The following is a 56,115-nucleotide window of genomic DNA, read 5'->3' on the forward strand; positions in this document are numbered from 1 at the left end:
TTCTTATTTTTACCCTCACCATAACCCTCTCCCTGAAAGGGAGAGGGAATAAACAATGTTCCACGTTGGCTGTTTTCCCCCTCTCCCTCTGGGAGAGGGGCGGGGTGAGGGGAAAATCTAGCGCAGCCGCTCCGGGTGCGTATAAACCGTGGCACGGCCTGGCCGGTTAAAGCCCACCAGCGTCAGATTCGTACGCTGTGCAACTTCCACTGCCAACGAAGTTGCAGCAGATACCGCAAACAGGATTTCAATGCCGCACATCGCGGCCTTCTGCACCATCTCATAGCTCGCACGGCTCGACACCAGCGCGGCGCCGTTATGCCACGGGTTACGGCTGCGAACGCCGAGCATTTTATCCAGCGCCACATGGCGGCCAATATCTTCGCGCCCATCCAGAATCTGGCCATTAACATCAAGCCATAACGCCGCATGAGTGCAGCCCGTTAGCTCGCCGACGGGCTGGTAGTCACGCATTTTTTTCAGCGGCTCGTCCAGGTTTTCCAGGGCAAACGTCTGGGTAAACGGCAGCGGCGGCACGGGGCGGCCAATGTCATTCAACTGCTCAACGCCGCAGACGCCGCAGCCGGTTCGTCCGGCCAGCGCCCGGCGACGCTCTTTCAGGCCCGCAAAGCGGCGGCTGGACAGCTCGACCTGCACTTCAATGCCGTTACAAGTTGGCAACACATCCATCCCGTAAATATCCGCCGGACTTTCAATAATGCCTTCGGACAGGGAAAACCCGAGCGCAAACGCTTCAAGGTCTTTGGGCGAAGCCATCATCACGACGTGGGAAATGCCGTTGTAGACCAGCGCGACGGGCACTTCCTCCGCCAGCCAGTCGGTTTCGGCTACGGTGAGATTGCCCCGGTGCCAGAGCTCGATCGTGCGCGCGCCGGTAACCTGTTCCATCATATTTTTTTCAGAGTGGTGAAATTTGTTCACTTTGTTTTAACCAATCGAGAACACCCTCAGTACCATTGTGGTATTCTAGAAATACCCCTTCCGGATGAAGGGAAGTAAGCCATCAAAATCTATAGTGGTTCTAATTGTGAACCTTTGCGGGTCACCCCGCAAAATAAATCCTAAGCAATGTGAAATGTCGAAATGTAAGGAGCGATCCATGCAGGTCAGCAGAAGGCAGTTCTTTAAGATCTGTGCTGGCGGTATGGCAGGCACCACGGCAGCGGCACTGGGTTTTGCCCCCGGCGCTGCGCTCGCGGAAACCCGGCAGTACAAGCTGCTACGCACCCGTGAAACCCGTAACACCTGCACATACTGCTCCGTCGGCTGTGGGCTATTGATGTATAGCCTCGGCGATGGCGCAAAAAACGCAAAAGCCTCAATTTTCCATATCGAAGGTGACCCGGACCACCCGGTAAACCGCGGCGCGCTCTGCCCGAAAGGGGCCGGTCTGGTGGACTTTATCCATTCCGAAAGCCGCCTGAAAACGCCTTCTTATCGCGCACCAGGCTCCGATAAATGGCAGCAAATCAGTTGGGACGATGCCTTTGATCGCATCGCGAAGCTGATGAAAGAAGACCGCGACGCCAACTTCATCGAAAAGAACGAACAGGGCACCACGGTCAACCGCTGGCTCTCCACGGGGATGCTGTGCGCCTCCGCGTCGAGCAACGAAACCGGTTATTTAACCCAGAAATTTACCCGCGCCCTCGGCATGCTTGCCGTGGATAACCAGGCGCGTGTCTGACACGGACCAACGGTAGCAAGTCTTGCTCCAACATTTGGTCGCGGTGCGATGACCAACCACTGGGTTGATATCAAAAACGCCAACCTCATCGTGGTGATGGGTGGGAACGCGGCAGAAGCGCATCCGGTGGGATTCCGCTGGGCGATGGAAGCCAAAATTCACAACGGCGCGAAGCTGATTGTGATCGATCCTCGCTTTACTCGAACCGCTTCGGTGGCGGATTTCTACACGCCTATCCGTTCCGGGACCGACATTGCTTTCCTGTCGGGCGTTCTGCTGTACCTGATAAACAACAACAAATTCAACCGCGAGTACGTCGAGTCTTACACCAACGCCAACCTGATTGTGCGTGAGGACTTCGGCTTCGACGACGGCCTGTTCACCGGCTACGACGCGGCGAACCGCAAGTACGACAAAACCACCTGGAACTATGAGCTGGATGAAGAAGGCTTCGCCAAACGCGACCTGACGCTTCAGCACCCGCGCTGCGTGTGGAACCTGCTGAAAGAGCACATTTCCCGCTACACGCCGGACGTGGTGACCAGCATCTGCGGCACACCGAAAGAAGATTTCCTGAAGGTCTGCGAATACATCGCCGAAACCAGCGTGGCGGACAAAACCGCCTCGTTCCTGTACGCCCTGGGCTGGACACAGCACTCCGTCGGCGCGCAGAACATTCGCACCATGGCGATGATCCAGCTGCTGCTCGGCAACATGGGGATGGCAGGCGGCGGCGTCAACGCCCTGCGCGGCCACTCCAACATTCAGGGTCTGACCGACCTTGGCCTGCTTTCCACCAGCCTGCCAGGTTACATGAACCTGCCAAGCGAAAAACAGGTGGATATCGACAGTTATCTGGCGGCCAACACGCCTAAACCGCTGCTGAAAGGCCAGGTGAACTACTGGGGCAACTACCCGAAATTCTTCGTCTCGATGATGAAAGCCTTCTTTGGCGACAAAGCGACGAAGGAAAACGGCTGGGGCTACGACTGGCTGCCGAAGTGGGACAAAGGCTACGACGTGCTGCAGTACTTCGAGATGATGAGCCAGGGCAAGGTCAACGGCTATCTGTGCCAGGGCTTTAACCCGGTGGCCTCGTTCCCTAACAAGAACAAGGTCGTGGCCTCGCTCTCGAAGCTGAAGTTCCTGGTCACTATCGACCCGCTGAACACCGAAACGTCCAACTTCTGGCAGAACCACGGCGAGATGAACGACGTTGATCCGTCGAAAATCCAGACCGAGGTGTTCCGCCTGCCGTCCACCTGCTTCGCGGAAGAGAATGGCTCCATCGTGAACTCCGGACGCTGGCTGCAGTGGCACTGGAAAGGGGCGGATGCGCCAGGGGAAGCGCTGAACGACGGCGAAATCCTCTCCGGCATCTTCACCCGCCTGCGCCACATGTACGAGCGCGACGGCGGTAAGGTGCCTGAGCAGGTGCTGAACATGACCTGGAAGTACCTGACGCCGGACAACCCGGCGCCGGAAGAAGTGGCCATGGAAAGCAACGGCAAGGCGCTCGAAGACCTGATCGACCCGGCCACCGGCGCGGTGCTGGTGAAAAAAGGGCAGCAGCTTAGCTCCTTTGCTCAGCTGCGCGACGACGGTACAACGTCCAGCGGCTGCTGGATATTCGCCGGGAGCTGGACGCCGGACGGCAACCAGATGGCTCGCCGCGACAACGCCGACCCGTCCGGCCTGGGCAACACGCTCGGCTGGGCATGGGCGTGGCCGCTTAACCGCCGCATTCTGTATAACCGTGCCTCCGCCGATCCATCGGGTAAACCGTGGGATGAAAAACGCCGCCTGATCTCCTGGGATGGTGCGAAATGGGGCGGCATCGACGTGCCGGACTACAGCACCGCCGCGCCGGACAGCGGGGTCGGGCCGTTTATCATGCAGCCGGAAGGCCTGGGTCGCCTGTTTGCCCTCGACAAGATGGCAGAGGGGCCGTTCCCGGAACACTACGAGCCGTTTGAAACGCCGCTGGGCACCAACCCGCTGCACCCGAACGTGGTCTCCAACCCGGCAGCACGCGTGTTTAAAGACGACCTGGAAGCGATGGGCAAGCATGACAAGTTCCCATATGTCGGCACCACCTATCGTCTGACGGAGCATTTCCACTACTGGACCAAGCACGCGCTGCTGAACGCCATCGCGCAGCCGGAGCAGTTTGTCGAGATTGGCGAGAAGCTGGCCAACAAACTCGGCATCGCCCACGGCGACACGGTGAAGGTCTCCTCCAACCGCGGCTACATCAAGGCCAAAGCGGTGGTGACCAAGCGTATCCGCACGCTGGACGTTCACGGTCAGAAGGTGGACACCATCGGGATCCCGATTCACTGGGGTTACGAAGGCGTGGCGAAAAAAGGCTTTATTGCCAACACCCTGACGCCGTTTGTCGGGGATGCCAACACGCAAACGCCGGAGTTCAAGGCGTTCCTGGTCAACGTGGAAAAGGTGTAACGGAGACGAATTATGGCTTATCAATCTCAGGACATTATCCGTCGTTCCGCTACTAACGGCTTCACGCCCGCGCCTCAGGCGCGGGATCACCAGCAAGAGGTCGCCAAGCTTATCGACGTCACCACCTGCATCGGCTGTAAGGCCTGCCAGGTGGCGTGCTCAGAGTGGAACGACATCCGCGATGAAGTGGGGCACAACGTCGGGGTGTACGACAACCCGGCGGACCTGACCGCCAAATCATGGACGGTGATGCGCTTCTCGGAAGTGGAGCAGAACGACAAACTGGAATGGCTGATCCGCAAAGATGGCTGTATGCACTGTGCGGACCCGGGCTGCCTGAAGGCGTGCCCGTCGGAAGGGGCTATTATTCAGTATGCCAACGGCATCGTCGACTTCCAGTCTGAGCAGTGCATCGGCTGCGGCTACTGCATCGCCGGCTGCCCGTTCGACGTGCCGCGCCTGAACCCGGAAGACAACCGCGTCTACAAATGCACCCTGTGCGTAGACCGCGTCACCGTGGGCCAGGAGCCGGCATGCGTGAAGACCTGCCCGACCGGGGCGATTCATTTCGGCTCGAAAGAGGACATGAAAACCCTCGCCGGTGAGCGCGTGACGGAGCTGAAAACCCGTGGTTACGACAACGCAGGTTTGTACGATCCGGCCGGCGTTGGCGGGACGCACGTCATGTACGTGCTGCATCATGCGGACAAGCCGACGCTGTATCACGGCCTGCCGGAGAACCCGTCCATCAGCCCAACCGTGAAGTTCTGGAAAGGCGTCTGGAAACCGCTGGCCGCGATCGGCTTTGCGGCCACCTTCGCCGCCAGCGTCTTCCACTACGTTGGGGTCGGCCCGAACCGTGCCGATGAAGAGGACGATAATCTGCACCATGACGACGACGAGGTGCGTAAATGAAAAAGCAACCGACCATTCAGCGCTACAGCGCGCCTGAGCGCATCAACCACTGGATCACCGCCTTCTGCTTCGTGCTGGCGGCGGTGAGCGGACTGGGCTTTTTCTTCCCGTCCTTCAACTGGCTGATGGGCATTCTCGGCACGCCGCAGCTGGCGCGCATCCTCCACCCGTTCGTTGGGGTGGTGATGTTCGCCTCCTTCATAATCATGTTTTTCCGTTACTGGCACCACAACCTAATCAATCGGGATGATATCTTTTGGGCGAAGAATATTCGTAAGATCGTCGTCAACGAGGAAGTGGGAGACACCGGGCGCTATAACTTCGGCCAGAAATGCGTGTTCTGGGCGGCGATTATTTTCCTGGTGCTGTTGCTGGCGAGCGGCGTGATTATCTGGCGTCCTTACTTTGCGCCAGTCTTCCCTATTCCGGTTATTCGATTTGCGTTAATGCTGCATTCATTTGCCGCGGTAGCGTTAATTGTGGTTATTATGGTGCATATTTACGCCGCCCTTTGGGTAAAAGGCACCATCACCGCGATGGTGGAGGGCTGGGTTACCACGACGTGGGCGAAGAAACATCACCCGAAATGGTACCGCGAAGTCCGCCAGAAACAGGAAAAGTCATCTGAATGAGTATTCGCATAATCCCGCAAGATCAGCTGGAGAAGAGCGAGAAACGCACGGCGGAAGTGATTCCGCCGTTATTATTCCCCAGGCTCAAAAATCTCTACAACCGCCGCGCTGAACGCCTGCGCGAGCTGGCTGCCAGCAACCCGCTGGGCGACTATCTGCGCTTTGCCGCGCTGATCGCCCACGCCCAGGAAGTGGTGCTATACGACCACCCGCTGGAGATGGATTTAACCGCCCTGATTGCCGAAGCCGCCAAAACCGGCAAACCGCCGTTGGACATTCACGTCCTGCCACGCGACCCGCACTGGCAGCGCCTGCTGCAGTCGCTGATTGCCGAGCTGAAGCCAGAAATGGACGGCCCGGCGTTAGCGGTGATTGAAAATCTTGAAAAAGCTTCTTCACAGGAGCTGGAAGAGATGGCCACCGCGCTGTTCAACGCTGATTTTTCGCTCGTCAGCAGCGACAAAGCGCCGTTTATCTGGGCCGCGCTGTCGCTCTACTGGGCGCAAATGGCGACGCTTATCCCAGGCAAAGCCAAAGCAGAGTACGGCGAACAGCGCCAGTTCTGCCCGGTTTGCGGCTCGATCCCAGTCGCCAGCATGGTGCACATCGGCACCACCAACGGCCTGCGTTATCTGCACTGCAACCTGTGCGAAACCGAGTGGCATGTGGTGCGCGTGAAGTGCAGCAACTGCGAGCAGACCCGCGACTTAAACTACTGGTCGCTGGACAGCGAACAGGCGGCGATTAAAGCCGAAAGCTGCGGCGACTGCGGCACCTACCTGAAAATTCTCTATCAGGAAAAGGACCCGAAAGTGGAAGCCGTCGCCGACGACCTGGCCTCGCTGGTGCTTGACGCCCGTATGGAGCAGGAAGGCTTCGCCCGCAGCAGCATCAACCCGTTCTTATTCCCTGGCGAAGGGGAATAAAACGACCAACGGCATTCAAATTTGAATGCCGTTTTCTTTTAGTACCCCTTCGTATCAGGCAGCAGTCTGATCAAACTCCAGCCTTTCGCCATCTGGCCCGCGAATCAGTAAAAAACTCACCTTATTCATTGGCGACGATTCCGTTACCGGCCCTTCATCCAGCGTATAATCCAGCGTTTCCAGGCGTGCGGCCACGGCCTGAAGGTCACTCACCTCAAGCGCAATATGGTCAATACCGCAGCGTGGCACATCGAAGCCCTCGCTCTGTGGCAGCTGGTACAGCTCAAGTAACACGCCGCCAAGTTCAATAAAGGCCACTTCAATTTCGCCCATCGAGGCAGTTTTGCTGTAGCGACTTTTCACCTCAAAACCCAGCGGCAGATAGAAGGCCAACGAACGCTCAAGATTGCTTACCTGATAGCCGATATGGGCCAAATGTTTCACCAGTTCGCGCATGTTATACCCCCTTCCTTACGCACCAGAAGCCGTAGAAACCCACATACACAAAGCACAGCAGCGGCACCAGGAAGGCAATCTGCATGTTACCGTGGTTAATGTCCGAGATGACGCCCATCACCAGCGGGATCACCGCCCCACCGATAATCGACATCACCACAATTGAGCCCGCGGTCTGGGTGTCTTTCCCCATGCCTTTGATCACCAGGCCAAAGTTAGTTGGCCAGCACGGCGCCATGCAGAAGCTCACCAGAATCAGCGCATAAACGGCCAGCATGCTGTGGCTGGCCACGGCAATCAGCAGCAACAGCGTGGCGACAGAGGCAAACACGCCGAGCAGCAGCGCAGGGTTCAAACGGTTCATCAGCCAGGTCGCAACGCCTTTACCCACCGCGTAAATTACCAGCGAGGCCAGTAACCAGTAGGTTGCCGAGTGTTCGCTGGTGCCGTGCTGAACCAGCTGTACGAAACGAATGGTAAAGCTCCACACCCCAACCTGCGCCCCCACATAAAGGAACTGTGACAGCACGCCGAGGCGGAAACGAGGGATCGCGAATAAACGGCGCAGCGTGCTGCCCATCCCCTCGGAAGAAACCTGCTGCTTTGGCGCGTCACCTTTGCAGGAAGGGAACTTCACGAAGACAAAGATCAGCGCCAGCACCACCAGCACAGAACCGATAATCAGGTATGGCCCGACGACCTGACCCACCATCTGGTGACGTGCCGCATCTGCCGCAGCGGCAGGCATCTTCAGCAGTTCTTCATGGCTCGGATCATCTTTGCCAAACACCATGATCTGGCCGATTAACACCCCCGAAATGACCCCCAGCGAGTTAAAAATCTGCGAGAAGTTAATGCGCTGGGTGGACGTTTTAATCGGCCCCAGCAGGCTCGAGTAAGTGTTAGCCGACGTTTCCAGGAAAGAGAGGCCGCAGGCGATGACGCCCAGACAGGCAAGGAACGCGCCGTAGGTCATGACCTCTGCGGCAGGGATAAACAGGAAGCAGCCCAGCGCGTAAAGGCAAAGCCCGGTAATAATCGCGGCTTTGTAGGAGTAGCGTTTTATCAGCGCGGCGGCCGGGAGCGCCACGAAGAAATAGCCAAGGAAGAAGATAGATTGCACCAGCGCAGTTTGGGTATCCGACAGATCGAACCCCTTTTTAAACTGGGCAATCAGGATATCGTTCAGGTTTCCGGCCATCCCCCACAGCGCAAACAGGCAGCAAACCAGCAAAAACTGCAGCCAGGGCGTATGGGCGAGATAGGCGCTGGTGTCCAGCTTTTCAGTGTGAACGTTGTCGCTCACTTTATCGTTAATCAGAGTACTCATGTGAAGTCCCCGTAATCGGTTATTTTATCGGTAAGGTTTTTACGCTACCTCATGGTGCGGGGTAGCCAGGGCAAGACGTTCCAGCGCTTCCTGATACTCTGGTAAAGCAGAAGCGCCGTGTTTCTCAACGCTGACCGCGGCATAGGCAGCCGCGAATCTGGCGGCCTGAGGGAGAGACTCTCCGCAGGCCAGACGTGCGCAAAGCGCGCCGTTGAAGGCATCCCCGGCGCCGGTGGTATCGCGGGGGTGGGATGGGAAGCAAGGGATCACGTTTTGTTGTCCCCCCTCACTTAGCAGGGCACCGACGGCACCCAGAGTGATAATGACTCTTGCCACGCCTTTGGCATGGAGTGCATCGGCGGCAAGCTTCGCGCTGTCGGCATCGGTGACCCGGCAGCCCGTTAACAGCCAGGCTTCGGTGGCGTTTGGCGTGAGCAGATCCACACTCGCCAGCAGCGCATCGTCTACGGGCTGATAAGGCGCGGGGTTCAGCACCACAAATGCGCCATGCTCGCGGCCTGCGTTAATCACCTGCTGAATCGCTGAAAGGTTATTCTCCAGCTGCACCAGCACCACATCGGCGCAGCTAATCGCCGGAATACACTGGGCAATTTCTTCGTCGGTTACGGTCATATTCGCGCCGGGATCGACGGCAATCATGTTTTCCGCTTCGTTGCCGGCGACATAGATCAAGGCGTTGCCGGTGGGCACTTCATCGGTGGTCAGCAGCGTGATGGCGTTAAAGCCGACGGTTTTCAGGTGACGGCGGGCGAACTGGCCGAAAGTGTCCTCCCCAATTTTGCCGATGTAATGCACGTTAGCCCCCGCCTTCAGCGCCGCCGTGGCTTGGTTGGCTCCCTTCCCGCCGGCGCTGGTCATGCTGCCGGTAGCAACCAGCGATTCTCCAGGTACAGGAAAACGATCCACCCTGGCGACCATGTCGAAATTGAACGAGCCAAATACACAAACTTTTCCTGTCATGACGTTTCTCCTCAGGCGTGTGCCGGGCTGAGTGCAGCTTCAATATCGCGGGTCATGTTCTGCCAGGCCTGCTCCAGCGCCACATCCGGGCGGAACAGGCCGCTGCTGCCCAGGATCAGTACCTGAGCCCCGGCGGTCAGCAGTTGGCGGTAGGTATTGCGGTTGCAGGAGCCGTCCACCTCAATAAGAAAATCAAGCTGGCGCTGCTGTTTAAGGCGATGCAGCTGAGCAATTTTCTCCACCATCTCGGGGATAAACGGCTGCCCTGCGTAGCCAGGGTCGACGGTCATCACGGTGACTTTGTCGAGCAAGTGGAGGTAATGGTTTAGCGCCTCAACGGGCGTGGCCGGGTTGAGCACGACCCCCACCTTTTTTCCGGCATCGCGGAGGGTATGAATGATTCGAAACGCTTCACGGCTGATGACTTCGGCATGCACGGAGAACGAGTCCGCCCCGGCTGCGATCAGCGGCCCAATAAAATCGGCCGGGTTTTCTACCATCAAATGGACGTCGACAGGCAACGTCGTGTAGGGGCGAATTTGGGCGACGAAGGCGGCGGAAAGCGCCAGGTTTTTAACATAGTGCCCGTCCATCACGTCCACATGCAGCATGTCAGCCTTTTGGTTCAGAACCTGCAGCTGCTCGGCCGTTTTCATAATGTCCATGCACATCAGTGACGGGGAAATGTAATACTTCATAGCGCTTCTCCTGGAAAAGAGTCGGATTTCAGGCAAAGTCAGGCCCCACCGAACGGGCGGTGTGAATGACAGTGCGGTTTTTATCCGTCACGACATGACGGGCACTCAGGCGATCTGCACCCCGACGTTATGCCAGGTCATCTCCTTTTCGAGCAGCGGATCGTTAAAGGACTCGGTAATCAGCCAGTCCAGATCCCCCAGTCCTCCGACACGGGCCACGCCTAAACGTCCGAGCTTGCTGCCGTCCATCAGCGCGACCACCTTGCGAGCCTGAATAATCATCTGCTTGAGCAGCGCTGCGTGCGCCTCGCTGCCGGCATACAGACCGCTGTCTCGCTCCAGCCCCTGGCACGAGAAAAACAGCGTCTCGATCGGATGCTCGAGCAGCATTCTGGCAGTTGTTTCGCCGAAAAAAGCCTCTTCGCTCGCCGACAGGTCCCCGCCCAGCCCCACCACGCGCAGAGAGCGGCGGCTCATTAACGTCTGCACAATGCTCACTGACGGGGTAATGACGGTCAGCGCCATCTCCGGCAGCTGACGCGCAAGGAACCAACTGCTGCTGCTACCGTCGAGCAAAACGGTGTCTCCCGGCTGCAGCAGGCGCAGCGCCTTACGGGCAATGCGCATCTTGGCTTCGCTGTTCAGCAGCGTTCGCTGACGGAAGCTGCCCTGCGCATCCTGAACCGGCACGCCCTGCGGGGCCAGAATGCTTATCGGCAGAGCATTCTCGGCTACCAGCGCGCCGCCATGACTGCGGCTGAGCATCCCTCTGCGCTGCAGTTCGCTGAGGTCACGGCGCACCGTTTCACGGGAAACGCCGGATGCGGCAGCGATGTCATTTACCCGCATCACGCCTTGCTGCCCGAGCAGTTGCAGGATTAAACGGTGACGTTCCAGCGGTAACATAGGTGCCTCCTGAAGTGCAAAATCAGATTACTGGTTTCCGGCATCGCCGATTGCGAGCCAGGCTCTGTCGGCTAATAGCGGCGTATTGCCTCGATGAAAATGTGCTCTGGCTCGCATTATTAATGCCAGCCGACCCGGCTCTCCCTTCGCTCAATCACGCATTCGGTCAAAAACAAAAATAAACGGAAATGAATGCAACCAACCGTTTTTGCCCGTTTCTGACTGTTTACGCCCGACGCACTTTATTCCGCGCTAACTGCTCGCCAACAATTAAAAACAAATGAAAATAAAATAATGTTCAATTGATCACATTATTTTCACTTAATAGCCTTTTTAATCTATTGAGCGCAATAAATCGTGAAATGTGAAACCAATTGAAAGCAAAAACAGGATTAAGAGATGAATGAGACAACCCGCCGTTTTGCCCGCCTGATCGACCTGAGCGCCGTGCAGGCAACCAACATAGAAGCAGATGTTCGCGCCTGTGCGGAGCTGGCCAGCCGCTACAACATTATTTCGGTGCATGTTTTGCCATGCTGGACGCGTTTTCTTAGCACCCTGCTGCCAGAGCAAGGACGCGGCGAAGTGATGATTGGCGGCCCCGTTGGCTTCCCCGGTGGCGGCCACGCGACCGACGTCAAAGTGCAGGAAGTTCGCCAGCTAATTACCGACGGCGCGAGGGAAGTCGACATGGTGGTGAACATCGGCAAAGTGCTGTCCGGGGACTTCGATTATGTTCGCGAAGACCTGCGCCGCGTGGTGGAAGCCGCCGCCCCGATCCCGGCCAAAGTGATCCTTGAGACCCATTACCTGAACGAAGAGCAAATCCGCAAAGTGTGTGACATCGCGGTGGAAGTCGGCATGAAGTGGGTGAAAACCTCCACTGGCTGGGCCCCCACCGGCGCTACGCCTGAAAAAGTCAGCATCATTGCGGATCAGCTCAAAGGCCGAATTGAGATAAAAGGCGCGGGCGGCATACGCGACCTGGACACCGTCCGCACGCTTTACCGCCTGGGCGTTCGCCGCTTCGGCATGAGCCAGAGCGCGGTCAGTAAAGTCCTGGCCCAGCTTGAACAGGATCCAAGCCTGTTCCCGGAATTAAACGATAACTAAAAAATCGCGGGCGGGAAGCCCGCCTTCTCCCGTTCACGGAGCTCAACATGAAAGACAGAATACTGACGATTGACGTCGGCACAGGCAGCGCCAGGGCCGCCCTGCTGGCTCAGACCGGCGAGCTGATTGGCTTTGCTCAGCGTGAATATGACCAGACCACCCTGCAGGCTGGCTGGTCGGAACAGGCCCCGTCGCTGTGGTGGCGTTCAGTATGTGAATGCCTCCACGAAGTGTTGCATCGCTTCGCGGATCAGCGTTCACGCATCGCCGCTATCGGGGTCTGCGGCCAGATGCACGGCACGGTCTTACTGGATGCCGACGGCGAACTGGTCGCGGATAAAGCTCTGCTCTGGAACGACAAGCGCAGCCAGCCACAGGTGGACGCTTTTATCGCCCGTGACGGGGAAGAGAAATGGCTCACCCGGCTAAACAACCCGCCCACCGCGGCCTGGCCCGCTTTCAAACTGGCCTGGTGGCGGGAAAACTGCCCGGAAAGCTGGGCGCGGGTGGCCATGGTGCTGATGCCGAAAGATTACATAAACTTCATGCTAACCGGCGTTTATGCCACCGACTACAGCGAAGCCTCCTGTTATTACCTGATGGACAGCGCCACCCTCAGTTGGTCCTCGCAAGCGCTGGAACGCTTCGGGCTGAAGGCTGACCATTTTCCACCGCTTTACTTGTCCAGCGACGTGATTGGCGAGGTTAGCCCTCAGGCGGCGGCGCTTACCGGCTTACCTGTTGGCATACCTGTCGTTGCCGGTACCTCGGACATGGCCGCCACGCTGCTGGGCTCCGGCGTTTACCAGCCGGGAACTGCCTCGGATTCCACCGGCACCTCAACATTGTTAACGGTCGTTGCCAGACAGCCGCTGCTTCACACCCGCATCAATAATCTGCACCTGGCCAATCCGGCCTGGGGCGGTTTTACCATTCTGGATGCGGGCGGGGATGCCGTGCGGTGGGCCAGACAGGCGATCGCGCAGAACCAGCTTTCACACGCCGATCTGCTGGCCGAGGCGGCAACGGTCAAGCCCGGTGCCGAAGGCCTGCTGTTCCTGCCTTATCTGACGGGAGAACGCCTGGCCGACCACACCAACTCGCGGGCGCAGTTCTTTGGCCTGCAGCGCAAGCACCACCGGGGCCATCTCTTCCGTGCGGTGCTGGAAGGGGTCGCCTTTGCCTCTACGCGTAATCTCAACCAGTTGCGCCAGTGCGGCCAGCACCCGGAACGGATGATTGCCTCCGGCGGCGGCGCGCGCAGCGAACTGTGGCTAAAAATTAAAGCCTCGGCCTATAACCTGCCTATTTTAAGTACACGTAACCAGGAGAATGGCATAACAGGATGCGGTATTATCGCGGGCACCGGCGTGGGTCTGTATACCGATTTTTCCGCCGGCGTGCGTCAGGCCGTTCATTTTGAAAAGGAAATTCTCCCTGACTCACGGCTTCGGGACTACTATGCGGCGTGCTTTGAGGTGTTTGATACACTTTACCAACAGGCTGCGCCGCTGTATGACCAGCTGGATGGGCTCAGCGAAGGGCCAGCGACCGATAGCGGGTCGCCGCGGCTTTAGGCCAGGGGGAAATAAGGCGTGATGCTCCGCAGAGAGCGGAAACAAGAGAGGTCGAATGTTTGCAGAAGAGCGTCAGGAAAAATTACTGAGTATCCTCAGGGAAAAACGGAAAGTTGCGGTGTCCGAGATGTGCGAGGTTTTCAACGTCTCCGGGGCAACGATCAGGGCCGACCTCCGCCAGCTGGAAGAAACGGGCATGTTGACCCGCACCCACGGCGGCGCCATGTTGCGCACCCGCGCCAGCTTTGAGCAGGCATCGGACGACCGTGAAGTGGTGAACCTAAGCGCAAAAGAGCGCATCGGCCAGCGTGCGGCGCAGCTGGTAGAAGATGGCGACATCATCGTGCTGGATACCGGTACCACCACGCTGCACATCGCCCGCCACATCCGCGACCGCAAGAACGTGACCGTGGTGACCAACGACTACCAGATTGCCCGCGAACTCGAAGCCAGCCCTTCTATCCAGACCATCCTGCTGGGCGGTATCGTGAAGAAAGGCTATCACTGCGTGGTGGCGATTAACGGCCGTTCGCTGCTGGATACCCTGAACGTGGATAAAGCGTTTATGGGGGTGAATTCGCTGTCGCTAAAACAGGGTGCCTGCGTGGCCGACGTGATGCTGGCCGAGACAAAACGCGGCATGATAGAGCATGCCAGTCAGGTGATTGTCGTCTGCGACCACAGCAAGCTGGATAACACCTCGCTCGCGCAATTTACCCCTGCGGCACGCATTGATACGCTGGTGATTGACCGTCTGCCGGACAACGCCGAAGCCTGGCGTAACGCCGGGATCCACCTGATTGCGCTGGAAGAATAGCGACCTCAGCTAAAAGTTAAAGCGCCGGTCGATCGGCGCTTTTCTATCTCGATCACCCGCGCTTAATCATCTGCACCACCTGATCGTTTTGGATCTGATGCTCCACGCCCTGTGCGTCGTAATAACGCGTCAGCCCCGTCTGCTTATCGAGCTCCGGCTTGCCTTTGGTCACGATCATTTCGCCCGTCTTAGTCGACATCACGTAGCTGCTGGAGCAGGCCACCGCCGACAGAACAACCACACCCACCAACATCATCCCGAACAGTTTTTTCACTTTTGCCAACCCTTTATTGTTTTAGACGCCGGATTGTAGCTGGATGAAATGCAACCGGGTGTTAATGTGTATTGCGAAGGGAGACTGGGGGCTGGCAGAAGTACGCTATGAGAGTGAGTAAGGCACAATCACGCCTGGGATATCTTTAAAGTCCTTAGTATTACGAGTAAGCAGTGTTTTTTGAGCAACATGAGTAGAGGCCAGAATGATCGCGTCAGGAAGTTTCATCTTATATTGCCTTCTGAGTTCAACCGCTCTTTCCGAGACAGATTGAGTAACAGGCAATACATCAAAATGAGAGAGAAACTGTCGAGTCTGGGCTTCCTGCCGACTATCCCTCACTCCAACCATCACCTCCATCCACGTAACAACGCTTATTGAACGTCCGACGTTGTACTTCTCCATCATTTCTTGAGCCTCATGCCGGCCACTCAGGAAATCGATTAATACATTGGTATCAAAGACAGAAGATTGCTTTTCCATTACCACTCCTCACGCAGCTTTCTTTCATACTCCAGCCCATCGGGGATACTCTCTCCCCAAAGCCCAAATGCATCTTTGATATCGGACTGCTGCCGAGCCAGGTACTGATCAACGGCCTCTCTTAGAAGCTCGGCCCTGGGCAAATTACGCTTTTGCTTTAGGCCATCAAGCTGCCTGATCGCCTCATCCGATAGATCCAGAAGAATTCGCCCCATACCTTCTCCAAAAACGGTAGCCATATATCATCCCTGTATATCATGATTGAGCATAATAAGATCAATTAGTGCTCACAAAGAATACATCTTAATAATGAAAAATGAATTAATACATTGAATAAGAAGAGAAATTTACGAGATGCCGCGAAGCAACTTTGCAACAGCGAATGGTGTCTCAGCCACTGACCGAGCCACCGCACAATCTGCCCCATCCTTTCATTAGACATTTTCCATCCGGCAAGAGACTCTGTCCTCGCACACAACAACCACACTTTGGCAGCCCACCACTTTCTCTGATCAGGATATTCTTTATGTCAGTCACTGAACCCGTCATCCGCCAGTATGAGGCGTACAACGCCCACGATCTCGAGGCCTTTGCCGCCTGCTTTAGCGAAGACTTCATCGCTTACCGCCCGCCAGCCACTACGCCTTCTTTGGAAGGACGCGAAGCACTTTATGCCTTCTATAAAGAGCACCGCTTCAATAACCCAGCCTTGAGAGCAGAAATCATTTCCCGCACCGCGCTGGGCAACAAGGTGTTCGACCACGAGAAGATCCACGGCCTGAGCGATTAACCCATTGAAAGCATGGCGGTTTTCGAAGTAGAAAACGGGCTGATAAAAACGGCGTGGTTCTTTTTTGGCTGAATAGCCGTTGCCCGCGCCCATGTTTGCCAGGCGTATTTTTGACGCAGGTTGTGCAGAATGAAGCCCGGCAAACCCTGCCGGAACGAGCAGCTTATGGGCCGTTAGATTGATTTGGTGAATAATTTCACTTTAGGCGCAGGATATATTCTTACTGACCCATTGGGTAGCAGCAGGAAACCCGGTATACTGCGCCCCGCCTCCATGTAGCAATGAAGGCGCGGAAGGTCGTCGTCTCCGGTGAGGCGGCTGGACTTCAACTCCAGTTGGTGCCGCCAGCGGCGCCGGGCAGGTTCGACTCCTGTGACTTTCCGCCAAGTTTCTACTTCAATAATAATATATAGTTATATATCTGTTGTTGATTGGATTGCTTATCTCATGGAAAGTGTTGCGGCTCTAATCGTGAAGTATGACACTATAATTAATAGTGTATTCTGGTTATTAATATTGTTATTTATTTTTTCTTATATTAGCTTCCGTGCAGGCTCTGGATATAGCATTGTAAACAGATTTTGGCATTTCTTCCTTGGAACCTCTTCATTTACCGATAAAAAATTAAACTCTTTTTGGACTGACAGAAGTGATATTGAGCACTTTAACATGCTCTTCAATGTCAATGCTAAAAATAAAATAGAAATAAAAAGATTTATAACATGGGCAACTATTAATAAAATCGATATCACTAAAGTATCCAGAGCAAAAGGATGGTATAATATATCAACCTTAGAATTATTAACCCCCCGAAGAAAAACCACTTTTTTCATATTTATATGTTCATTTTTCTTTATATATCTATCATTGGCAGCACTCACTATTGCTATAAAACCAGCTGCACTAGTCAGAATAGATAATAATGAACCATGGATATGGGTAGGTAAAAATCAAACTACAAACTATTTCCCAAATATCAGCCTAAGGCAACTTCAGTGGGAAAACTGGTCACTATCAACAAAAGACTGTAATAATAAAAAATTTGATCGTAATAGTTTCTCGACTAAGAGCAGGTTAAAAATAGAAACTATTGATATGTTATGTAGTAGTTATTCTAGCATAGAGGATCAAAAAAATATATTAGCAGTAATTAAAAAGCAGAACGCGTTCTATTTTATATCAGTCATCCCTTTTATATATGGAATTTATTTCTTCATTTTATGCCTCAGAAGAGTACTGGCTATTGAGTTATCTTATGAGATTAAACGAAAAACCATTTCCGACAAAATAAATAAAAGATGATGAACATTAATAATTCATTTTTCTTTGATATTACCGGCCTGTTATTCGAGATGATTAATGCGCTAGTAGAGGATTTAAAAGCGCCCCGCTTTGTTCGAACAGATTCAGGTCTGGCAATGATCGATAGCCAGGCCGGAAATAATCTTCACCAGACCCTCACCCTGCCCTCTCCCTAAAAGGGAGAGGGGAAAATACGGTTCAGCGATTCAGCCTGTATAGCTGCAAACAAGCATCGCCGTTGTTCTGAGAATCGCCACAAATTACATCGGTGGCGTCAGCCCGTTAACCCCGGCGGAAATCCCGCGCGCGACGGCCTGGCCTTTATCGTCTTTGGTGGCGAACAGCACCACTTTCGCGCCCGGCTTCAGCACGGATTTGTCGGCAGGGCTGATCAGCACCACCGGCACGTCGTCCGGCACCTGTACGGTTTTCTGCTGGCCGTGGAATTTCACCGTCATGGTGCGCCCATGGCTGTTCACCAGGGTGCCGACGGTGCCGTTGGTCATGGTGTTAACCTGGCCGTTGGCGGACTCAAACGGATTAAACCCTTCCCCGGAGCCGCGCAGGCTCGGCGCAAAAACGTGCACCTCCAGCGCCTTCAGCGTGCCGTCCGCCTGCGGTACGGCGGCGGTGCCGATAAAGCTGTCGGGTTTGATGTCGCTCATCTTCGCTTCGCTCACGCCGTTGATTCGGGTTTTATCCGTCAGGCCAACGGAGAGCTTTTCGCCCTGCCGGGTGGTGATTTGCAGTGAGGAATCATTGACCGAGTCAATGGTGCCGCGCACCGGGGTAATAACATTGTCCGCCGCCACTGCGCCAACGCTCAGCAGCAGGAGGCTTAAGGCCGGGATAAACAAACGAGGCTTGATCATGCTTTCTCCAGAATCAGGTCAGGTTAAGAAATGCTCTGGATCAAGCGTAACCGCCAAATCAATCCCGGGGGTTAAAGAGTGTGTTCAAACGTTTCCTTACCTACCCGAAACGTGCTCTTTTGCGAAGCGGATAAGACGTTATCGGCATTCTGAGCGGCTCACTATTTCGTGATAAGCTGCGCAATATTGGCGACAGATAAAGCGCATCAATATGTTGATGCGCGATACTGCCTCACTTTTATTACTTGCCACTTCAGGAAGAAAAATGGCCTATAAATATGCGCTTGTACTGCTGGCTCCGCTGCTGCTTGCGGCCTGCTCATCATCGGACAATTCAAGGATGGATCGCCAGGACAGGCAGCGGCTGGACGACAGCTTTATGCGCTCGCCGTGGCCCGACCCTTACTACAACAGCCGCTACCTCACCCCGGAACAGCGCCAGGACATCCGAGACAGGATCCGCGCCGACCAGCTGGAAGCCAGAGGGCGCCGGGATAACAGCACCGACAGCGGCGACGGCTTTGGCCAGCCGGTACATTTCTAAACGGTTGGCACCGTCCCGCCGTCAATGATGTACTCCGTGCCGGTGATCGCGGCGGCACGGTCTGAGGCCAGGAAGGCGATCAGGTTCGCCACTTCTTCTGGTTTTGCCGGGCGGCCAAGCGGAATTCCACCCAGAGAATCCATAATGATCTGCTTGCCACCTTCATAATCCGTGCCCGCCTGCAGCGCCAGCCGCTCCGCCAGGCGAACAGAAGCCTCGGTTTCAATCCAGCCCGGCGCCACACGCAGCACCCGCACGCCCTGCGGGGACACTTCTTTCGACAGGCTTTTGCTGTAGGCGGAAAGCGCCGCTTTAGCCGCCGCATAGGCCGTGGTGGCCTCCGGCAGCGGTAAAATCCGCTGAATGGAAGAGACGTGGATAATCACGCCTGCCCCCTGCGCCGTCATGCCCGGTAGCAGCGCCCTGTCCAGCCGCACCGCCGGGAAAAGGTTAAGCGCCAGCTCGCGCTGCCACTGTTCTTCGTCCAGCGCCGCGTAACCTCCGGCCGGGGAGGATGAGCCGCCGAGCATATGCACGATGATATCCACGCCGCCGAGCCGTGCATGCACGGCTTTTACCAGCTGCTCACAGCCCTCACGCGTGGCGAGATCCGCCGCCACAAACTCTTCATCACCAACGTTTTCAGGCGCATGGCGGGCCACGGTCATCACCTGAGCGCCAAGCTCGCGGAACAGCGCTACGGTTGCCGCGCCAGCGCCCTTCGTGCCGGACGTCACCAGCGCTCTCTTGCCCTTCAGTGTCAAAAAGTCAGTCATTTTACGTTCTCCAGAAAGTCGATTTACCTGCCGTATCTCTACTCTAAGAACGCGGTATAATTTAAACAATTGGGACAAACCGGGATGAAATGATGAAGGAATCGGGACAATGTCGCGCATAGCCCTCGACGATATCGAAGCCGTGCAGGCGATCGCCCGCCGGGGATCTTTCCGTGCGGCAGCTATCGATCTGGGCGTTTCAACCACGGCGCTCAGCCATACGCTGGCAAAATTTGAGGCCGAGCTTGGCGTGCGCCTGTTCAACCGCACCACCCGCAGCGTGTCGCTGACGGAGGCCGGGAGGCTGTTTATCGAGAGAGTCAGCCCGTCCCTTCAGGGGCTGAACGACGCCCTGGAGAGCGTGCGGGCGCACCGCGATACGCCGTCCGGCGTGCTGCGCATCAACGCGCCGCCTTTTGCCGCTCGCCAGGTGCTTTCGTCGCTGGTTTTTGAATTTTTACGCCGCTATCCGGATATGCAGGTGGATATCGTCACCGAAGGAAAACTGGTTGATATCGTTGCGGAAGGTTTCGACCTTGGCGTGCGCGTGGCCGGGCTGGTGCCTGCCGATATGATTGCACTTTCGCTTGGGCAGCCGCAGCGCTTCGCCGTCGTTGCATCCCCGGCTTATCTGGCGGAGCACGGCACGCCGCTAACGCCGGGCGATCTGCTGGCTCACGCCTGTATTCGCGTCAGGCTGCCGGACGGTTCCCTCTACCGCTGGCATCTGGAAAAACAGGGCGAAGTCGCGGCAATTGATGTGCGCGGCCCGCTGACGCTGGACGAAGCCTCGCTGGCGCGGGAAGCGGTGCTGGAAGGAATGGGGATTGGCTTTTTCATGGAGCAAAACGTCGCCGACGAAATCCGCGCCGGCAAGCTGGTTCGCCTGCTGGAAGCGTGGACGCCGCCCTTTCCGGGGCTTTGCCTTTACTATTCCGGCAGGCGGCATCCTTCCGCCGGGCTTGCCGCCTTCCTGGCGCTGGCGCGGGAAATAAGTCAGGGAGGTCACTGACCTCCCTGTAACGCTTAGAAGCTGTAGCTTGCCGTCAGCGAGAAGCTGCGCGGCGCGCCGTAAACCACATAATCGGACAGCCAGGATTCATATTCTTTGTCGAACAGGTTGTTGATGTTGCCCTGTACGGCGAAGTTTTTCGTCACCTGGTAGCGGGTGAAGAGATCCACCAGCGCGTAGCTGCCCTGTTTAATACGCGTATTTCCGTTCGGGCCGTAGGCATCCTGCCAGGTTTTACCCTGCCAGTTCACGCCGCCGCCCACGGTCACTTCCGGCAGCATCGGCAACTGATAACGGGTAAACAGCTTCAAGGTGGTGCGCGGCTGGTCAGGGTTCACCGCCTCACCGTTACTGTCGTCCGCCACATAGCGGGAAGCGCCAAAGGTGAGCTGCCAGTTATCGGTCAGCGCGCCGTTCAGCTCGAACTCCACGCCACGGCTCACGGTGCCGTCCACGGATTTATACGCCGTTTCGCCAGGGTTGCCGTTAACCGGCGTGCCGAGCGACTGAGCAACTTTATCCTGCTCGATGCGGAACACCGCCAGCGAGGTGGTCAGGCGCGTGTTAAACCAGTCCGCCTTCACGCCCGCTTCGTAGCTCTTCCCGGTGGTAGGGTCGAGATAATCGCCGTTAACGTCGCGCTTGTCGGTTGGCTGGAAGATGGAGGTGTAGCTGGTGTAGGCCGACCAGGTGTCGTTGATGTCGTAAACCAGGCCCGCGTACGGCGTCACGTCATGTTTTTTGCTGCTCAGGCTGGTTTGCGGGGCGGTGGACGGATTGTAGTCCGCATCCCATTCGGTGTAGCGGGCGCCCACGATCAGGTGCAGCGGGTCGGCCAGCGAGAAACGCGCTGCGGTGTAGGCAGACTGCTGGCGCACCACGTCTTTGCTGTACAGCGAGAAGGCAGACCAGCTCGGGTCCGCGATGTTGCTGTAGAAGCTGTCCATCGCGATGCCGCCGTAATCCAGCCCGGTATTCGGCATGGCGTTATCATAGTGATTGCGCTGGCGGCTGTAGCTACCGCCGAACATCAGCTCATGCTGGCGGCCAAGCAGGTCGAAGCCCCCGCGCACAAACGCATCCACCGAATCCTGCTTACGCTCGCCCCGGTTCCAGCCGCCGTAAGCGCTCGTGCCAGCGCCGGTCACTTTATCCGGGAAGCCGGTCACGTACATAAGCTTAGAGTCGAAGTTGGTTTCGGCGTGCAGCGTGTTGATGCGCGCCTCCCAGCCGTTATCAAAGCGCTGGACCAGATTGGCGAACACTTTGGTGGCGTCTTTGTTGGAGTAAGCCCAGTCCGGCGCGGTGGTGGCGCTGCGGCTGAAGTGCGTGCGGCTGCCGTCGGCATACCAGGTTGGCAGGCCGCCCCAGGTCGGGCTGTCGTCGTTACTTTCCTGGTAGTCGTAGCCGACGGAAAGCGTGGTGGAGTCGGTCAAATCGGCATCCACTACGCCATAGATGAATTTCTTGCGGAAATGGCTTTTGTCCAGCCAGGTGTCATTGTCCTGGTAGCCGGTGACCACGCGGCCCCGCACGTTGCCGGACTCGCTCAGCGGCGCGGAGAGATCCGCCACATAGCGCTGCTTGCCCCAGCTCCCGTAGCTGGCGGAAACGTTGCCTTTAAACTCACGGCTGTCGGCGTGCTTGCGCACCATATTGATGTACGCCGATGGATTGCCGCTGCCGCTCATCAGCCCGGCCGCGCCGCGTACCACTTCGATATTTTCGTATACGGCGGTATCCGAGCCGGTGTCGCCGAAGTCCCAGACGTCGCTAACCTGAGTGGGCATGTCGTCGTAGGCATAGTTGCTGATGAAGAAGCCACGCGCGAAGTAAGTCGCGCGGCTGCTGTCCACCAGCTTAGTGCTGATGCCGGTGGTGTTATCCAGCACGTCGCCGATGGTTTGCAGGTTTTGATCCTGCATGCGCTGCTGGCTGATGACGCTGACGGACTGAGGAATATCGCGCGGGACCAGCAGCAGTTTGGTGCCGGTGGTGGTGGTTTTGACGCTGTAATCCTGCGCCTGCCCTGCCAGCGGATTATCCGCCTGAGTGTTCACCGTGATGGTGTCTTCCGCCTGCGCAGGGGGAAGCAGCGCCAGCGCAACGGCCGCCGCCAGCAGTGATGGGCCGCCTGCCCGTAACGTGAACCGTTCCCTGGAGAAGTTAACAAATGCCATGTTAAACCCTCATTTTGAATTTTTATGGTGCGGCGGCATTTTCCGGTGCCGGCACTTTTTTGATTTTTATAAAGACGCGCACGATTAAATGCGGATGAGAAATATACGCATTTGTATTTAACCTGTAAACAAATGTAATTCCCTGAGGGTTAACGAAGATTGCACCGTTGCGGGGCAAAAAAGGGCGTTCGGTGGCAATAAAAATTGCCGCTTTCGCTTTACAAGGCAACACGTAAATCTGTTGTTAAAACAGCCTCATCATCTGGCTTATTGACAAGGTTGTGATAGATTCTTCTCGTTTTCAAAACATACACAGCAAAATACGCTGCGAAGCATCTCTCTCTTTTCAGATAAACGATCGAACGCCATGAGAAAGTTAGCCAATATCCACCTGCTGATGATGTTGATTCTGCTGGTTGCTGTCGGGCAGATGACACAGACCATTTATATTCCTTCGATTCCCGATATGGCTCATGAAATGGGCGTACGCAGCGGCGCAATTCAGCGCGTGATGGCGGCCTATTTGTTTACCTACGGCGTGTCGCAGCTGTTTTATGGCCCGCTTTCCGACCGCATTGGCCGCCGCCCGGTGATCCTCGCCGGCATGGTGATTTTCATGCTGGCCACGCTCGGCGCGATGTTTACCACTAATTTGCATATTCTGGTGCTGGCGAGCGCCCTGCAGGGGATGGGCACCGGCGTGGCCGGGGTGATGGCGAGAACCATGCCGCGCGACCTTTACGAAGGCGGCGATTTACGTCAGGCCAATAGCCTGCTGAACATGGGTATTCTGGTGAGCCCGCTGCTGGCACCGGTTATCGGCGGGATGCTGGACAGCGTCTGGGGCTGGCGAGCCTGCTACGGTTTCCTGCTGTTGCTGTGCGCCATTGTGGCGTTTTCTATGTGGCGCTGGCTGCCGGAAACCCGCCCGGCGGACGCCGCGCCGCCGCGCCTGATGCGCAGCTACAAAATGCTGCTCGGCAATATCTCCTTTAACTGCTATTTGCTGATGTTAGTCGGCGGGCTGGCGGGCGTGGCGGTGTTTGAAGCCTGCTCCGGCGTGCTGATGGGTGGCGTGCTTGGCCTGAGCGGCGTGGTGGTCAGCATCCTGTTTATTCTGCCTATACCGGCGGCATTTTTTGGCTCCTGGTATGCGGGCCGCCAGAACGTGCGCTTCCCCAGCCTGATGTGGCAGGCGGTATTGAGTTGCCTGCTCGCCGGTATTTTGATGTGGATCCCTGGCTGGTTCGGCATCATGAATATCTGGACGTTGCTGGTGCCTGCAGCGCTGTTCTTCTTCGGCGCAGGCATGCTGTTCCCGCTGGCGACCAGCGGCGCGATGGAGCCGTTCCCGTTCCTCGCCGGTACCGCAGGCGCGCTGGTTGGTGGCCTGCAAAATATCGGCTCCGGCGTGATGGCCTGGTTCTCCGCGCTGATGCCGCAAACCGGGCAATACAGCATCGGAATGCTGATGACGGCGATGGGCGTGCTGATCCTGTGCTGCTGGCTGCCGCTGGCGCAGCGATTCCAGCATCACAGCGAGACGGTGTAAGTTATTTTGCCTCTTCGGCCAGGGCTTTAAGCCAGCTGATAAAAGCGTCAATCTTCGGCCATTGTCGGCCAGCAAGGGTCGAAATGTAGTAATGCTGATGGCATTTCAACGTTTTATCCCCAAAAGGGGCGATGAGTTCGCCCCGCTCCAGCCGCTTCTGCACCAGCCTTTTTCGCCCCATCGCCACGCCAACGTGGTTCATCGCGGCAATTACCGCCAGGTCAGAGCGATCGAAACCAATGCCCGTCGAAGCGGGCAGCTCAATGCCAAACTGCTGCGCCCAGCTGTACCACTCGTCGGTGCCGGAATCATTGCTCCACGCCTGCCGGTCGTGCAGCAATGTGCAGTGGCGCAGCTGAGAAGGCCGCGAATGAAGCTCAAAGCGGCGGGCATATTCCGGGCTGCAAACCGGCAGAATCGCCTCGTCCATCAGGAAATGGTGGCTCAGCTGCGAGGACGGCGCATCGTCAAAATAGAGCGCCAGATCGATGCCTGCACGCTGTAAATTCAGGTTGTCGTTCCCGGTCAGAATGGTTAACGAAATAGAAGGGTAGCGCTGGGTAAAATCTCCCAGCGCGGGCACCAGCCAGCACTGGGCAATTGACGGCCTTGAGTACACGGTCAGCGTGCCGGAGAGTTCCTGATTTTTGATATCCAGAATCTCCTGATTCAGCGTATCCAGAGACGATTTCAGCGCCCAGAACACCCGCTTGCCTTCATGCGTCAGCTCCACTTTACGGTGCGAGCGAACAAAAAGCTGGATCCCCAGCTCCTCTTCCAGCTGGTTTATCCGGTGGCTAACGGCGCTGGGGCTCAGCGACAGTTCATCCGCCGCCAGCGCAAAAGATTGATGGCGCGCCGCCACCTCAAAGGTGTACAGCTTCGACAGCTGCCAGCCGTTTAATAACCGATTGCGCCCTTCGCGTGACGTTTCCATCGTGACCTCCTTCTCAATTCCAGCTGCCCAGTTTAAAAAATCCACGGCTAACCAGCAGCATTTAGTTGAATAAAACCGAACCTGAAACACAATTCATCGCCTTATTTCGACGCAAATCACTCTCCTGGTTCAATCTGGCTCATGTGAAAGGTCAGTTTTATCGTTTGTCAGCCCAGGCGCATTTTTATCCAATAGCCCGCAATGATGCACAGGAGGATAACTAATGGGATCGCAAATCTGGGTGGTGGGTACGCTGCTTGCCAGCATAATTTTAATCGTGCTGACCATCGTAAAACTGAAGCTTCATCCTTTCCTCGCGCTGCTGCTGGCGAGCTTTTTCGTCGGCGTGATGATGGGCATGGGCCCGCTGGAGATGGTTAACGCGGTGGAAAGCGGCATCGGCGGCACGCTGGGCTTTTTAGCCGCGGTCATCGGACTGGGCACCATTTTGGGAAAAATGATGGAAGTTTCCGGTGCCGCCGAGCGTATTGGCCTGGCGCTGCAGCGCTGCCGCTGGCTCTCCGCCGACGTGATTATGGTGCTGGTCGGGCTGATTTGTGGCATTACGCTGTTCGTTGAGGTTGGCGTGGTGCTGCTGATCCCATTGGCGTTTTCCATCGCCAAAAAGACCCACACTTCGCTGCTGAAGCTGGCAATCCCGCTGTGTACCGCGCTGATGGCGGTTCACTGCGTGGTGCCACCCCACCCGGCGGCACTGTTCGTGACCAATAAGCTCGGCGCCGACGTAGGCACCGTGATTGTGTATGGCCTGGCGGTTGGCCTGCTGGCGTCTCTGGTGGGTGGCCCACTTTTCCTGAAGTGCCTGGGCAATCGCCTGCCTTTTAAATCCGTTCCCGCCGAATTTTCGGATCTGCAAACGCGAGACGCGGCTTCTCTGCCGTCTTTGAGCGCCACGCTGTTTACCGTGCTGCTGCCCATTTTCCTGATGCTGGCGAAGACGCTCGCGGAACTGAACATGACGCCGGGCAGCACGACGTATACCGCGCTGGAGTTCATCGGCAACCCAATTACCGCGATGTTTATCGCCGTTTTCGTGGCCTATTATCTGCTGGGCCTGCGCCAGAACATGGGTATTGCTACGCTGCTGAACCACACCGAGACCGGCTTTGGCTCCATTGCTAATATCCTGATGATCATCGGGGCCGGCGGCGCGTTTAACGCCATCCTCAAGGCCAGCGGCATGGCAGACAGCCTCGCGCTGAGCCTTTCCAGCCTGCATATGCACCCGATCCTGCTGGCCTGGCTGGTTGCCCTTATTCTTCACGCCGCCGTCGGCTCCGCGACCGTGGCGATGATGGGTGCCACGGCTATCGTTGCCCCGCTGCTGCCGCTCTATCCCAACGTTAGCCCCGAGATTGTTACGCTCGCGATTGGCTCCGGCGCTATCGGCTGCACCATTGTGACCGACTCCCTGTTCTGGCTGGTGAAGCAATACTGCGGCGCCACGCTCCATGAAACCTTTAAGTACTACACCACGGCGACATTCATCGCTTCTTTAGTTGCACTGGCTGGCACATTCCTGCTTTCCTTTATCATCTGAGCGCCAGGAGGCTCGTTATGAAATCGACAGAATTAAACGCATTAACCGAAAAATTCCCGCTGCTCAGCGAGCTTACCGCCCTGAACGAAACGACCTGGTTTAACCCAGGAGCAACCTCCCTTGCCGAAGGCTTGCCGCATGTTGGCCTGACAGAGCAGGACGTGAAAGAAGCGCATGCCCGGCTGGCTCGCTTTGCGCCTTACCTGGCGAAAGCCTTCCCGGAAACCGCAGCAACCGGCGGTATTATCGAGTCAGAGCTGGCCGCAATTCCGGCGATGCAAAAGCGGCTGGAAAAAGAAAATGGGCAGACAGTCTGCGGCAAGCTGTGGCTGAAAAAAGACAGTCACCTGCCTATTTCCGGTTCGATTAAGGCTCGCGGGGGCATTTATGAAGTCCTGACTCACGCGGAAAAACTGGCTATCGAGGCCGGGTTACTTAGCCTTGAAGATGACTACAGCCGGCTGCTGTCCCCTGAATTACGTGAGTTTTTCAGCCGCTACAGTATTGCCGTTGGCTCTACCGGCAACCTGGGGCTGTCGATTGGTATCATCAGCGCCCGAATCGGCTTCCGCGTCACGGTGCATATGTCCGCCGACGCCCGCGAATGGAAAAAAGCCAAACTGCGCAGCCACGGCGTTGAGGTGGTTGAATACGCGGAAGATTACGGCGTCGCCGTTGAGCAGGGGCGAAAAGCCGCCGAGGCGGACGCCAACTGTTTCTTTATCGACGATGAAAACTCCCGCACGCTATTCCTGGGTTACGCCGTCGCCGGGCAACGGCTGAAAGACCAATTCTCACGGCAGGCTATTACCGTTGATGAGCAGCATCCTTTGTTCGTCTACCTGCCCTGCGGCGTCGGCGGCGGCCCCGGTGGCGTAGCATTTGGGCTGAAACTGGCCTTCGGCGATCACGTTCACTGTATTTTTGCCGAGCCCACTCACTCCCCCTGCATGCTGTTAGGCGTTTACACCGGCCTGCATGATGCGCTTTCCGTGCAGGATATCGGAATTGATAACCTGACCGCCGCCGACGGCCTGGCCGTGGGACGGGCTTCCGGCTTTGTCGGCAGAGCGATGCAAAGGCTGCTGGACGGCTTCTATACCGTGGACGATCAAACGCTGTACAACATGCTCGGCTGGCTGGCAGAAGAAGAAAATATTCGCCTGGAGCCTTCGGCCCTGGCCGGAATGGCCGGGCCGCAGCGAGTTTGTGCCACGGCTTCTTACCACGAGATGCAGGGTTTCAGCGCCCGGCAGCTTAATAACGCGATGCACCTGGTCTGGGCCACCGGGGGCGGTATGGTTCCTGAAGCTGAGATGGCACAGTATTTAGCGAAGGCTCGCTGATATTCCCCCTCACCCCAGCCCTCTCCCCAAAGGGGCGAGGGAGAAAACCCAGCCTATATCGCTACTGATTCACTCCTCTCCCTCGACTCTATCTCCAGGAGCCGAGGGAGAAAACCCACGCCTTGCCCTGGCCGCCGTTCTGTCCCCTCTCCCTTCCAGGGAGAGGGTTAGGGTGAGGGTCATCTTCCCCGTCATATTTCTGTCATTTAGTTACCTTACTCTCACTTTTGGTTTAATCATTTGATCTATCTACGCGCGTAGATACACTGCGAGAAATGATTAAAAAATGGCATCATCGCCGACGGATAACGTTCGATCTCTGTGAGACCCCCTAATGACGACAAGCTCTTTCTCTCCTCCTCCGGCTGACGCACAGCACGCTGCTGAGGAACGCCTGGCGACGCCCGAAGGCAAACGCGATTTTGTTCGCGCAACCTTCTCCTGCTGGCTTGGCACCCCCATGGAATACGCCGACTTTGCGCTTTACGGCCTGGCGGCAGGGATAATCTTTGGTGACGTCTTCTTCCCGGATGCCACGCCGGTCATGGCGCTGCTTTCAAGCTTTGCCGCTTACTCCGTCGGGTTCGTTGCCCGGCCGATAGGCGCCCTGCTGTTTGGCAGGCTGGGCGACCGCTACGGCAGAAAGATGGTGATGATCATTACTATTGCGCTGATGGGCTGCTCCACCACGCTTATTGGCCTGATCCCGAGCTACGCGCAAATTGGCGTCTGGGCGCCAACCTGCCTGGTTATTCTGCGTTTTGCTCAAGGGCTGGGCGCAGGCGCGGAGCTGTCCGGCGGCACCGTGATGCTGGGTGAATATGCCCCGGTCAAACGTCGCGGCCTGGTCTCTTCCATTATCGGGCTGGGCTCCAACAGCGGCACGCTGCTGGCCTCGCTGACCTGGCTGCTGGTGCTGCAGATGGATAAAGAAACGCTGCTCTCCTGGGGCTGGCGCATTCCGTTCCTGTGCAGCATGTTGATCGCCGTTGTCGCCCTGGTCATCCGTCAGCATCTGCGTGAAACGCCAGTCTTTGAACGGCAGAAAGCGCTGCTGGAAGCCGAGCGCAAACAGAGCCTGGAAAAAGGGCTGGCCCAGCAGCAGGAAGACCCGCGCAGCTTCTGGCGACGCACTCGCGCTTTCTGGACGATGGTCGGGCTACGCATCGGCGAGAACGGTCCGTCTTATCTCGCACAGGGATTTATCATCGGCTACGTCGCTAAAGTGCTGACGGTAGATAAATCCGTCCCCACGCTGGCGGTGCTGATTGCCTCGGTGCTGGGCTTCGCGATTATTCCTTTTGCCGGCTGGCTTTCCGACCGCTTTGGCCGCCGTATCGTTTACCGCTGGTTCTGCCTGCTGTTAATTATCTATGCCTTCCCGGCCTTTATGCTGCTGGACTCACGCGAGCCGATGATTGTTATACCGACCATCGTCGTCGGTATGGGGCTGGCTTCGCTGGGGATTTTCGGCGTGCAGGCGGCCTGGGGCGTAGAGCTGTTTGGCGTCACCAACCGCTACACCAAAATGGCATTTGCGAAGGAACTTGGGTCGATACTTTCCGGCGGAACCGCGCCGCTGATTGCCGCCGCGCTGCTGTCCTGGACCGGACACTGGTGGCCTATCGCGCTCTACTTCGCGGTGATGGCGGGGATTGGGCTGGTAACAACCTTCTTTGCCCCGGAAACCAGAGGTCGCGACCTTAATCTACCGGAAGACGCTATTTGATTTGTCACAGTGTTGACGGCGATTTTTACGGAGCAAAGCTTTATGCTGTGGCTCCGTTTATCGCCCGCCAAATAAAGCAGGTATTCAGTGACTAAGCCTCATGTGCACCGCGTTACCCGCGCTGAAGTCGCCAAAGAAGCAGGCACTTCCGTTGCGGTCGTCAGCTACGTGATTAACAACGGCCCTCGCCCGGTTGCGCAGGCCACCCGTGAGCGCGTGCTCGCCGCTATAAAGAAAACCGGCTATCGCCCGAACGGCATCGCCAGGGCTTTAGCCAGCGGCACCACGCGCACCTACGGCTTAGTCGTGCCCAATATCGCCAACCCGTTTATCTCGTCCATGGCGCACGCTCTCCAGCAGGAGGCCTTTGCCGATGGCCGGGTGCTGCTGCTGGGCGATTCCGGTGATGACCGCGCCCGCGAGCTGGAGCTTATCAACAACCTGCTGCATCGCCAGGTCGACGGGCTGATTTATACCAGCGTCGACAGGCATCCTTACATCGATCTTATCCAGGCCAGCGGCACGCCTTGCGTCATGCTGGACAGGGTCGAACCGGAGCTGAACGTCTGCTCAATTCAGGTTAACGAGCAGCACGCCGCCCGGCGAGCAACCCGCCATTTGATTGAGCATGGCTATCGCGATATCGCCATTATTTGCGGGCCGCAGGAGATGCTGAACACTCAGGATCGTATCAGCGGCTGGCGGCTGGCGCTGGAAGAGGCGGGCCTTGCCGTTCGCCCGGAATGGATTTTTTCAACGGATTACACCCGCCAGGGCGGCTACGACGCAACAAAGCAAATGCTGGCCGGCGAACTGCCTCGCGCGCTGTTTGCCACCAATGAACAACAGGCCTTTGGCTGCCTGAGAGCGCTGTCTGAACATGGACTTTCCGCGCCGAAAGATCTGGCGCTGGTGTGCTTTAACGGCACGCTGGAGTCAGCCTTTAACGTCCCGTCTTTGACCACCGTGCGCCAGCCGGTCACGCAGATGGCGAAGAAGGCCGTCGAGATGCTGAAAAAATGGGACGGGCAGCCGCATAAATATGAATTCGATTTTGAGCTGGAGATCGGCGAGTCCTGCGGCTGCGGCTCCCTCACCACAAGCAGGAAGTCACAGGTAACATGAAGCGTTTAATTATCGATTGCGATCCGGGTAACGGCGTTGCCGGGGCTAACGTAGACGATGGTCTGGCTCTGGCCCTTGCCCTGGCGGCGCCGGAGATTTCTCTGGAGCTTATCACCACCGTGTCCGGCAATACGCCAAGCGAAGTGGGCTACGCCGTGGCGTCTGATTTAGTCGCCCGGCTGGGCGTGTCCGTTGAGGTTGCCAGGGGCGCCTCGCGCGCGCTGATTGAGCCTTCGGCTCCGTGGCGCGAACACCTGGATCATAAGGTCGATAAAGTGGGCCTGCGCCATCTCTGGAAGGACGTGATTGCCCCGCAAATGCTGGCCGAAGTGGCCCCGCTGGCGGTGCATAAGATGGGCGAGCTTATCTGCGCGAACCCGGGTGAGATTTCGCTGATTGCCATTGGGCCGTTAACCAACGTGGCGCTGGCTTTGCAGCTCTATCCGCAGATGGCGAACGCGGTGAAAGAGATAGTGATTATGGGCGGCGTGTTTAACGTTGACGGCTACCTGAAGGACACCAATTTTGGCGTTGACCCGGAGGCCGCGCACGCCGTGCTGACCAGCGGCGCAAACATCGTTCTGGTGCCGATGGATGTCACTACCCAAACCATGATGACGCACGAGGATTTGGATGCGCTGGCCACCTGCGATAACCGCCTGAGCCGTTTTCTCGTCGAAACCATTCGTCCGTGGATGGATTTTTCCATGCAGACTCGCCAGCTACCGGGCTGCTGGATCCACGATGTGCTGACCGTCGCCTGGCTGCTTGAGCCAGAACTTGCGAGCTGGACGGAGGATTATGTGGACGTGTCCCTGAACGGGCTGAGCCGGGGCAGAACGCTGCGTTATGGCCCGGAACATTTGCGGCTGGCGGTGAACGTTGACGCCCCGCAGGGCAAGCCGGTCACGCTGCTGCAAACCGTGGATAACCAGAAGCTGCTGGCGCTTATCGACAGGCACATCCGCCAGTTTGCATAGAAGAGAGAGGGCGCTTAAGCGCCCTTTTTTACAGCACCTTGCTGAGGAAGGCCTGAGTTCGCGGGTTTTGCGGCGCGCTAAAGAGCTGCGCTGGTACGCCCTGCTCCTGAATGACGCCCTGGTCGATAAAGATAACCCGGTCCGCCACTTCGCGGGCAAAGCCCATTTCGTGGGTCACGATGATCATCGTCATCCCTTCCTGCGCCAGCTGTTTCATGACCGCCAGCACTTCGCCGACCAGCTCAGGATCCAGCGCAGAGGTTGGCTCATCGAACAGGATAATCGACGGTTCCATCGCCAGCGCTCGGGCAATCGCCACGCGCTGCTGCTGGCCGCCGGACAGGCTTGAAGGCCAGGCGTCGATTTTGTCCAACAGCCCCACCTTCTGCAGCAGCTTCTCGGCGCGATTCACCGCTTCCGCTTTTGACAGCCCTTTCAGCGACATCGGCGCCATAATCAGGTTTTCCAGCACCGTCATGTGCGGGAACAGGTTAAAGCGCTGGAACACCATGCCCACGCCTTCACGCAGCGTGTTGAGGTTAGTTTTTGGGTCATGTACCGCGAAACCATTCACCACCACTTCGCCGCCGTCCGGTTTTTCCAGCGCGTTCAGGCAGCGCAGAAACGTACTTTTGCCGGAGCCCGAAGGGCCAATCACGCAAACTACTTCCTGCGGCGCGATATCGCAGGAGATGCCGCGCAGCACGTGAGTTTTGCCAAATTGTTTCTGTAAGTCCTTAACGTGAATCACTTTTGCCAAGCCTCTTTTCCATATGTTGCACCAGCAGCGATAGCAGGAACGTCAGAACCCAGTACACCACGGAGATGGTCAGGTACGGTTCCCAGTAGGTCGCGTAAGCGCCAGAAACGGTACGCGCCGCGTAGGCCAGGTCGGCAAGGCCGATGGCGGAAGCCAGCGACGAGTCTTTCACAATAGCAATCGCGTTGTTGCCCAGCGGCGGCAGGATGCGGCGGAAAGCCTGCGGCAGAATAACCTTGCGCATCGTTTTGCCCCAGCCCATGCCGAGCGCGCGTGAAGCTTCCATCTGCCCTTTATCGATGGACTGAATACCGGCGCGGAAAATCTCGGACACATAGGCCCCGGCGTTCAGGGTGATCGCCACCACGCAGGAGAGAAATGCGCCGTACTCGGAACGTAGCTCGCGGGCAAAGTCCACGGACATCATCCCGCTGGTGATCATTACCCCGTCGCGCGGGTTAATAAACAGCGGCACCAGCGCAAAGTGAACCACCATGATCTGCACGAACAAAGGCGTGCCGCGAAACGCGCTGACGTAAACGCGTACCGGCCACTGCACTGCATAACGCAGCACGTGTTTCCACGGGCCGTCGTCGGCGTGAGCCATACGGCCCAGCCCCAGCAGCAGCCCCCACGTTGTGCCTAAAATCACGCAGATAATGGTGCACTTGATGGTCATCAGCGCGCCCTGCATAAATAACGGCGCGTATTCTGAGATTATCTCCCAGCGAAATCCGGTCATACCTGTCCTTGTTGGGGCCGGAGCGGCCCCGATTGAAAATTACTCTGCCGGGAGGGTTGGAACGTTGTTGTCAAACCAGGTGGCGTAAATTTTAGCGTAGGTGCCGTCGGCGATGATTTTCTTCAGGCCAGCGTCGATTTTACCCTTCAGCTCGGCGTTGCCTTTAGCCACCGCAATGCCGAAGTACTGGCGTTCAAACTTGCTGTCCGGAACCAGCTTCAGCGGTTTCTCCGGGTGGGATTTGATGTAGTACTTCACCACGCCGACGTCGCCAACTGCGGCGTCGATGCCGTCTTCGGTCAGCTCCTGCAGCATCAGCGGGGTGTTATCGAAACGTTTGATATCAGTGCTGTTTTTACCCAATACGTCGGACACAACGATGTCGCCGGTGCTGGAGTTAACCACGCCCACTTTTTTGCCTTTCAGGGCGGTAACGGAGTCTACTTTAGAGTCGGTCGGTACCACGATGGACTGCTCGGCCGGGAAGTACGGGGTGGAGAAATCGACCATCGCTTTACGCTTGTCGGTGATGGTGATGCCGGAAATGATGATGTCGCGGTCGCCGGAGTTCAGCGTGGCGAAAATGCCTTCCCACGGGGTGTTAACCAGCTTGATATCAAAGCCTTCCGCCTTCGCGACGGCTTTGATGATATCGATATCAAAACCTTCCAGCTGCTTCTGGCTATTTTCGTATTCAAACGGACGGTAGGTGCCGCCGGAACCCACAACGTAGGTTTGGGCCAGCGCCTGTGCAGAGCTGAACAACGCCGCGAGTAAACACCCGCCAACCACTACTGATTTCATCGCTTTAGTGAACATAGAAGCCCCTGGATATATGATGTTTTTATGCAGTTAATATGCATAAAAATACATAATTAGCCGAAAGGCAGCAACAGATAATTCACCATGAGCGACAATTACTGGCACTGAGGCTTAAGAATGGCGTCCAGCACCGGCACCATATCCGTGCGCCAGGCCCCCTCTTCCCCATCATAGAATTTTTCATCGCCGTTGATCGCATACGGGATCTGCGCTTTTTGCAGCTCACAGGCGACAAACGTCGCCATCGCAACCTGCTGATCGAGCGGTAATTTGCTGCCTGGCGACCAGTTACCCACCCAGGAAAGATGGCCGGTTTTCTGCTGCCAGCGCACGGCCGTTTCAATGCGGGCATGAATCGCGGCTTTTTCAGCATCCGTGCCGGTGGTCCACTGGTTTTTTCCGTTCCAGGTTTTGCCATTCCAGTTTTTCGGGCCGCTCGGCATCAGATGCCAGTCAGCCATGACCAATCCGTGGCGGGATTCAGGTATTTTAAGCGTACTCAGCGCTTCCGGAGAGGCGTGGTTGCGGGGTGCGACAAAGATGTGCCGCTGCGGACTGATTTTATGAATCGCCTTCACGGTTTTGTCGTAAATTTGGTTCAGCAGTTGAGGATTGGTGCTGAGTTTTTCCTCCGGCTGCCCGATAATATCGAACACCAACGAATCATCGTTTTTAGCAAAGAACCGCGCCACGGTCGTCCACCACTCGACGATATCCTCTGCGTTGTCCGAGGTCGGCTTGGCTTTCAGCTCCGCCGCCCGGTAGCTTATCACCGGCACGATATGGTACTGCTCGCAGGCATCCACAATGCGCCGCAGATGCACCAGCTTTTGATGCGTTATCGGCCCCGCAACACGAATGCGGACGTGGCCAAACCCGCGCTGCTGGAAATCACGCACCGTCAGAGGATCGAACTCACGAATGCCTCGCTCCGTTACCGCCCAGTCAACGTTCATCCCCACCCCAAGCTGACTGGTCCAGGTGGGCGGCAGGGCTTCCTGTTGCGCAGCAAACGCGCTGGCACAGAAAGAGAGGGCAACCAGAATAAGAGTCGGCTTTAACATCGGCGGCACGTTACTTAGCGAAGGAAAACTAATATTTAGCATGCTTTTACCGTTTGCGGGGAGTGAGGATTGCAATAAAAAATGAATGGTGATGCCGAGTGTGAAGGATTGCCAAAGCGGACTACTCGTCGCTGAGCACAATGCCAAGCCTGTTCGCCATCTTCACAATCTCTTCAACCACTTCTGGCGCTGAAAATATCCCGCAGGCTTCACGCTGAAACGCCAAATCCTCAGGACCAGCTCTGTCACCGTAAAAAAGGAAAGCACTGCTGTCATCATGCTGTCGGGACTTCCAGACCATGCCGTCAATCGTGGGATTTTGATAATGAATCGCGCACGCCCAGCGCTGCGTTTGCGGGTACACCAGACGATCGCTTAAAAGAAATAACTGCTTTGATAACCGCATCCGGTAGAGGTCTGCCGTTTTAAGCGTCACCAGCGTCAGGTCTCGCTTAATCACCAGTTGACTCATTCCCCAGTGCCGCCACGGCCTGATGGATAAAAACCCCCGCCGCTCGCCGCCAATCAGGTCGTGAAAAAGCGTTTCTGCCAGCGCCCCTGCCATGCTGTCTGCCGCATACAGGCTCGGAACCAGCCGCCCCTGCGAATCTTTAAAGGGGCTGAATCTCGCACCGTAATCGTTGCCGGTTAGCTCGCGCCCAGGATTAAAACTGTTTCCAGGCCAGGTCATAGCATGACAGCGATAAAGGATCTTTCCCGCCGGTAAAGTTTCTTTAAAAATCGGGATCGCGTCCCCCGGCTCAGGGAGTTCAGGGGCAAGCAGCACAGGCTCACCAAAAGGGGCTCTCGTTTTGGCCTCATCACTCGGCGCCATCCTGCAGCCTCCTGACCTCATATTCAGCAGCCTGGAGCACGTTCGCCGGATAAGTGGACACCATTTCGGCAGGCGTTTTTCCTGCAAGCAGGCCGTTAGAGGTAGCAAACCATTCGGCCAGCCCCCAGGCCGTTTTGTGCTCAGCGAAGGTGTCCAGAATCGCTTTCATCACCGGCAGAGGACGGTAGTTTTCATCAAGGCCATAGCGCGGATAGACGTTCCCAATGCCGTGTTTAATCACTGAGAAAATTTTTCCGGCCGCCTTCCAGCGCGTTGGCTGAGCCGAGACATTCTTTGTCGAGTAACCGCCCAGCATGGCGATTTCATGCGTGGTCAGCCAGCCTTCGTCCGTTAATCGCTCCCTGGCCTGCACCAGTCGCGCCTGGTTGATAACCCCGCGCTGTTGAGCCAGTGAGGGCGAACCGCTTTGCTTAGGGTAATGTCTTGCCGGGTTCGCACTGTAGCTTGCTGATGGTTCATGGGCGACAAGGGCTCCCTCACCGAAAAGCTTCTCGCCGTAGAGTTCCACCAGCTTTTCATAGCCGTCATTAAGTTCCAGCCCCTGCTGCTGCGCTTGTAGCTCTTCGGTCGCCTGCAGCAGGTGAGTGAGTTGGGTATGCAGTCCTTCCAGCCCGGAAACGCCGCCGCGCAGCGCAAGCTGCAGGGTCAGCCCTGCTTCGCGCTTGCTGTTTTGCTCGCGAACACCTTTTGCTAGCGTGAGTTTTACGCTCTCGCTGTCAAACAGCACCCGGTCTTTTTTCTTCTCAATGCGCCCGATTTGTCTGGATATCATAGCCCCTCCAAAATAACCTTTCTAACCAACCTAACCTTAATAACCCTTACCACTTTATAAGTTTGCATAAAAAATGTCCAGACTGGAGAGCGTTATCTGGAAAGCATCGCCATAAAAAAAGCGCGACGTCTCCGCCGCGCTTCGTAATCACTCAAGAAAACTTATTTTAATTCAGGCCAGTACTCTTTGTTCGCCTCAACCAGGTCGTCCAGGATAGCTTTGGCGACGGACGCGCTCGGCACGGTTTTCGACAGGGTGATCGCCTGCCACAGTTTCTGGTAAGAGCGGTGCTCCCAGGCATCCACCACCAGTTTTTCCACCGCAACCTGCTGGCTCATCAATCCTTTCTGGAACTGAGGGATGTTTCCCACCACCAGCGGTTCCGGCCCGTCTTTGCCGACCAGGCAAGGAATTTCAACCATCGCTTCCGGGTCGAAGTTATTGATGGCCCCGTTGTTCGGCACAATCAGCAGCATTCGCTCCTGGGTGTTAAAAGCAATCGCCGTCGCAAGGTCAACGATGTAGGAGGCGTGTTCATCAATTTCCAGCTCGCCTGCGGAGGATTTCCCCGCGCTGATAATGGCGTTGCAGGAGCCAAATACGTGTTTCTCACGGTGATCCATCACCTCATTCGCCCTGGTACGCTGCGGGTTGGAGTGCTGCACCACGTAGTCAGGATAGAGATAGTATTTCAGGTAGGTGTTCGGCAGCGTATCGGGGTCGAGCGCCCAGACATCCTTCGCTTTGGCAAAGGTGTCGTTCCAGCTGGCTTCTGTACCGTGCTCGTCCGTTGGCGGCACGTAACCATGTTTAGCGACATGTTCGCGAATTTTCGGCATCAAATCGTTGCCGTCTTTATCTTCAACGTGGGTCCACCAGCCAAAGTGATTCAGCCCGTAGTAACGCACCTTCATCTCTTTGCGGTCCTTCAGGCCCACAATCTGCGCCATGCGGCTTTCAATGCCGATAGGCATATCGCAGATATTGAGGATTTTTGAATTCGGGCGCAGGCGACGGGTCGCTTCCGCCACGATAGCCGCCGGGTTGGAGTAGTTGAGCATCCAGGCGTTTGGCGAATATTTTTCCATGTAATCCACCAGCTCCAGCACGCCGCCGATTGAGCGCATGCCGTAGGCTATCCCGCCCGGGCCACAGGTTTCCTGCCCGAGCACGCCGTGGCGCAGCGGAATTTTCTCGTCTTTTTCGCGCATTGGATATTTGCCCACGCGAATATGCGCCATCACAAAATCCACGTCGCTGAACGCTTCCTGCGGGTCGGTGGTGTAGCTGAAGTCGATATCCGGCGCCTGCTCTTTCAGGATGATTTTGCAAGCCTCGGCGATGGTCTCCTGACGCGACCCGTCGTTATCATAGAACTTCAGCGCACGCAGCGGGAAGCGGTTCTGGTTAGCCAACAGCATCAGCACGATGCCTGGGGTAAAAGTACTGCCGCCGCCTGCTACAACTACCGAGAATTTTTTCATGATACTGCCTCCGTCATGGATGGATTTTCGTCTGAGACTTGCTGCTTAATAAGGGTTTCAATCTGGTCGCGAATTTGCGGGACATGCAGCCCGACAATCACCTGAATGCCGTTGCCGCTGCGCACCACGCCGTGGGCGCCAAGGGCTTTAAACACTTCGTCGGCTTCGGTCAGCGCCATATCGGCGAGCGTGATACGCAGGCGAGTAGCGCAGTTATTGAGGCTGCCGATGTTCGCCGCGCCGCCAAGCGCCTGCAGGATGCCATAGGCCTGGCCGTGTTTTGCGTCCTGGCTCACCGCCGCGCTGGTTTGCTGGCGAGCGGCCTGGTAATCAGCCTTGCTGTAGAGTTTGATTTCGCTGTCTTCCCGGCCTGGCGTTTTCAGGTTGAAGCGCAGGATTAAGGCGCGGAAAACCACGAAGTAGACGCCGGTAAAGGCGATGCCGATGCCTATCTGGGTAAAGACCATCGACGCGTGGTTATGGAACATGGGGATCCAGTTTTGCGGCAGGAACTGGTCAAGCAGGCCGCCGCCCATGTTGCCTACCACGCCCGCCATGTACATCACCGTTGCCATCGAGGCCGCCAGGAAGGCATGCACAGCGAACAGCAGCGGGGAGATAAACAGGAAGGTGAATTCCAGCGGTTCGGTAATGCCGACCAGCATGGCGGTTAGCGTCGCGGGGATTAGCAGCCCGGCAACCTTCACGCGGTTCTGCGGTGAAGCGGTGTAGTAAAGCGCCAGCGCGATGCCCACCGAGCCAAACACCTTCGAGTTGCCGTGCAGGGCAAAGCCGCCTTCCGGGAACAGGGATTTCAGCGAAGCGGTGCTCTGGCTGAACTCCTGCAGATGCTGTGCCCAGTACACCTGAATGCCGCCTTCAACCGCCGCCGGGCCGAAGATGAACGGGCCGTAGACAAAGTGGTGCAACCCGGTGGGGATCAGGATGCGCTCAAGGAAGGTGTATACCCAGACGCCAAGCGCCCCGGCACCGCGTAAAAATGCCTGCAGCGATTCGATGCCGAGCTGCACTTTTGGCCAGCCGAGCAGCGTCAGCCAGGCGCAGGGGATCATCACAAGGAAAGCCACAATAACCACGAACGAGCTGCCCTGGAATATCCCCAGGAACACCGGCAGCGGCTTGTCAAAATAGCGGTTGTGAATGGCGGTGACGATGCCTGAGATAACAATTGCCCCGATGATACTGGTATCCAGCGTTTTAATGCCGGCCATCATCGTCAGGCCGCTGCCTGCGGTAGGTTCGAGGCTAAAGTCGACGCCGAAGTAATGCCCCCACGTCATCCCCATCGCGTTGATGAAATAGTTCCAGGTCAGGAAACTGACCAGCACCGCCAGGCAAGCTCGCGCCTGGGCCTGTTTCGCCAGGCCAATAGGCAAACCGACGGCGAAAATCAGCGGCATATTACGGAACACCGTCCAGCCGCCTTCTTCGATGATATGAACAATTTGAGCAAAAAGGGTGTCAGGTGCGGTGAGCGCCTCCCCAACAAACAGCGGGTTGCGCAGCATGATGGCAAGCCCGACCACGATCCCGGCAAAGGGGAAAAGCAAAACCGGGGTAAACATTGCACCACCAAAGCGTTGTATTTGACTGAGCATTTTTAAATCCTCATGTAACAACTTCATAAAGTAAGAGGCGGCCTTATTTTTTTAATCTGGCCTGAAACTGAGGATATGAGCCTCGGCGCACGCCCGCCGCGTCAGGCGCAGCGATTCGTGATCGTATTCATGGTTTTTATTTGGTCAAAGTTGTCTACTTTTAGTCTTGAAACTAGACAATTGATCGAAATGCAACGGCGAGATAAAGCCTGGAGATGTCCAGAAATGATCTACAAATCCATTGCCGACCGACTGCGGCTGCGGCTTAACTCCGCCGACTACACCATCGGCAGCCCGCTGCCCGGTGAGAAAAAACTCGCCGAGGAGTTTGGCGTTTCGAGAATGACCATCCGCAAAGCGGTGGCGCTGCTTATCGGCTGGGGGCTGGTTACACGTCGCCAGGGCAGCGGCACATGGGTCACTAAAAAAGATGTTCACCACGAAACCACCAATCTGACGGGGTTTGTGGAAGTGATGCACAGCCAGGGAAAAGAGGTGCTGAGCGAGGTGCTGGAGTTTAACGTGATGCCAGCGCCACCGGCGATTGCCAGCCTGCTGCGCATTAAAATAGACGAGAAAATTTACTACTCCCGCCGCGTGCGCGCCGTCGGCGGTAAGCCGCTGATGGTGGAAGACAGCTACATGCCGGTAAAGCTCTTCCGTAACCTGTCGCTGGCCCACCTTGAAGGGTCAAAATTCAGCTATATCGAAGACGAATGCCAGATAATCATTAGCGGCAACTATGAAACGCTGACGCCGGTTCTCGCCGACGCCAAAACGGCCAGGCTGCTGAACATCGCGGAGGCGACGCCTATTCTGCGCATCACGTCGCTCTCCTACAGCGATAAAGGCGAGTTTCTTAACTATTCGGTGATGTTCAGAAATGCCAGCGAATACCAAGTGGATTATCACCTACGCAGGGATCATACGAGGGTGCCGCCCGAACAGCCGGGCGGCGGTGAGCTATAGACCCCAAAACAGCAGCACCAGCAGTTGGGGAGTAATAATGCGCAGGAACATCACCAGCGGGTAAACCGTGGCATAAGAAAGCGCGGCCGCACCGCTGGATGCATGCAGCCCGTTGGCAAAGGCCAGCGCAGGCGGGTCGGTCATCGAGCCCGCCAGCATGCCGCACAGCGTCAGGTAGTTCATCTTCGCCAGCAGGCGAGCAAGCAGGCCGACGGTAATCAGCGGAATAGCCGTGATCAGAATGCCGTAGCCAATCCAGCTTACGCCGTCGCCCGCCAGCAGCGTGTCGATAAAATCCCCGCCGGACTTAAGCCCGACCACCGCCAGAAACAGCACGATGCCCAGCTCACGCAGCGCCAGGTTTGCGCTCGGCGGCATAAACCAGTACAGCTTGCCGATGCTACCAATGCGCCCAAGGATCAGCGCCATAATCAGCGGTCCACCAGCCAGCCCAAGGCGCAACGCGGCCGGGAAACCGGGGATAAACAGCGGAATGGAGCCCAGCAGTACGCCAAGCCCGATGCCGATAAAGACCGGCAGCATTTGTACCTGCTGCAGCTTGTGCTGCGCGTTACCGACTTCTGCGGCCACCGCATCTATCGATTGAGGGCGGCCCACGAGGTTGAGGATGTCGCCAAACTGCAGGCTGGCATTGCTGCTGGCCACCAGCTCCACGCCCGCGCGGTTAAGTCGTGAAATGACGACGTCGTATTTTTGTTTTAGATGCAGATCGCGGATCTTCTTGCCTAAAACCTTCTCATTCGTCACCACCACACGTTCAACCCGCAGATCCGTGCCTCGCGTTGAAAGCGAAGTCTCCACCTCGGTGCCGATCACCAGCAGCGCTTTGTGCAGATCCTTTTCCGCCCCGACCAGGTGCAGCAGGTCGCCGGTCTCAACAAGGGCGCCTGGTGAAGGCACCATCAGCAATTCACCACGCTTGAGGCGGGAACAGATTATCTCGTCACTGTTAAGAATAGGGATGTCCTGAATTGCCAGGCCGTTCAGGTTGGGGTTGGCAACGCAGATATTGATGGTCTGCAGCTGAGCGTGATTTTGCCCGCTGCTGGCTTCAAACTGCTGCGCTTCTTTGTCGACGCTAACGCGAAATGCTATGCGCAGTAGCCACATGGTCATCAGGATGCCGCAAATCCCAAACGGGTACGCCATCGCGTAGCTCATCCCCATGTGGTCAACCAATTGTGCTGGCGTGCCGAGATCGGTGAGGATCTGCTGCCCCGCCCCCAGCGCGGGGGTATTGGTGACCGCACCGGAGAAGATCCCCAGCACCACCGGCAGCGGAACATCAAACAGCTTATAGACCACGGCGGTGACCAGCGCGCCCAGCACGACGATCAGAATAGCGAACAGGTTAAGCCGCAGGCCGGAGACGCGGAGCGAAGAGAAGAATCCGGGCCCAACCTGAATACCGATGGTATAGACAAACAGGATCAGCCCAAATTCCTGAATAAAGTGCAGCATGTCACCGTTCAGGCCAATCCCGGCCTGATTAACAAAGTGGCCGACAATAATCCCGCCAAACAGCACGCCTCCGATACCGAACCCTACGCCACGGATCTTGATATTGCCGATCCACAGGCCCACTACGGCGACCAACGCCAGCATGCTGACGGTTAACGCTATTCCACTCATACTATAATCCCTGTGAATAACATTATTGTTACCAGGGATTCTGGCAGAGCTTCGGGCAGGTTAATGGGGCGGAGAGCACAAAAAAGGCCCCATTTTCAGGGGCCTCAGGTTTGCTGGCAAAATTCACTGTACGTTGAAAGGCTGAACACCGATCGAATAAAAACAATGAATACTTTTCTCTGGTTTGCCCCAAACAGCCGAAAACCACGTTTTTCGGCTGTTTGTCATCAATATTAAGGCCCCATTTTCAGGGGCCTTAATACTTAATAAAAGAATCTTAATTAGCTATTAAGCGCGGGGCGTTCGCTAATGGCGATCCGCTGCGGAGCAATTTCTTCTGGGATTTCGCGTACCAGGTCAATATGCAGCAGGCCGTTGGTGAACGTTGCCCCTGAAACCTGCATATGCTCGGCCAGGGTGAAGCTCAGGCTAAACGGCTGAGTCACCAGCCCCTGATGCAGCCAGTTGACCTCTTTTTCCGGTTTAACCGGGGTGCCCTTCACGCTCAGGCGGGTGCCTTCCAGCTCGATATCGAGATCTTCCTGGCGGAAACCGGCCAGCGCCAATGTGATGCGATAATGGTTATCGTCGCTCTTTTCGATGTTATACGGCGGGAAGCTCTGGCTTTCGCTGCTGGACTGGAGCGCGTTCGCTAACTTGTCAAAACCGATCCATTGACGCAGCAGTGGGGATAAATCGTAGTTACGCATAGTGTTTTCTCCTTCTTTGAAGCAAGAAATTACCCTGCCCGTATGCGAACGGGCATGATTGGCTCCCTGACGGCAAGCCAGCTGATGACGGGCCGCGATGTGCGACCCGATAAAATTAGTTAATTTCGATGCGGCGAGGCTTCATCGATTCTGGAATTTCACGCTCCAGCTCGATGTACAGCAGGCCGTTAACCAGGCTTGCACCACGTACGTGGATGTTTTCTGCAAGCTGGAATTTGCGTTCAAAGTTACGCTCAGCAATACCCTGATAGAGATAGGTACGCTCTTGCTGCTCGTCTGCGTGCGCGCCTTTAACAATCAGCAGATTGTCCTGGGCGGTGATATCCAGTTCGCTTTCGGCGAAACCGGCGACGGCAATAGCAATGCGATAGTGGTTTTCATCCACTAATTCAACGTTGTACGGAGGGTAGCCGCCGTTGCTTTGGCTCTGGTTGCTTTCCAGCAGGTTAAACAGGCGGTCAAAACCGATGGCGGAACGGTAGAGCGGAGAAAGATCGAAGTTACGCATATCAAATAGCTCCTGAAATCAGCGAGTAAGATGTAAAAGCCTTCCCTTTGGACAGGCCATGAACCTGAGCACCCAATCGGCGTACTCGTTTTGGTTACCCTACTAAAATGTGGCCCGCTTAAAATTTTTCAAGGCGTCTTACGGCAAATTTTTTGCGTCTGGCGATTTCCTTACATAGACTGGCAAACAGCATAAAAGGTTAAAAATATGCGATAGCCGCCGCAGAGCGGAACGACGGGCATTTTTAAACCACTGGCGGGTGTTATAACTCCGCAGGTGCTGGTACTCCGCCAGCCATTGAAGATGACAGCAAAATGATAATGAGAAACTGGTTTTCAACTCTGGTGCTTAGCAGCGGGCTGTTCTTACTCACAGGCTGCTCCAGTATGATGTCGCACAGCGGGGGCAAAGAAGGTGTTTATCCGGGCACCCGTGCAAGCGCGGCAACGCTTGGCGACGACGAAACAAGCTGGGCCATCAAGCCCCTGGTTGCGCTGGATCTGCCGTTTACCGCCGTGCTGGATACGGTGCTGTTGCCGTGGGATATGTTCCGGAAGGATAACTCGGTGAGATCGCGTGTTGAAGCCAGCGAGAAACAGAATCTGGCCACTAATTCCGTTATCCCACCGGCAGAACTTCCTCATTAAGCGGCTTAAAGCCCGGTTTCCGCGCTCCATAGCTGGCGGAAACCGTCGATCTCCTGCATCCAGGCGACCTGCTTGCCGTCCGGAGAAAAGACGATAGCATCGCCGGAAGGCGCTTCCCCTTCCGCTGCACCTAATGTCGTAATCGCTCCGCTTTGCGCGTCACACAGCACCACGCGTCCCTGCTGCACAAACCCCAGAACCTTCCCTGAAGGATGCCAGTTAAAGGCCGACTGCACGCCGTGTTCGCCGTGGGTGACCTGCCGTGGCTCGCCGCCGTTCGGGGAAAGCGTCCAGAGCTGTACCACGCCGCTGTCGTCCCGCATCAGGAAGGCAAGCTGGCTGCCGTCCGGGCTGCTGCGCACCCAATGACGAGGCTGATTCACCAGGCCCGGATAGCGGCGCTCGTGGGTAAAGGTCAGCCTGCGCTGCATCACGTCTTTTGGCGGCGCCGGCAGCGTGCTTTCAGTGCCGCACAGCGGTTCGCTTCCGGCGAGCTGATAAGCCTGCGCTTCATCAGGTAGATCCACGATAAACAGCTCAGGCACTTTTTCGCCGCTTGCGGACCGGGTATCGCCGATAAACGCCAGCGCCCAGCGCTGGAGGCTGCCGTCTGGCTTGCGATAACCATGCTCACCGACCCAGCCTTCTTCGTAGGCGCGGTTAATCTCATCGCTGCCGGGCTGCGGCTGCGGCGTTGTGCGACTCACCAGCACGCAATAATGGCTGCCGTCATATTCACGCGGGTGCTGCCTGGGTGGCGTGACGGGCCCAAAAGGCAACGCAATGCCGACGTTGCGCAGATCTAAACGCTCATCAAGCTCGTGCATCACGTGGTCGTTGTAGGTAAAGCTCAGGCGGCTGCCGTCCGGGCTCCAGACGTGAACGTGGCTGCCGCCGCGCAGTGCGCCAGGGGTATAAGGCGAGGTAATGTCCATCGCATCAAGATTGCTGGCCTCGCCCTTGTTCACAACCACGCCACGGCGGTGATGGAAGTCATAATGCCAGTCGGCATCCGGGTTTTCCGGGCCGTGGATAAAGACGTAACGCTCCGGCTGTTGCGGATTCACGGTCACCACGCCAACGTGGGCCCCTTCAGGCGCGCGATAGACCACTTCGACATCGCCGTTCAGGATATTGACTCGCTCGATGGTTGCACCGGTAAAAGAGGCGCCCGATGGCCGCACGTCGAAGGCCAGCCACTGGCTGTCCGGCGTCCAGGTGTTAACGTTGGTAAGCTGATGATGACGCGGTGCGAAGGTGAGTTGTTTTATCACGGTTTTGCCCTGAAGCGCTGAGTACGCTTCAGGGTAAAAGAATTAGTCCGGCCTTTCCACTTTGCCCCGCAGCCACGTGCAAAACTGGCGGGTTAGCGGGTCATTTTCGCTGTCACGATGGATAAGCCACGCCCAGTCTGCGCCGCGCACGGTTTGCTCCACCAGCGGGATGAGCTGCTCGTTTGCCCTTTTTCTTTCCGCCAGCAGCTGGCTAACAAGCGCGATACCCAGCCCGTCTGCGGCCGCATCCAGCAACAATCCTGGGTCAGAGAAGTTCAGCCCCTGACTTTGCTGGCCGACGTCCGCACCTCCGGCCACGCTCCAGTGCTCCCAGCTCATCTCACGCTCGCCGTGAAGCGTTGTCCGCAGCTCTTCCGGCACCTTCAGCACATTGGGGTGACAGGCCGGATAAAGTCTATCCTTGTACAACACCTCGAAAATACATTCCGCCTGCTGGCTGACGTCGTCCCGGATAGCCACGTCGATAGTTTCGCCGGCCATATCCGGCGGGTCAAAGCTGGTAAACAGCCACAAATCCGTTTCCGGGTGCTGGCGGTTAAAGTCCGCCAGATTGGGCAGCAGCCAGTGCCTGGCGAAGGCTGGCGTAGCGTTCACGATAAGCTGGTTCGGCTTGCGGTACTGATCGAGGCGGCGGATGCCCACGGCCAGCTGTTGCAGCATAACCTGCGCGGTGCTGTAGAGATCCTGCCCGGCGTCCGTCAGGCTGACGCTGCGCCCGCTGCGAAAGAACAGCGGCTGTTCCAGATAAGCCTCCAGGCTGCGGACCTGCTGGCTGATGGCCGACTGGGTGAGATGCAGTTCAGACGCAGCCTGGTGAAAGCTTCCCAGGCGCGCGGCGGCTTCAAACCCGCGCAGGGCATTTAACGGTGGCCAGTGTTTTAACATTTCGATAAGCCAGGCTAATCAGATGTCCGCTAAATATATCGTTGGAAGCCGAATTCAGCCAGTGGTGAAATATCTACCTGCAACACTGAGCAGAATTTCTTACGTTAAAACAGCTATACGGGAGTCCGGTATGTCAACACGTCGTGAATTTATTAAATGTGCCTCCGTGCTGGCCGGGATGGGCATGGCGGGCTCTCTGGGGCTGCCGTTATCCGCCCTCGCGGCGGCGAACGCTGGCTGGCGCATGCCGGACGAAGGGGAACAGCAGCAGCGGGCGTTTATCGCGTTTGGCGCTCAGCGAGCCATCTGGAAAGATTTTACCCCCGGCGTGCAGGATGCCCTGGGCCGCATCGCGCACGCTATCGCCGGTTACCAGCCGCTGACAGTTTTTTGCCGCGAACACGAACGCGAGCTGGCGGAGGAAAAATGCGGCAGCCACAACGTGACCTACGTGGTGACCGGGCTGGACGACATCTGGATGCGGGATACCGGCGCGTGCTTTGTCACTTCGCCAGAAGGAAAGCTCGGCGCGGTGGGCTTCAACTTCAACGGCTGGGGCAATAAACAGCGGCACAGCAAGGACACTTTGCTGGCGGCGTTTATGGCAGAAAAATACGGCGCGACGCCGTTTATCCGCAGCGCCCTGGTGGGCGAAGGCGGCGGGATTGAGGTGGACGGACACGGGACCGGCATCATGACCGAAAGCAGCTGGGTCAACGTCAACCGCAATCCGGGCTGGAGCCGCGATCGGGTCGAACAGGAGCTGAAAACGCAGCTCGGCCTGAGAAAAATCATCTGGCTGCCGGGGATTAAAGGGAAAGATATCACCGACGCCCACGTCGATTTTTACGCCCGTTTTGTTGAGCCAGGCGTGGTGATCGCCAACCTGGATCCCGACCCGGATTCCTGGGACCACAAGGTGACCCAGGCACATCTGGAGATCCTCAGGCAGGCAACCGACGCCGATGGCCGCAGGCTACAGGTTCACAGCGTCACGCCGCCGCAGGAGCCGCGTGAAAGCCGCTTCAGCGAAGAGAACCCGGATTTTGCCGCCGGGTACATCAACTACTTCGTGATCAACGGCGCAATTATCGCCCCGGAGTTTGGCGATGAAGAAACGGATGAGGCGGCGTTTCGCCTGCTGTCGACGCTTTACCCTGGCCGGGAGGTCGTGCAGCTGAACATCGACGCGATTGCCGCCGGAGGCGGGGGCATTCACTGCGTCACTAATCAGTTACCCGCAGTGAAATAACAAAAGGGAGCGCACCCGGCGCTCCCCTTTCTCTCATTAACCGACCCTTTCCACTTTCCCCACCAGCAGGATGTAAGAAAGCGCACCCAGCAGCGCTACCACGGAGATATAAACCAGCGCCGGAGCGAAGCCGTAGCTTTGCGCGAGATAGCCAATCACCAGCGGCACGGTGATCCCGCCTAGGCCGCCGACAAAGTTAAATACTCCGCCCGTCAGGCCAATCAGGCGCATTGGTGCCAGGGAAGACACCAGCGACCAGGTGATGGACGCAAAGCCGTTGCCGAAGAAGGCAATCGCCATCAGCGTCATGATCCACACCGGATCGTTGGTGTAGTTGGCGCCCATAATGCAGGTGGAAATCAGCAGCCCGCAGATGATGGGCGCTTTACGCGCAATACCCAGCGAGTAACCTTTGCGCACCAGGCGATCCGCTACCCAGCCGGAGAGCAACACCCCGAAGAACGCCGCCAGGAACGGCACAGTGGTCATAAATCCGGCCTTCAACGCGGTAATGCCTTTTTCCTGCGTCAGGTAGTTCGGGAACCAGGTCAGGAAAAACCAAAGGGTAGACGTGACGGCAAATTGCCCGAGGTAAACGCCCACTAGCTTACGGTGGAACACCAGTTTCCAGTCGGCGGCGCTGAGCGGCTTACGCGTTTTCTTTTCGGCCGGTGCATCGCCGTCCACCAGGCCACCACCTTCGCGGATGTAGTCCAGCTCGGCGGTGTTGATACCTTTGCTTTTACGCGGCGGCTGATAAACCTTGAACCAAATCAGCGACCAAATAATGCCGATCCCGCCGGTCACGATAAATACCCAATGCCAGCTTAAAAGCTCCTGAATCCAGATCAGCAGCGGCGTTAAAAACGCCAGGCCAACAAACTGCCCTGAGGTGTAAAACCCTACCGCAGAAGCACGCTCGTGTTCCGGGAACCAGCTCGTCACCATGCGGTTATTGGTCGGGAACGCCGGTGCCTCAAAGATACCGGTGATGGCGCGCAGGCCAATCAGAGACATAAGCCCGGTGGCGAACCCCTGAAACAGCGTGGCGACGGACCAGCCGAAAATAACAATAAAGTAGGTCAGACGGGAGCCCACGCGGTCGAGGAACCAGCCGCCCGGGATCTGGCACAGGGTATAAAGCCAGGCAAAGGCCGAGAAGATATAGCCCATTTCCGTTTTGGTGATACCGAACTCGGCCTGAATATGGGCCGACGCGACCGCGAGGTTGGCGCGGTCAACGTAGCAAATCACTACCGTAATAAAGATCATCGCCAGCGTTAAATAACGGCGGCGCGTAGGTTTCACCGCAGTTGCAGAAATATCCATGATATTTCGTCTCCAGAATATGGCATGGCGATGTTACTCACCATGCCCTGTTATACAGAGGGTGTTTATAATGTTTTATTTTTTACTGCAGACTTCAGGCGTTATTTATTTACCATTCAGCCACTGAACCGTCGGCATGACGCCATAAAGGATTTCGCCAGTCGGTGACATTTTTACTGCGGGCAATCACCTGCTCTTCGTCAATTTCAACGCCAAGACCCGGCTTCATCAACGGCAGGAAGTAACCGCCGTCCATTTTGAAGTCATCTTTATTTTTCACGAAGTCGAGCAGCTCGGCGCCTTTGTTATAGTGAATGCCCATGCTTTGCTCCTGGAATACCGCGTTGCGGGAAACAAAGTCGATGTGCAGGCAAGCCGCGAGCGCAATTGGCCCCAGCGGGCAATGCGGTGCCAGAGAAACATCATAAGCTTCTGCCATTCCGGCAATTTTGTAGCATTCGGTGATACCGCCTGCGTGAGAGAGATCGGGCTGAAGAATGGCAATCCCGCCTGCTTCCAATACGCGTTTAAATTCAAAGCGAGAGAACATGCGTTCCCCGGCCGCAATAGGTATATGCGTTTGCGCCGCCAGACGTGGATAATATTCAGCCTGCTCTGCCAGAACCGGCTCTTCAATAAACAGCGGACGATAAGGTTCAAGCTCTTTAATTAATACTTTTGCCATCGGGGCGCTAACCCTGCCGTGGAAATCAAGGCCAAACTCAATTTCATTGCCGAAGGTTTCGCGAATTTGCGCCACGGTATTTACTGCGGCGTCAACGGCGCGGGAATTATCAATAATGCCCATTTCCTCGCAGCCGTTTAATTTAAAAGTATCAAAACCAATTTTGCGTAAAGATTTAATCCCGTCGATCACTTCCGCCGGGCGGTCGCCGCCTACCCAGCTGTAGGCTTTAATTTTATCCCGCACCAGGCCGCCCATCAGCTGCCACACCGGCGCGTTGAGCACCTTACCTTTAATGTCCCACAGCGCCTGATCGATACCGGCAATCGCGCTCATCAGAATCGGGCCACCGCGGTAGAACCCGCCGCGATACATCACCTGCCACAGGTCGTTAATGCGGGCCGGATCCTGGCCAATCAGGTATTCACTTAGCTCATGAACCGCCGCCTCAACGCTGCGCGCCCGGCCTTCGATAACCGGCTCACCCCAGCCCACTACGCCCTCGTCAGTCTCAATTTTCAGGAACATCCAGCGCGGCGGTAAACGGTACGTCGTCAGTTTGGTAATTTTCATTGCACGGCCTCTTGATACGCTTTAACAAATGCTTTTGCCCTTTCGCTGGTGCGGCTCACCGGCTGCCCGGCGCGGTATAAATCGCTGCCCAGCCCTGCTCCCGCGCAGCCAGCCTGCAGCCAGATATGCAGGTTTTCCGGCGTGACGCCGCCGACGGCAAATACCGGCACATCCGGCGGAAGCACGGCTTTCAGCGCCTTGATGTAGTCCGGCCCGAAGGCAGAAGAAGGGAAAATTTTCAGCGTCTGAGCGCCCGCATCCAGCGCGGAGAAAGCCTCGGAGGCCGTCGCACAGCCTGCACAAACCATCATCCCGTTTGCTACGGCGCGGCGTATCACCTCGGGCTGGGTGTTCGGCGTGACCATGAGCTTGCTGCCCATCGCCGCCAGCTCATCCACCTGCTCCGTCTTGAGCACCGTACCCGCCCCGATTAGCGCTTTATCGCCGAACTCCGTGACCATAGAAGCGATGCTTTGCTGCCACTGGGGGGAGTTGAGGGGAATTTCCACCGCGTCAAAACCGGCGTCCAGCAATGCGCTCACGTGCGCCTGAACCTCCAGCGGGGTGATGCCGCGTAAAATCGCGATCAGCGGAAGCTTAGTTTGCCACTGCATTTGCAATACTCCTTATTCCTGCCTGGAAAGCACTGTCGCCATCCACTACCTGGCTGCTAAAGCCGAGCAGGGATAAGGCCGCCTGGTAGCGGGCGCTGAGCGCAGGATTGGCGACAATAGTGACGGGCTGCCCGGTTGAACAGGCGAAGCGGCGCGTCATCGTTGCGGCTTCGCTGCCAATCAGCAGCCCGGAAAGGAAATCGCTAACCTGCTCTCGCGGTAGCTTGCCCAGCACGTGAGCGGCGCGTACTTCAAACAGCTGCGGCAGCAGGTCGCCGCCGTGAACCCCGTGCTCAAGCCCGGCGTTGAACGCCTCGGGGCTGGCCTGTTGTTCTGGCAGGCCGGTGCCAATCAGGGAGTGCTGAAGCAGCAGATGGTGCAGTTCGCCGGTCAATACGGTGCGGAAATCGAGCACCGCCTGTTCATCGGTCTGCACCCATTTGCAGTGGGTGCCGGGCATAATATAAAGCGGAGCAGGATGCAGTGAGCGGGCACCCAGCAGCTGGGTCTCTTCGCCGCGCATCACATTTTGATTGTCATCGCGTTGCACGCACAGGCCAGGAATGATCCACGCCTGTTCGGCTACCGCCGTCATCTGTTCACTGAAAGTGGCAAAACGAGCAGGGCACGGCAGATATGGGGCAATTTTCCAGCCCGCGTTGCTGCCCACCATCCCTGCCATCAACACCGGCGTGGGCGTCTCTCGCCAGCCTGCAACCACCTCGCTAAACACCGCCTCCGGGGACCTGCCGCCCAGGCGCGTCACGCCTGAAGTACTTTTGCGGCTGTCGATGCACGCTCCGTCCTGGTAGAGCCAGGCGCGAAGGTTGGTCGATCCCCAGTCAATGGCGATGTAGCGAGATGTCATGTAATGTCCTTCAGTCGTTTGGTGGAGCTGGCGATCATGGTGAGCGCCGCCTGCTCCGCTGCCGCGCTGTCCTGATGACGGATAGCGTCATACAGCGCTTTATGCTCCTGGAGGGTTTTCGGCATATTGGCCTCATCGCCCATCCAGGTGCGTTCAAAAACGGCCCGCTGCAGGGAGCTGATAGCAATGCTCAGCTGCTGCAGCACCGGGTTATGCACAGACTCCAGCACCGCTTCGTGATAGCGAATATCCGCCTCATTAAACGCGTCGCGGTGCTGATTATTCGCCACCATGTCGTTCAGGGCGCTTTCTATCCGGGCCAGGTCATTCGACGTAGCGCGCTCCGCCGCCCAGCGGGCAATGGCGGGTTCAACCAGATTTCGCACTTCGCTCATCGCGGCTATCAGGCGTGGGTCGTAATCATTCGCCAGCACCCATTGCAGCACCTCGGTATCGAGGTAGTTCCACTGGTTTCGGGGCTGAACGAACGCGCCGCGGTAGCGCTTCATTTCAATCAGCCGCTTCGCCATCAGCGAGCGAAATACTTCCCGAATGATGTTGCGCGAAGTTTCAAACTCTTCGCACAAATCGGCTTCTGCCGGCAACGCTGCACCCGGCGCGTATTTTCCGCTAACGATTTGCTGCCCCAGCGTGACGATGATGCGGTCGGTTTTATTGAGGGTCATAACGGGTTCCTTGTGAACAAAGTCTTACCCGCTACTTTACCGCTCCCGCTGAATTTCACCGCATTTTTGAAGTACAAATGTGAGACCAGGTGCCGTTTCAATGCGTTCAATGTAGTACAATATATTGTAGTTGTACTACAATGTGGATCACATAATAGGCAATTGCTGAATGAAAGGATAAAAAAAACCCCGGCAGAGCCAGGGCAGCAGGAGAGAGAAGAAGGGCTTAATTCAGCACAAACTTCTCGATAGCGTAGGCAACGCCGTCCTCCAGGTTGGATTTGGTGACAAAGTTGCTGACGGCTTTTACTTTGTCGATAGCGTTGTCCATCGCCACGCCCATGCCCGCATATTCCAGCATCGCGATGTCGTTTTCCTGATCGCCGATGGTCATCACTTCTTCAGGCTTAATGCCCAGCTTCTCGGCCAGTGACTTCACGCCGGTGCCTTTGTTGACGCGCTTATCGAGAATTTCCAGGAAGTAAGGCGAGCTTTTCAGCAGCGTGTAGCGTTCAAAAACTTCCGCAGGAATTTTGGCGATGGCCTTGTCGAGGATGGCCGGCTCATCAATCATCATGACCTTCAGGAACTCGCCGTTTTTATCCATGTTTTCCGCTTCGCAGAACATCAGAGGAATGCTGGCGATAAAGGATTCATGCACCGTGTAATAGCTGATATCGCGGTTTGCGGTATACAGCGTGTGGCGATCAAGCGCGTGGAAGTGCGAGCCGACTTTGCGGGACAGATTTTCCAGGTAACGATAGTCGTCATAGCTCAGCGCCGTCTGGGCAACCGTGCTGCCGTCGCTGGCTTTCTGCACCAGCGCGCCGTTGTAGGTGATGCAGTAGTCGCCGGGCTTATCCATATGCAGCTCGCGCAGATAGCTTTCAACGCCAGCAAACGGACGACCGGTACAGATAACGACGTTCACGCCGCGTTCACGTGCCGCCGCAACGGCCTGTTTTACCGCCGGGGAGATGGTGTGGTCTGGCAGCAGCAGCGTGCCATCCATATCAATTGCAATCAGTTTTATGGCCATGGGATCTTCAGAGGTAATGGATTTACCTCATGCTAACGCGATTCCGCTCAAAAAACAGCAGCAAACTCCGGGGAAAAGGGGGATCAGAGGCGGCGGGCAAACTCCTCTTTTAAAAGCCCCGGACATAAAGCCGGGGCCAACAAAAAGGTCAGCTAAAAAGCTTACCTTTCAGTAAGTTAACACCCGCACTGAGCAGGTCATTATGGGCTTCCGGCGTGACTTCGCCGTTTGGCGACAGCGCGTCGATCACCTTCGGCAGGTATTCCGCCAGTAAAGCGGAAGCCGAGCCGGCATCCACGCCCAGTTTTTCCCCCAGCGCCGCAACGGACGGTGAACCCAGCGCCTGGGTTATCTGGTCGCCGCTCAGCGACTGATTTGTCCCGTTGCTGCTCAGCCACGAGGAGACGATTTCGCTTAAGCCCCCCTGGCGCAGCTTGTCCAACAGCGCCTGAATACCGCCCTGCTGTTCTACCCAGCTTAGAATGGCCTGATATTTACCGGCGTCGCCGTTTAACAGCGAGCCCGCAACCTGATCAAAAAGCCCCATGGTGTTTCCCTCTGTGATGTAGAAATTCGACAACGCAAAGTATAGCGCCCATAAAAAAAGCCGTGCTAAAAGCACGGCCTTCTTAATCGCTGACGTTCAATATTAGATATCGATGTTCGCAGCCTTCAGGGCGTTCTCTTCGATAAACGCACGGCGTGGTTCTACCGCATCGCCCATCAGGGTGGTGAACAGCTGGTCTGCAGCAATCGCGTCTTTAACGGTAACGCGCAGCATGCGGCGGCTGTCCGGATCCATGGTGGTTTCCCACAGCTGCTCCGGGTTCATCTCGCCCAGACCTTTATAACGCTGGATAGCCAGGCCACGACGGGACTCTTTCTGCAGCCATTCCAGCGCCTGCTCGAAGCTGGTTACCGGCTGACGACGTTCGCCACGTTCGATAAACGCATCTTCTTCGATCAGGCCACGCAGCTTCTCACCGAGTGAGCAAAGACGGCCGTATTCGCCCCCTTCAACAAACTCTTTTTCCAGCACGTAGTCGGTGTCCACGCCGTGAGTACGCACGCGCACAATCGGCTCAAACACGTTCAGCTCGCTGTTGCGGTGGATAGCGTATTTCCAGGTGCTGCCGTGCTCCTCTTTCTCGTTCAGCGTGGTAGTCAGCGCAGAAATCCACTGCGTCACTTTCGCTTCATCGATCAGGTCAGCCGCCTGCAGCGTTGGGTGATAAACCAGGTTGTTCAGCAGGTTGCGCGGATAACGACGCTCCATGCGGCCAATCATTTTCTGCGCGGTGTTGTACTCGGCCACCAGCTTCTCAAGCGGCTCACCGGCCAGAGCAGGTGCACTTGCGTTGGTGTGCAGGGTTGCGCCGTCAAGCGCGATGGAGATCTGATACTGATCCATCGCCTCATCGTCTTTGATGTACTGCTCCTGCTTGCCTTTCTTCACTTTGTACAGCGGCGGCTGCGCAATGTAGATGTGGCCGCGCTCAACGATTTCCGGCATCTGACGGTAGAAGAAGGTCAGCAGCAGGGTGCGGATGTGCGAACCATCCACGTCGGCATCGGTCATGATGATGATGTGGTGATAGCGCAGCTTGTCCGGGTTGTATTCGTCACGGCCGATGCCGCAGCCCAGGGCGGTGATAAGCGTCGCTACTTCCTGAGAGGAGAGCATCTTGTCGAAGCGCGCCTTCTCAACGTTCAGGATTTTCCCTTTCAGCGGCAGGATCGCCTGGTTCTTACGGTTACGCCCCTGTTTTGCAGAGCCGCCCGCAGAGTCCCCTTCCACAAGGTACAGTTCAGACAGCGCCGGGTCGCGTTCCTGGCAGTCCGCCAGCTTGCCCGGCAGGCCAGCAAGATCAAGCGCGCCTTTACGGCGGGTCATTTCACGTGCGCGACGAGCAGCTTCACGAGCACGAGCAGCGTCGATAATTTTGCCGACAACGATTTTCGCATCGCCAGGATGTTCAAGCAGGTATTCGGCCAGCAGTTCGTTCATCTGCTGCTCAACCGCGGATTTCACTTCCGAAGAAACCAGTTTGTCTTTGGTCTGGGAAGAGAACTTCGGATCCGGCACCTTCACGGAAACCACGGCAATCAGGCCTTCACGCGCATCGTCGCCGGTGGCGCTGACTTTGGCTTTTTTGCTGTAGCCTTCTTTGTCCATGTAGGCGTTCAGGGTACGGGTCATCGCCGCACGGAAGCCCGCAAGGTGAGTCCCGCCGTCGCGCTGAGGAATGTTGTTGGTGAAGCAGTAGATGTTTTCCT

At 56.7% G+C, this 56,115-nt stretch carries 54 protein-coding genes, 1 tRNA gene and 2 pseudogenes (1 of these 57 only partly in view); 23 read left to right on the forward strand and 34 right to left on the reverse strand.

Features of this window, described 5'->3' with window-relative positions; all coding sequences use genetic code 11:
* Positions 1–117: 117 nt before the first annotated feature.
* Complete coding sequence (gene fdhD, locus HX778_RS02875) at positions 118–909, reverse strand: formate dehydrogenase accessory sulfurtransferase FdhD (RefSeq protein ID WP_218167005.1); 792 nt, start codon at positions 907–909, stop codon at positions 118–120.
* 211 nt (positions 910–1,120) lie between these two features.
* On the opposite strand from fdhD, the gene fdnG reads away from it, so the two are divergent.
* The 4 genes from fdnG to fdhE are packed head-to-tail and all read left to right on the forward strand — an operon-like array spanning position 1,121 to position 6,644.
* Positions 1,121–4,171, forward strand: a complete 3,051-nt coding sequence (fdnG, locus tag HX778_RS02880; RefSeq protein WP_176981247.1) for a formate dehydrogenase-N subunit alpha — start codon at positions 1,121–1,123, stop codon at positions 4,169–4,171.
* A 12-nt stretch (positions 4,172–4,183) separates the two neighbouring features.
* Entirely contained in the window at positions 4,184–5,086 is a 903-nt protein-coding gene (gene fdxH / locus HX778_RS02885; RefSeq protein ID WP_038477700.1) for a formate dehydrogenase subunit beta, read from the forward strand.
* Positions 5,083–5,718, forward strand: a complete 636-nt coding sequence (fdoI, locus tag HX778_RS02890) for a formate dehydrogenase cytochrome b556 subunit (RefSeq protein ID WP_038477697.1) — start codon at positions 5,083–5,085, stop codon at positions 5,716–5,718. Before fdxH ends, fdoI begins: the two co-directional genes overlap by 4 nt.
* Positions 5,715–6,644 carry a formate dehydrogenase accessory protein FdhE gene (fdhE, locus tag HX778_RS02895; RefSeq protein ID WP_038477694.1) on the forward strand — a complete coding sequence of 310 codons (930 nt, stop codon included), beginning with the start codon at positions 5,715–5,717 and terminating at the stop codon, positions 6,642–6,644. The genes fdoI and fdhE overlap by 4 nt, the downstream gene beginning before the upstream one ends.
* 54 nt (positions 6,645–6,698) lie before the next feature.
* On the opposite strand, the gene HX778_RS02900 is transcribed toward fdhE, so the two are convergent.
* From HX778_RS02900 to HX778_RS02920, 5 genes are all read right to left on the reverse strand, one after another.
* Positions 6,699–7,100 carry a VOC family protein gene (locus tag HX778_RS02900; protein WP_176981248.1) on the reverse strand — a complete coding sequence of 134 codons (402 nt, stop codon included), beginning with the start codon at positions 7,098–7,100 and terminating at the stop codon, positions 6,699–6,701.
* A 1-nt stretch (position 7,101) separates the two neighbouring features.
* On the reverse strand, positions 7,102–8,430 hold the full coding sequence (gene fucP / locus HX778_RS02905; protein ID WP_061273458.1) for an L-fucose:H+ symporter permease: 1,329 nt from the start codon (positions 8,428–8,430) through the stop codon (positions 7,102–7,104).
* A 39-nt stretch (positions 8,431–8,469) separates the two neighbouring features.
* Positions 8,470–9,411 (reverse strand): ribokinase, encoded by a 942-nt coding sequence (locus tag HX778_RS02910; protein WP_176981249.1) that lies wholly within the window; start codon positions 9,409–9,411, stop codon positions 8,470–8,472.
* 11 nt (positions 9,412–9,422) lie between these two features.
* Positions 9,423–10,109 carry a D-allulose 6-phosphate 3-epimerase gene (gene alsE, locus HX778_RS02915; RefSeq protein ID WP_176981250.1) on the reverse strand — a complete coding sequence of 229 codons (687 nt, stop codon included), beginning with the start codon at positions 10,107–10,109 and terminating at the stop codon, positions 9,423–9,425.
* A gap of 105 nt (positions 10,110–10,214) precedes the next feature.
* Positions 10,215–11,015 carry a DeoR/GlpR family DNA-binding transcription regulator gene (locus HX778_RS02920; RefSeq protein WP_176981251.1) on the reverse strand — a complete coding sequence of 267 codons (801 nt, stop codon included), beginning with the start codon at positions 11,013–11,015 and terminating at the stop codon, positions 10,215–10,217.
* 399 nt (positions 11,016–11,414) lie between these two features.
* On the opposite strand from HX778_RS02920, the gene deoC reads away from it, so the two are divergent.
* Genes deoC through HX778_RS02935 form a run of 3 tightly spaced genes read left to right on the forward strand, consistent with a single transcriptional unit; the run spans position 11,415 to position 14,522 of the window.
* Positions 11,415–12,128: a deoxyribose-phosphate aldolase gene (gene deoC, locus HX778_RS02925; protein ID WP_176981252.1), complete on the forward strand. Its 714-nt coding sequence runs from the start codon at positions 11,415–11,417 to the stop codon at positions 12,126–12,128.
* Positions 12,129–12,175: 47 nt separating this feature from the next.
* Positions 12,176–13,705 carry an FGGY-family carbohydrate kinase gene (locus tag HX778_RS02930; protein ID WP_176981253.1) on the forward strand — a complete coding sequence of 510 codons (1,530 nt, stop codon included), beginning with the start codon at positions 12,176–12,178 and terminating at the stop codon, positions 13,703–13,705.
* A gap of 55 nt (positions 13,706–13,760) precedes the next feature.
* Positions 13,761–14,522, forward strand: a complete 762-nt coding sequence (locus tag HX778_RS02935; protein ID WP_045784321.1) for a DeoR/GlpR family DNA-binding transcription regulator — start codon at positions 13,761–13,763, stop codon at positions 14,520–14,522.
* Between the two features lie 52 nt (positions 14,523–14,574).
* Here HX778_RS02935 and HX778_RS02940 read toward each other — a convergent pair whose 3' ends face one another.
* The 3 genes from HX778_RS02940 to HX778_RS02950 all read right to left on the reverse strand — a co-directional run bounded on the left by HX778_RS02940 (position 14,575) and on the right by HX778_RS02950 (position 15,518).
* The gene (locus tag HX778_RS02940) at positions 14,575–14,796 is read right to left on the reverse strand and encodes a YgdI/YgdR family lipoprotein (protein WP_370527336.1); all 222 of its coding nucleotides are present in this window, start codon (positions 14,794–14,796) and stop codon (positions 14,575–14,577) included.
* Between the two features lie 105 nt (positions 14,797–14,901).
* Entirely contained in the window at positions 14,902–15,279 is a 378-nt protein-coding gene (locus HX778_RS02945) for a type II toxin-antitoxin system VapC family toxin (protein WP_176981254.1), read from the reverse strand.
* The gene (locus HX778_RS02950; protein ID WP_176981255.1) at positions 15,279–15,518 is read right to left on the reverse strand and encodes a CopG family transcriptional regulator; all 240 of its coding nucleotides are present in this window, start codon (positions 15,516–15,518) and stop codon (positions 15,279–15,281) included. Before HX778_RS02950 ends, HX778_RS02945 begins: the two co-directional genes overlap by 1 nt.
* Positions 15,519–15,805: 287 nt before the next feature.
* On the opposite strand from HX778_RS02950, the pseudogene HX778_RS02955 reads away from it, so the two are divergent.
* From HX778_RS02955 to HX778_RS02970, 4 genes and pseudogenes are all read left to right on the forward strand, one after another.
* Positions 15,806–16,141: pseudogene (locus HX778_RS02955) on the forward strand (nuclear transport factor 2 family protein).
* A 219-nt stretch (positions 16,142–16,360) separates the two neighbouring features.
* Positions 16,361–16,455: transfer RNA gene (locus tag HX778_RS02960), tRNA-Sec, on the forward strand.
* Positions 16,442–17,371: a DUF6216 family protein gene (locus tag HX778_RS02965; RefSeq protein WP_071842959.1), complete on the forward strand. Its 930-nt coding sequence runs from the start codon at positions 16,442–16,444 to the stop codon at positions 17,369–17,371. Before HX778_RS02960 ends, HX778_RS02965 begins: the two co-directional genes overlap by 14 nt.
* On the forward strand, positions 17,368–17,547 hold the full coding sequence (locus HX778_RS02970; protein WP_038477682.1) for a hypothetical protein: 180 nt from the start codon (positions 17,368–17,370) through the stop codon (positions 17,545–17,547). Before HX778_RS02965 ends, HX778_RS02970 begins: the two co-directional genes overlap by 4 nt.
* An 84-nt stretch (positions 17,548–17,631) precedes the next feature.
* Here the strand turns inward: HX778_RS02970 and HX778_RS02975 are convergent, their stop codons facing one another.
* Positions 17,632–18,243 (reverse strand): hypothetical protein, encoded by a 612-nt coding sequence (locus tag HX778_RS02975; RefSeq protein WP_176981256.1) that lies wholly within the window; start codon positions 18,241–18,243, stop codon positions 17,632–17,634.
* A 265-nt stretch (positions 18,244–18,508) separates the two neighbouring features.
* Between HX778_RS02975 and HX778_RS02980 the strand changes: the two genes are divergently transcribed.
* A complete protein-coding gene (locus HX778_RS02980) occupies positions 18,509–18,787 on the forward strand; it encodes a hypothetical protein (RefSeq protein ID WP_176981257.1) in 279 nt (92 codons plus the stop codon).
* On the opposite strand, the gene HX778_RS02985 is transcribed toward HX778_RS02980, so the two are convergent.
* The gene (locus HX778_RS02985) at positions 18,784–19,563 is read right to left on the reverse strand and encodes an SDR family oxidoreductase (protein ID WP_176981258.1); all 780 of its coding nucleotides are present in this window, start codon (positions 19,561–19,563) and stop codon (positions 18,784–18,786) included. The two genes, HX778_RS02980 and HX778_RS02985, sit on opposite strands and share 4 nt — an antisense overlap.
* A 109-nt stretch (positions 19,564–19,672) precedes the next feature.
* On the opposite strand from HX778_RS02985, the gene HX778_RS02990 reads away from it, so the two are divergent.
* Positions 19,673–20,575, forward strand: coding sequence for a LysR family transcriptional regulator (locus HX778_RS02990; protein WP_176981259.1), 903 nt, complete (start codon positions 19,673–19,675; stop codon positions 20,573–20,575).
* Positions 20,576–20,589: 14 nt separating this feature from the next.
* Here HX778_RS02990 and fhuE read toward each other — a convergent pair whose 3' ends face one another.
* Complete coding sequence (fhuE, locus tag HX778_RS02995; RefSeq protein WP_176981260.1) at positions 20,590–22,755, reverse strand: ferric-rhodotorulic acid/ferric-coprogen receptor FhuE; 2,166 nt, start codon at positions 22,753–22,755, stop codon at positions 20,590–20,592.
* Between the two features lie 367 nt (positions 22,756–23,122).
* Here fhuE and emrD point away from each other — a divergent pair, with 367 nt between their 5' ends.
* Entirely contained in the window at positions 23,123–24,307 is a 1,185-nt protein-coding gene (gene emrD, locus HX778_RS03000) for a multidrug efflux MFS transporter EmrD (RefSeq protein ID WP_038477662.1), read from the forward strand.
* 1 nt (position 24,308) lies between these two features.
* Here emrD and dsdC read toward each other — a convergent pair whose 3' ends face one another.
* Positions 24,309–25,244, reverse strand: coding sequence for a DNA-binding transcriptional regulator DsdC (gene dsdC / locus HX778_RS03005; protein WP_038477658.1), 936 nt, complete (start codon positions 25,242–25,244; stop codon positions 24,309–24,311).
* A gap of 65 nt (positions 25,245–25,309) precedes the next feature.
* On the opposite strand from dsdC, the gene HX778_RS03010 reads away from it, so the two are divergent.
* The 6 genes from HX778_RS03010 (at position 25,310) to HX778_RS03035 (ending at position 31,985) form a co-directional block, all read left to right on the forward strand.
* Positions 25,310–25,468 carry a hypothetical protein gene (locus tag HX778_RS03010; RefSeq protein WP_176981261.1) on the forward strand — a complete coding sequence of 53 codons (159 nt, stop codon included), beginning with the start codon at positions 25,310–25,312 and terminating at the stop codon, positions 25,466–25,468.
* Positions 25,468–26,805: a D-serine transporter DsdX gene (dsdX, locus tag HX778_RS03015; protein ID WP_038477655.1), complete on the forward strand. Its 1,338-nt coding sequence runs from the start codon at positions 25,468–25,470 to the stop codon at positions 26,803–26,805. Before HX778_RS03010 ends, dsdX begins: the two co-directional genes overlap by 1 nt.
* Positions 26,806–26,822: 17 nt before the next feature.
* Entirely contained in the window at positions 26,823–28,151 is a 1,329-nt protein-coding gene (gene dsdA, locus HX778_RS03020; RefSeq protein WP_176981262.1) for a D-serine ammonia-lyase, read from the forward strand.
* 334 nt (positions 28,152–28,485) lie between these two features.
* Positions 28,486–29,880, forward strand: a complete 1,395-nt coding sequence (locus tag HX778_RS03025; protein WP_176981263.1) for an MFS transporter — start codon at positions 28,486–28,488, stop codon at positions 29,878–29,880.
* A gap of 87 nt (positions 29,881–29,967) precedes the next feature.
* On the forward strand, positions 29,968–31,005 hold the full coding sequence (locus HX778_RS03030) for a LacI family DNA-binding transcriptional regulator (RefSeq protein ID WP_176981264.1): 1,038 nt from the start codon (positions 29,968–29,970) through the stop codon (positions 31,003–31,005).
* A complete protein-coding gene (locus HX778_RS03035) occupies positions 31,002–31,985 on the forward strand; it encodes a nucleoside hydrolase (RefSeq protein ID WP_176981265.1) in 984 nt (327 codons plus the stop codon). The genes HX778_RS03030 and HX778_RS03035 overlap by 4 nt, the downstream gene beginning before the upstream one ends.
* A 28-nt stretch (positions 31,986–32,013) precedes the next feature.
* Here the strand turns inward: HX778_RS03035 and HX778_RS03040 are convergent, their stop codons facing one another.
* The 8 genes from HX778_RS03040 to HX778_RS03075 form a co-directional block, all read right to left on the reverse strand.
* Entirely contained in the window at positions 32,014–32,736 is a 723-nt protein-coding gene (locus tag HX778_RS03040; protein ID WP_038483089.1) for an amino acid ABC transporter ATP-binding protein, read from the reverse strand.
* Complete coding sequence (locus tag HX778_RS03045) at positions 32,723–33,487, reverse strand: amino acid ABC transporter permease (RefSeq protein ID WP_038477640.1); 765 nt, start codon at positions 33,485–33,487, stop codon at positions 32,723–32,725. Before HX778_RS03045 ends, HX778_RS03040 begins: the two co-directional genes overlap by 14 nt.
* Positions 33,488–33,526: 39 nt before the next feature.
* Positions 33,527–34,291 carry a basic amino acid ABC transporter substrate-binding protein gene (locus tag HX778_RS03050; RefSeq protein WP_144244101.1) on the reverse strand — a complete coding sequence of 255 codons (765 nt, stop codon included), beginning with the start codon at positions 34,289–34,291 and terminating at the stop codon, positions 33,527–33,529.
* Positions 34,292–34,404: 113 nt separating this feature from the next.
* Positions 34,405–35,373 carry a cellulase family glycosylhydrolase gene (locus HX778_RS03055; protein ID WP_176981266.1) on the reverse strand — a complete coding sequence of 323 codons (969 nt, stop codon included), beginning with the start codon at positions 35,371–35,373 and terminating at the stop codon, positions 34,405–34,407.
* Positions 35,374–35,494: 121 nt separating this feature from the next.
* On the reverse strand, positions 35,495–36,208 hold the full coding sequence (locus tag HX778_RS03060) for an RES family NAD+ phosphorylase (RefSeq protein ID WP_176981267.1): 714 nt from the start codon (positions 36,206–36,208) through the stop codon (positions 35,495–35,497).
* Positions 36,195–37,001 (reverse strand): hypothetical protein, encoded by an 807-nt coding sequence (locus HX778_RS03065; RefSeq protein ID WP_218167003.1) that lies wholly within the window; start codon positions 36,999–37,001, stop codon positions 36,195–36,197. The genes HX778_RS03060 and HX778_RS03065 overlap by 14 nt, the downstream gene beginning before the upstream one ends.
* Before the next feature lie 161 nt (positions 37,002–37,162).
* The gene (locus HX778_RS03070) at positions 37,163–38,485 is read right to left on the reverse strand and encodes a 6-phospho-alpha-glucosidase (protein WP_038477635.1); all 1,323 of its coding nucleotides are present in this window, start codon (positions 38,483–38,485) and stop codon (positions 37,163–37,165) included.
* Positions 38,482–40,104 carry an alpha-glucoside-specific PTS transporter subunit IIBC gene (locus HX778_RS03075; RefSeq protein WP_038477632.1) on the reverse strand — a complete coding sequence of 541 codons (1,623 nt, stop codon included), beginning with the start codon at positions 40,102–40,104 and terminating at the stop codon, positions 38,482–38,484. The genes HX778_RS03070 and HX778_RS03075 overlap by 4 nt, the downstream gene beginning before the upstream one ends.
* 225 nt (positions 40,105–40,329) lie before the next feature.
* Here HX778_RS03075 and HX778_RS03080 point away from each other — a divergent pair, with 225 nt between their 5' ends.
* Positions 40,330–41,073 (forward strand): GntR family transcriptional regulator, encoded by a 744-nt coding sequence (locus tag HX778_RS03080; protein ID WP_038477629.1) that lies wholly within the window; start codon positions 40,330–40,332, stop codon positions 41,071–41,073.
* Here the strand turns inward: HX778_RS03080 and HX778_RS03085 are convergent.
* The 3 genes from HX778_RS03085 to ibpA form a co-directional block, all read right to left on the reverse strand.
* A complete protein-coding gene (locus tag HX778_RS03085; RefSeq protein WP_038477626.1) occupies positions 41,068–42,726 on the reverse strand; it encodes a putative transporter in 1,659 nt (552 codons plus the stop codon). The two genes, HX778_RS03080 and HX778_RS03085, sit on opposite strands and share 6 nt — an antisense overlap.
* Before the next feature lie 281 nt (positions 42,727–43,007).
* Positions 43,008–43,436 carry a small heat shock chaperone IbpB gene (gene ibpB, locus HX778_RS03090; protein WP_038477623.1) on the reverse strand — a complete coding sequence of 143 codons (429 nt, stop codon included), beginning with the start codon at positions 43,434–43,436 and terminating at the stop codon, positions 43,008–43,010.
* 115 nt (positions 43,437–43,551) lie between these two features.
* Positions 43,552–43,965: a small heat shock chaperone IbpA gene (gene ibpA, locus HX778_RS03095; protein WP_038477620.1), complete on the reverse strand. Its 414-nt coding sequence runs from the start codon at positions 43,963–43,965 to the stop codon at positions 43,552–43,554.
* 314 nt (positions 43,966–44,279) lie between these two features.
* Between ibpA and HX778_RS03100 the strand changes: the two genes are divergently transcribed.
* Complete coding sequence (locus HX778_RS03100; protein WP_081948186.1) at positions 44,280–44,612, forward strand: YceK/YidQ family lipoprotein; 333 nt, start codon at positions 44,280–44,282, stop codon at positions 44,610–44,612.
* A gap of 5 nt (positions 44,613–44,617) precedes the next feature.
* Here HX778_RS03100 and HX778_RS03105 read toward each other — a convergent pair whose 3' ends face one another.
* Both HX778_RS03105 and HX778_RS03110 read right to left on the reverse strand, forming a co-directional pair.
* Positions 44,618–45,883, reverse strand: a complete 1,266-nt coding sequence (locus HX778_RS03105; protein WP_176981324.1) for a DUF3748 domain-containing protein — start codon at positions 45,881–45,883, stop codon at positions 44,618–44,620.
* A gap of 45 nt (positions 45,884–45,928) precedes the next feature.
* Positions 45,929–46,792, reverse strand: a complete 864-nt coding sequence (locus HX778_RS03110; RefSeq protein WP_176981268.1) for a LysR substrate-binding domain-containing protein — start codon at positions 46,790–46,792, stop codon at positions 45,929–45,931.
* 130 nt (positions 46,793–46,922) lie between these two features.
* Between HX778_RS03110 and HX778_RS03115 the strand changes: the two genes are divergently transcribed.
* Positions 46,923–48,044 (forward strand): agmatine/peptidylarginine deiminase, encoded by a 1,122-nt coding sequence (locus HX778_RS03115; RefSeq protein WP_176981269.1) that lies wholly within the window; start codon positions 46,923–46,925, stop codon positions 48,042–48,044.
* 36 nt (positions 48,045–48,080) lie between these two features.
* Here the strand turns inward: HX778_RS03115 and HX778_RS03120 are convergent.
* The 8 genes and pseudogenes from HX778_RS03120 to gyrB form a co-directional block, all read right to left on the reverse strand.
* Positions 48,081–49,417: pseudogene (locus HX778_RS03120) on the reverse strand (MFS transporter).
* A 65-nt stretch (positions 49,418–49,482) separates the two neighbouring features.
* Positions 49,483–50,631 (reverse strand): galactonate dehydratase, encoded by a 1,149-nt coding sequence (gene dgoD / locus HX778_RS03125; protein WP_038477606.1) that lies wholly within the window; start codon positions 50,629–50,631, stop codon positions 49,483–49,485.
* Positions 50,628–51,245, reverse strand: a complete 618-nt coding sequence (locus tag HX778_RS03130; protein ID WP_176981271.1) for a 2-dehydro-3-deoxy-6-phosphogalactonate aldolase — start codon at positions 51,243–51,245, stop codon at positions 50,628–50,630. The genes dgoD and HX778_RS03130 overlap by 4 nt, the downstream gene beginning before the upstream one ends.
* Positions 51,229–52,113 carry a 2-dehydro-3-deoxygalactonokinase gene (locus HX778_RS03135; protein ID WP_038477600.1) on the reverse strand — a complete coding sequence of 295 codons (885 nt, stop codon included), beginning with the start codon at positions 52,111–52,113 and terminating at the stop codon, positions 51,229–51,231. The genes HX778_RS03130 and HX778_RS03135 overlap by 17 nt, the downstream gene beginning before the upstream one ends.
* Entirely contained in the window at positions 52,110–52,799 is a 690-nt protein-coding gene (gene dgoR / locus HX778_RS03140) for a D-galactonate utilization transcriptional regulator DgoR (RefSeq protein WP_038477597.1), read from the reverse strand. The genes HX778_RS03135 and dgoR overlap by 4 nt, the downstream gene beginning before the upstream one ends.
* 226 nt (positions 52,800–53,025) lie before the next feature.
* Positions 53,026–53,838, reverse strand: coding sequence for a sugar-phosphatase (gene yidA / locus HX778_RS03145; RefSeq protein WP_176981272.1), 813 nt, complete (start codon positions 53,836–53,838; stop codon positions 53,026–53,028).
* A 148-nt stretch (positions 53,839–53,986) separates the two neighbouring features.
* The gene (locus HX778_RS03150) at positions 53,987–54,385 is read right to left on the reverse strand and encodes a YidB family protein (protein ID WP_176981273.1); all 399 of its coding nucleotides are present in this window, start codon (positions 54,383–54,385) and stop codon (positions 53,987–53,989) included.
* Between the two features lie 102 nt (positions 54,386–54,487).
* On the reverse strand, positions 54,488–56,115 hold the 3' portion of the coding sequence (gene gyrB / locus HX778_RS03155; RefSeq protein WP_176981274.1) for a DNA topoisomerase (ATP-hydrolyzing) subunit B. The gene runs 787 nt beyond the window's last position; only the last 1,628 of its 2,415 coding nucleotides appear in the window; its start codon lies beyond the right edge, outside the window; it ends in the stop codon at positions 54,488–54,490.

Origin of the sequence: Cedecea sp. P7760 (assembly GCF_013386425.1) — a bacterium.
GTDB lineage: Bacteria > Pseudomonadota > Gammaproteobacteria > Enterobacterales > Enterobacteriaceae > Cedecea > Cedecea selenatireducens.

What these genes read in the sequence shown, in the direction of transcription:
- HX778_RS03110 (WP_176981268.1), bottom strand. Translation starts at nt 46,792, where the DNA reads ATGTTAAAACACTGGCCACCGTTAAATGCCCTGCGCGGGTTTGAAGCC.
- fdhE (WP_038477694.1), top strand. Translation starts at nt 5,715, where the DNA reads ATGAGTATTCGCATAATCCCGCAAGATCAGCTGGAGAAGAGCGAGAAA.
- HX778_RS02900 (WP_176981248.1), bottom strand. Translation starts at nt 7,100, where the DNA reads ATGCGCGAACTGGTGAAACATTTGGCCCATATCGGCTATCAGGTAAGC.
- fucP (WP_061273458.1), bottom strand. Translation starts at nt 8,430, where the DNA reads ATGAGTACTCTGATTAACGATAAAGTGAGCGACAACGTTCACACTGAA.
- fhuE (WP_176981260.1), bottom strand. Translation starts at nt 22,755, where the DNA reads ATGGCATTTGTTAACTTCTCCAGGGAACGGTTCACGTTACGGGCAGGC.
- dgoR (WP_038477597.1), bottom strand. Translation starts at nt 52,799, where the DNA reads ATGACCCTCAATAAAACCGACCGCATCATCGTCACGCTGGGGCAGCAA.
- HX778_RS03060 (WP_176981267.1), bottom strand. Translation starts at nt 36,208, where the DNA reads ATGGCGCCGAGTGATGAGGCCAAAACGAGAGCCCCTTTTGGTGAGCCT.
- HX778_RS03075 (WP_038477632.1), bottom strand. Translation starts at nt 40,104, where the DNA reads ATGCTCAGTCAAATACAACGCTTTGGTGGTGCAATGTTTACCCCGGTT.
- alsE (WP_176981250.1), bottom strand. Translation starts at nt 10,109, where the DNA reads ATGAAGTATTACATTTCCCCGTCACTGATGTGCATGGACATTATGAAA.
- dgoD (WP_038477606.1), bottom strand. Translation starts at nt 50,631, where the DNA reads ATGAAAATTACCAAACTGACGACGTACCGTTTACCGCCGCGCTGGATG.
- HX778_RS03115 (WP_176981269.1), top strand. Translation starts at nt 46,923, where the DNA reads ATGTCAACACGTCGTGAATTTATTAAATGTGCCTCCGTGCTGGCCGGG.
- HX778_RS03100 (WP_081948186.1), top strand. Translation starts at nt 44,280, where the DNA reads ATGATAATGAGAAACTGGTTTTCAACTCTGGTGCTTAGCAGCGGGCTG.
- HX778_RS02980 (WP_176981257.1), top strand. Translation starts at nt 18,509, where the DNA reads ATGGCCTATAAATATGCGCTTGTACTGCTGGCTCCGCTGCTGCTTGCG.
- HX778_RS02970 (WP_038477682.1), top strand. Translation starts at nt 17,368, where the DNA reads ATGATGAACATTAATAATTCATTTTTCTTTGATATTACCGGCCTGTTA.
- ibpB (WP_038477623.1), bottom strand. Translation starts at nt 43,436, where the DNA reads ATGCGTAACTACGATTTATCCCCACTGCTGCGTCAATGGATCGGTTTT.
- deoC (WP_176981252.1), top strand. Translation starts at nt 11,415, where the DNA reads ATGAATGAGACAACCCGCCGTTTTGCCCGCCTGATCGACCTGAGCGCC.
- HX778_RS03130 (WP_176981271.1), bottom strand. Translation starts at nt 51,245, where the DNA reads ATGCAGTGGCAAACTAAGCTTCCGCTGATCGCGATTTTACGCGGCATC.
- HX778_RS02930 (WP_176981253.1), top strand. Translation starts at nt 12,176, where the DNA reads ATGAAAGACAGAATACTGACGATTGACGTCGGCACAGGCAGCGCCAGG.
- HX778_RS02950 (WP_176981255.1), bottom strand. Translation starts at nt 15,518, where the DNA reads ATGGCTACCGTTTTTGGAGAAGGTATGGGGCGAATTCTTCTGGATCTA.
- emrD (WP_038477662.1), top strand. Translation starts at nt 23,123, where the DNA reads ATGAGAAAGTTAGCCAATATCCACCTGCTGATGATGTTGATTCTGCTG.
- fdxH (WP_038477700.1), top strand. Translation starts at nt 4,184, where the DNA reads ATGGCTTATCAATCTCAGGACATTATCCGTCGTTCCGCTACTAACGGC.
- HX778_RS03050 (WP_144244101.1), bottom strand. Translation starts at nt 34,291, where the DNA reads ATGAAATCAGTAGTGGTTGGCGGGTGTTTACTCGCGGCGTTGTTCAGC.
- HX778_RS02935 (WP_045784321.1), top strand. Translation starts at nt 13,761, where the DNA reads ATGTTTGCAGAAGAGCGTCAGGAAAAATTACTGAGTATCCTCAGGGAA.
- HX778_RS02985 (WP_176981258.1), bottom strand. Translation starts at nt 19,563, where the DNA reads ATGACTGACTTTTTGACACTGAAGGGCAAGAGAGCGCTGGTGACGTCC.
- HX778_RS02920 (WP_176981251.1), bottom strand. Translation starts at nt 11,015, where the DNA reads ATGTTACCGCTGGAACGTCACCGTTTAATCCTGCAACTGCTCGGGCAG.
- HX778_RS02910 (WP_176981249.1), bottom strand. Translation starts at nt 9,411, where the DNA reads ATGACAGGAAAAGTTTGTGTATTTGGCTCGTTCAATTTCGACATGGTC.
- HX778_RS03025 (WP_176981263.1), top strand. Translation starts at nt 28,486, where the DNA reads ATGACGACAAGCTCTTTCTCTCCTCCTCCGGCTGACGCACAGCACGCT.
- fdhD (WP_218167005.1), bottom strand. Translation starts at nt 909, where the DNA reads ATGGAACAGGTTACCGGCGCGCGCACGATCGAGCTCTGGCACCGGGGC.
- HX778_RS03065 (WP_218167003.1), bottom strand. Translation starts at nt 37,001, where the DNA reads ATGATATCCAGACAAATCGGGCGCATTGAGAAGAAAAAAGACCGGGTG.
- HX778_RS03045 (WP_038477640.1), bottom strand. Translation starts at nt 33,487, where the DNA reads ATGACCGGATTTCGCTGGGAGATAATCTCAGAATACGCGCCGTTATTT.
- HX778_RS03035 (WP_176981265.1), top strand. Translation starts at nt 31,002, where the DNA reads ATGAAGCGTTTAATTATCGATTGCGATCCGGGTAACGGCGTTGCCGGG.
- HX778_RS03135 (WP_038477600.1), bottom strand. Translation starts at nt 52,113, where the DNA reads ATGACATCTCGCTACATCGCCATTGACTGGGGATCGACCAACCTTCGC.
- HX778_RS03085 (WP_038477626.1), bottom strand. Translation starts at nt 42,726, where the DNA reads ATGAGTGGAATAGCGTTAACCGTCAGCATGCTGGCGTTGGTCGCCGTA.
- HX778_RS02975 (WP_176981256.1), bottom strand. Translation starts at nt 18,243, where the DNA reads ATGATCAAGCCTCGTTTGTTTATCCCGGCCTTAAGCCTCCTGCTGCTG.
- HX778_RS02945 (WP_176981254.1), bottom strand. Translation starts at nt 15,279, where the DNA reads ATGGAAAAGCAATCTTCTGTCTTTGATACCAATGTATTAATCGATTTC.
- dsdA (WP_176981262.1), top strand. Translation starts at nt 26,823, where the DNA reads ATGAAATCGACAGAATTAAACGCATTAACCGAAAAATTCCCGCTGCTC.
- dsdX (WP_038477655.1), top strand. Translation starts at nt 25,468, where the DNA reads ATGGGATCGCAAATCTGGGTGGTGGGTACGCTGCTTGCCAGCATAATT.
- dsdC (WP_038477658.1), bottom strand. Translation starts at nt 25,244, where the DNA reads ATGGAAACGTCACGCGAAGGGCGCAATCGGTTATTAAACGGCTGGCAG.
- HX778_RS02990 (WP_176981259.1), top strand. Translation starts at nt 19,673, where the DNA reads ATGTCGCGCATAGCCCTCGACGATATCGAAGCCGTGCAGGCGATCGCC.
- HX778_RS03080 (WP_038477629.1), top strand. Translation starts at nt 40,330, where the DNA reads ATGATCTACAAATCCATTGCCGACCGACTGCGGCTGCGGCTTAACTCC.
- HX778_RS03055 (WP_176981266.1), bottom strand. Translation starts at nt 35,373, where the DNA reads ATGTTAAAGCCGACTCTTATTCTGGTTGCCCTCTCTTTCTGTGCCAGC.
- yidA (WP_176981272.1), bottom strand. Translation starts at nt 53,838, where the DNA reads ATGGCCATAAAACTGATTGCAATTGATATGGATGGCACGCTGCTGCTG.
- HX778_RS03070 (WP_038477635.1), bottom strand. Translation starts at nt 38,485, where the DNA reads ATGAAAAAATTCTCGGTAGTTGTAGCAGGCGGCGGCAGTACTTTTACC.
- HX778_RS03150 (WP_176981273.1), bottom strand. Translation starts at nt 54,385, where the DNA reads ATGGGGCTTTTTGATCAGGTTGCGGGCTCGCTGTTAAACGGCGACGCC.
- ibpA (WP_038477620.1), bottom strand. Translation starts at nt 43,965, where the DNA reads ATGCGTAACTTCGATCTTTCTCCGCTCTACCGTTCCGCCATCGGTTTT.
- fdoI (WP_038477697.1), top strand. Translation starts at nt 5,083, where the DNA reads ATGAAAAAGCAACCGACCATTCAGCGCTACAGCGCGCCTGAGCGCATC.